Below are 54,714 nucleotides of genomic sequence, written 5' to 3' on the forward strand. Positions count from 1 at the left end.
AATGCATCGCCCGAACGGGCCGCGGGCCCGGTGTTCAGGCGGCCTCGGCGAGGCCGTGCTGGAACACGAAGCTGTCGCTGTAGAGGTGGTCGGCGCTGGCCCCGTGGGCGAGGAAGGCGCGCTTGGCGTCGTGGATCATCAGCGGCGAGCCGCACAGGTAGATCGCGTGTTCGGAGAGGTCGGGGAAATCCTGCAGCACCGCATCCTGCACGTAGCCGCGCCGGCCGGTCCAGCCGTCACCGGCGCGCGACAGCACCGGCACGAAGCTGAAGTCGTAGAGGCGCGCGCCCCAGGCCGCGATCTCGTCGCGCAGGTAGAGGTCGGCCTCGTCGCGGCCGCCCCAGTAGAGCGCCACCGGCGGGCAGTCGTCGTTGTCGAACAGCGCCTCCAGGATGGCGCGGATCGGCGCCAGCCCGGTGCCGGTGGCCACCATCAGCAGCGGCCGGTAGTCGCGCTCGTGATAGCAGAACGCGCCGAGCGGCGCCGCGATGCGCAGGGCCTCGCCGGGGCGGGTGCGCGCCAGCACGCCGTCGGTGAAGTGGCCGCCGGGGATGCGGCGCACGTGGAATTCCAGCAGGCCGGCGGCCGCGCCGTGGGCCGAGGCCAGCGAAAAGCTGCGCGCCCCGGCGTCGCCCGGCAGCAGCACGTTCACGTATTGCCCCGGCAGACAGGCGGGCAGCGCGGCCGGATCGACCCGCAGCACCAGCTTCCACACCGTGGGGCTGAGCGCTTCCACGCTGTGCACGACGGCGTCGAGCTCGCGCGGGTCGGCCAGCAGCGGGCCGCTGGCCGCCTGGATCACGAGGTCGGAGCAGGCGTGCGCCTGGCAGGCCAGCGCGTAGCCCTGGTCCGCCTCCTCCGGCGTGAGCGCCATGGGGAATTCGTCATAGGCCACCGTGCCGGCCTCGACGCGGATGCGGCAGGTGCCGCAGCCGCCGAAGGTGCATTCGCGCGGCAGCGCCACGCCGGCGCGGTCGCCGGCCTCCAGCAGCGATTCGCCGGGGTCGGCGGTGAACGCGGCGCGCGCGCCGTCGGGCAGGATCAGTTCGATGCGATGGCTCATGACGTTCCCCTCGGTGCCGGGATCACTTCTTGATGTCGGCCGCGACCAGCACCTTCATGCCCTGCTCGGCCAGCATGTCGGCCAGCGCGGCCAGCGCGGCCAGCCCGGCCTGGGTGTCCTGCTCGCCGTTGCCGCCCGACAGGCCGACGCCGCCGATCACCTGGTCATCGACCACGATCGGGAAGCCGCCGACGAACACCGCGAACTTGCCCTCGAAGCTCCACTGGATGCCGAAGGCCTCGTTGCCCGGCAGGGCCGGCCCGTTGGGGGCGGTGTTGAACAGGTGGGTCGAGCGCTTGTGGCCGGCGGCGGTGAAGGCCTTGTTCCAGGCGATCTGCGGGCCGGTGATGCGCGCGCCGTTCATGCGCTCCATGGCGATGGGATAGCCGCCGTCGTCGACCACGCAGATCGATTCGAGCACGCCGATCTCTTCGGACTTGCGGATGGCCGCGGCGATCATCTCGCGCGCTTCTTCGAGTTCGAGTCGATAGACTTTTTTCATTGCTGCTGCATCCTGTGAGGGCGATCAGCCGGCGCGATAGACCGTCTTGATCTGCGTGTAGAACTCCAGGCCGATGCGGCCGGATTCGCGGAAGGTGGAGGTGGACGAGCGCTTGAGCCCGCCGAACGGCGCGTTGATCAGGTTGCCGGTGGTGGTGCGGTTGATCTTCACCGTGCCGGCCTGGATGTCGCGCGCGAAGCGGTGCGCGTAGTGCGCGTTGGTGGTGGCGATGGCCGCCGCCAGCCCGTATTCCGTGTCGTTGGCGCAGGCCACCGCGTCGTCGTAGCCGGCCACCTCGATCAGGGCGATCACGGGGCCGAAGATTTCCTCGCGGGCGAGGCGCGCGTCGCGCGCCACGTCGGTGAACACCGCGGGCGTGACGTAATAGCCGTGGGCGAAATCGCCGTCCTTGAGCTGCTCGCCGCCGCACAGCAGGCGCGCCTCCTGCTTGCCGATCTCGATGTAGCCGAGCACCGTGTCGAGCTGGCGCGCCGTGGCGAGCGGGCCCACGTCGAAGCTGCCGCGCGCGCTGTCGCCCACGCTCAGCCTGGCGACCCGGGCCAGCAGTTTTTCGGTGAAGGCCTGCTTGACCGGCGCGTCGACCAGCACGCGGCTGGTGCCGGTGCAGGCCTGGCCCGAGAGCGAGAAACCGCCCTTGATGACGAGGTCCACGGCACGGTCCAGGTCGGCGTCGGCCATCACGATGAGCGGATTCTTGCCGCCCAGTTCCATCTGCGTGCGGGTGGTCATGTCGACCGAGCGATGGATCTGTTCGCCCGCCTGGGTCGAACCCGTGAACGACACGGCGCGCACGGCCTTGTTGCGCGTGATGGCCTCGCCCACCGCGCCGGCCGGGCCGGTGATGAAGTTCAGCACGCCGGCGGGCAGGCCCGCCTCGATCAGCGCCTCGGCCAGGCGCAGGCCCGACAGCGGCGCGTCGGAAGACGGCTTGAACACCACGGTGTTGCCGGTGATGAGCGCCGGCGCGATCTTGCGCGCGGGGATCGAGATCGGGAAATTCCAGGGCGAGATGACAGTGACCACGCCGAGCGGCTCGCGCTGCGTGTAGACCACCATGTCGGGATCGTCGTTGACGAAGGTCTCGCCGGTGAAGGACTGGCCTTCGGCGGCGTAGAAGCGCAGCGTCTGCGCCGAGCGCATGACCTCGTCGCGGGCGAGGTTGGCGGCCTTGCCCTCCTCGCGCATCAGCTCCTGGCCGATCTGGTCGGCGCGGGCCTCGAGCCATTCGGCGGCGCGGTTCAGGATCGCGGCGCGCTTGCTGATCGCGGTGTCGCGCCAGCCGTCGAAGGCAGCCTGCGCCGCGGCCACGGCGCGCTCGCCGTCTTCCGCGGCGGACACCTGGAAGTGGCCCACCACGTCGCGCGTGTCGGCGGGGTTGCGGTTGGGGGCGGTCTTGCCGGAGGCGCAGGAGACCCATGCGCCGCCGATGTGATTCTGGAAAGTCTGCTGTTGCAAGTCTTGCACGCTGGCCTCGCGAATTCGATGCCGGCGGCACGTGCGCGCCGCCGGCGGGTTCGTCACCTGCTTGCCTGCCTCACGCGGCGCGCTTGAGCTGGTCGAGCGCGATCTCGTTCTGCACGTAGTCGGTGTAGAGCGCGGTGGTGTAGAGCAGACGCATCTGCGCGCCCACTTCACAGATCTTCAGGCAGCGCTGCTGCAGTTCCGGCGTGTTGGCATGCTCCAGCACGATCTGGTAGCCGCGCTCGCCGTGGATCTCGTCGGACACGATGTGCAGGTCGAAGAATTCGACCTCTTCGTCGGTGAAGCCGTACTTGTCGCGCAGGGTCGGGGTCTGCTTGCGGTAGATCGACGGCACCTGCGATTCCAGGCCGACCACCAGGCCGGCGACCGCCACGATGGGGTCTTCGCGCATGGCGACCGCGTAGCACCAGCTCTGCAGGCCGCGGGTGGTGGGCGACATGTTGTCGGGGCTGGTGACGCGCTCGCGGGTGGTGCCGCAGGCCTCGGCGAAGCGGATCAGCAGGTCGGTGTGGCGGTCGCCGCCGATTTCCTCTTCGTACATGTTGGCCAGCAGGAAGTCCTTGGCCTCGGTGTAGGTGTCGGGCGTGCGGGCATAGATGTAGGCCAGGTAGTCGGCGAACGGGCCGACGTAGTGGTAGTGGTTCTCGGCCCAGCGGGCCAGGTGCTCGCGGCTGAGCTGGCCGCTGGCCCAGGCGATGGAGAACGGCGAAGCATTGGCGCTCTTGCCCTTGATGGCGTTTTCCAGGGCGCTGCGAAATTCCTCACGGGTCATCAGTTCCGACATGGCTGGCTCCTAAATCCGGGTCTGTCAGGGGGGAAACACCGCAAGGCAGGACACCTGCATTCGCGGTCTCGAGTAGGTATGAATATTGTATACTGTAAGCAGTCGAGGTCAGCTCGGGGAAACCCTTGGGTCGGTATTTCCCGCCCTCCGCCGACCCGGCGAGGCCGCCGCCGCGCATTGCGGCGCCCGCGCGGGCTGGGCGCAGCGCAGCGGGTGGGCAGCGGGAAAAGGAAAGGGGCGCGAATCCGCGCCCCTTCGTCGTGGCGGCCCCGAGGCCGCGCGTCACGCCCAGATCAGGATCGCCAGCGTGGTCGATACGCACAGCGCCAGCACCACGGGCAGCATCAGCGCGCGCACCATGTCGAGCACGTGCACCCGGGCAAAGCCGGCCACGGCGATCAGCGAGGACCAGGCGATGAGCGTGCCGCCGCCGGTCCAGACCGCGCCCATCTGGCCCACCGCGGCCAGCGTGGCCGGATCGATGCCCGACACCGGGCCGAGCGCGCCGGACAGGGTGCCGGTCAGGGGCAGGCCGGCGAAGCCGGAGCCGTCGATGCCGGTGATCATGCCCACCAGCAGCACGCCGAAGCCGACCAGGAAGTGGTTGTCGGGAATCAGGTGCTGGGACGCGCTGATGAGGTCGAACAGCAGGCCCGGCGCGTGGCCGCCCTGGATGCCCAGAATGGGGCCGGCCGTCTCGGCCGCGCCCACGAAGAAGAAGCCCGCGATCGGCAGCACCGAGCCCATCGCCTTGAACGCGAAAACGAAGCCGTCGGTCACGTGGTCGGGGCACACGTCCAGCATGCGGCGCGGGCCCTCGGCGGCCAGCGTGGCGAGCATCATCAGCACGAAGGCCACGCCGCCGACCAACGCCGCCGCGTCGCCGCCGCGCAGCTCGGCCATCCCGCCCAGCAGGCCGGGCGCGGCCATCAGCACGATCACGCCCATGAAGGTCAGCGGCGTCAGCACCGCGAACACGCGCGACCACCTGGCCAGACGCGCCGCGCTGGCATGGGCCGGCGCGGCAGGCTGGCTGGTGCCGCGCGCCAGCTCGGCCTTGTCGAAGGTGCCGGCATGCTCGAGCGGCTCGGCGGCGGCGCCGCCGGCGCGGGCCTGCCAGGCCGTCAGCAGCGCGGCGCTGCCCGGCACGATCTGGCGCCGCATGTAGAGATAGGTCATGACCAGCGCGATCGCGCCGGTCACGAGCGACAGCACCAGGGCCCGGTCGGCGACCACCGCCGCGCTCACCGCCGCGCCGGCGGCCTTGGCGCTGATGCCGGGCGCCACGCCGATCACGTAGTCCGACGAGAGCGCCATGCCCTGGCCGGCGATCGCGATGGCCATCGCGCCCGCCAGCGGCGGCAGGCCGGCGGCGATGGCGGCCGGCAGCAGGATGGCGCAGACCAGCGGCACCGCGGGCGTGGGCCAGAAGAACAGCGACAGGCCGTAGGTACAGCCGGCCAGGATCAGGAACGACGCGTGGCCGTTGGTCATCACGCGGCGCAGCGGCTGCACCATGCGCACGTCGGCTTGCAGCACCTTGAGCGCGTTGAGCAACGCGGTCATGAAGGTGATGACCAGGAAGATGTTGAACAGCTCCTTGGCGGCCACGAAGCTGGCCGAGAAAATGCCCACCAGCGCGCTGATCGGATTGCCGGTGTAGGCCAGCACCACCAGGAACGTGCCGATCACCGACGGGACGACCACATTGGCCCGCAGGATCATGGTGAGGATGATGGCGGCCACGCTGAGCAGATACAGCCAGTGCGCGGCGCCGAGAACGACTTCGGATTGCATGCGAACTTCCCCTTACCTTATGCGGGCCGTATCGGCCTCATATGAACGGTATACTATATTTTGTCGAGTCGACTCACCAGCGCTTTATGCCGCATTTAGGGAATACGCTAGGACGCCATAGAGCCAGGCGGTTATGAGACAGGGCCGAGGCATGCAGGAAAACCCGGGCTTATGACGCTTCAGGAAGCGGTAGCATAATAAATTGCATACCGTATACCAAATTTCCCGATGCTCTCGACTCCTTTCCCCTGGCTGGCCGGCGAACCCCAGGCCTGGCAACTGCTCGTCATGGCCGGCGTGGTGCTGGCGGCCGCGGTGGCCCAGGGCATCGGCGGCATCGGCTTCGCGATGCTGGCCGCGCCGGTGGCGGCCCTGTTCTTTCCCCAGCTCGCGCCAGGCCCGCTGCTCACGCTCGGCGGCTTCATCTCGCTGCTGGGCGCGCTGCGCGAACGCGCCGCCATCGACTGGCGCTACGTGGGATACACGCTCACCGGGCGCTGCGCCGGGACGCTGCTGGCCGTGTATGCGATGGCGCGCTTCGCGCCCGACCTGATGGGCACGCTGTTCGCGCTGGCGATCCTGGCGGGCGTGGCGATCAGCGTGGCGGGCGTGCGCCTGCCGTGTTCGCCGCGCAGCCTGTGCGGCGCCGGGCTGGCCTCGGGCGTGATGGGCACCCTCACCTCGATCGGCGCGCCGCCGCTCGCGCTCGTCATGCAGCACGAGACGCCGGCCCGGTTGCGCGCCACCATCGGCATCATCCTGTTCATCGGCGCCTCGTTTTCGCTCGGCATGCTCAATCTCACCGGCCACTACGGCGTGCCGCAGTTCCTGCTCAGCGTGTTCCTGCTGCCCTTTCTGTTGCTCGGCTTCGCGCTGTCGGGGCGCCTGAAGGCGGTGCTGGCGCCCCGGGTGGTGCGCCGGTTCCTGCTGGCGATCTGTGCGGCGGGCGCCGTGGTGGTGCTGGTCCAGGCGCGCTGGCCGGGATGAGCGGTGGGCCTCTCCGCCGGATGATCGGTCGGTGATGGGGCCGGTGTGGCAGCGGCGATCATCGGAGTCCGTCCGAAAAGCCGTGTTTGCCCGGCTGACGGAAACCGGGGGCGGGGGTCTACAATGGATGCAGTATTCATTCTGCACATTCATCCTGCACACCTAAGCCATGGCTCTCCCGGGTTACAGCATGCATTCCATCGACAACGGTTCCGCGCCTTCCATGAAGATCGGCGATCAGCACACGCCGCTGTTCGCGGTGATCCGCGATCGGCTGCGCGAGCGCATCCTGAGCGGCGAGTTCACACCGGGCGACCGCCTGATCGAAGGGCGGCTGTCCGAAGACATGGGCGTGTCGCGCATTCCGGTGCGCGAGGCGCTGCGCGCGCTCGCCGCCGAAGGCCTGGTCACCATCGAGCCGCGCCGGGGCGCGTCGGTGGCGGTGCTGTCCGACGAGATCGCCTACGACATGGTCGAGGTGCGCGCCACGCTCGAAGGCCTGAACGCCAAGCTGGCCGCGCAGCGCCGCGACGACAAGACGGTCACCCGCCTGCAGGCCTTCCTGGCGCAGGGCGCCGAGGCCGTGCGCGGCGACGACCTGCAATCGTTCCTGGGGCTGAATTCGCAGTTTCACGAGATGCTGGCCACCATCGCCGGCAACGTGGTGCTCACCGATCTGATGCGTTCGCTGCGCGATCGCACGGCGCTGCTGTTCGCGCCCAGCAACATGCTGCGCGCGCGCCAGAACTGGGAAGAGCATTCGCAGATCCTCAACGCCGTCATCGCCGGCAACGGCGAGCTGGCCGCGCTGCTGGCCACCCAGCACGTGCACAACGCCGCGCGCGCCTACACCGACGCGCAGAAGCCGGCGCAGACCTCGGCCGCCTGAGCGCGGCCGCGCGGTCGCGCGTGGCGCAGCCGCCCCGCGGTCCGCGCCGCGCGCATCAGGGCGCGTCCCAGCCCTCTTGTTCGGCCACGCGCCGGTAGGCCAGCCCGGCCAGCGCGATGTCTTCCAGGCCCACCCCCACCGATTTGTAGATCAGGATGTCCTGCGCCGACTGGCGCAGCGGCGCGCCGGCGAGCACCTCGTCGAGCTGGGCGATCTTGCCGGCCACGCCGCACAGCGGGTCGGCCAGCACCAGGTCGCCGGCCTCGGCCAGCGTCTGTTCGCGCCACTCCACCACGATGGCGCGCGCTCGCGCCAGCGCGCGGTCGTCGAGCTCGCGCGTGGTGGGCAGGCTCGAGCCGATCGCGGCCACGAATGCGCCCGGCTTGAGCGCGTCGCCGGCAAACAAGGGCGTGGCCGCGCGCGACGCCGTGACCAGCACGTCCGCCTGCGCCGCGAGCGCGCGCGGCTCGGCCAGCGCCACCGGCACGCCGCAGGCCTGGGCCAGGCGCTCGGGCATGGCCGCGTCGGCGTGCGGATCGTTCACCAGCACCTGCTCGAAGTCGAAACGCGCGCACAGCTGTGCGACGTGTTCGCGGCCCTGCGTGCCGGCGCCGAACAGGCCCAGCACGCGCGGCGCGGCGGGTGCCAGCCGGCCTGCCGCCAGCACGGTGCAGGCCGCGGTGCGGCGGCGCGTGAGCGCGGCGGCGTCGAGCGTGGCGAGCGGGCGGCCGTCGCGCGCCGAGAACAGCAGGATGACGAAACGGAACTGGCCCGCGATGGTGGTGTAGACCTTGGCGCCCACCACCTGCTGGTCCGGGATCACCGCGCCCAGCGTCGAGAGCTTCACGCCGCCGGCGTCGGTGCGCACGCGGCCCTGCATCGCCGCCTTGCCCTGGCCGAACGCGAGAAAGGCCGCGGCCAGGGTGTCCTGCGCCTCGGCCGGCGTGATCGCGGCGTCGATCATGGCATCGTCGAGATGTCTCATCGCGGCGCCGTCCGGGGTTGCCACGACACCTTGATGTCGCCGTTGACGAAGGTCTGGCAGGCCATGCGGAAGCCCTGTTCCAGGTCCTGCTCGGTGAGGTGCTTGCGTTCCTTGGGCTTGACCGGGTCGGTGTGCTCGAGGCCTTCCTCGATGAGGCAGCGGCAGGTGCCGCACAGGCCGCCGCCGCACTTGAACGGGATGCCGCCCTGTTCCTTGAGGGAGACGCGCAGGAGGTTGCTGTTCTCCGGCGCTTCGACGACCTTGCCGCCGTTGGTGATGAAGGTGATGGCTACCATGGTGCTGCTCATTGCTCCCGGCGGATCAGCTCCGCCTGCATGCTGCCGAAGCGGGTGAGATGGTCCAGCTCGCCGCGCGCCGCGGCGATGCTGTCGAACTGCTCGAGAAACTTGCTCGGCACCAGGTTCACGACGTGCGGCGGCGCGTCTTCCACGATGCGCACGCGGGTCGGGGCCTCGAGCGCGGCGATCTCGAAGTGGGCCAGGCAGCGGCCGTAGAACATGTAGTCGTAGCGTTCGACCACGCGCAGGCCGTCGCCGGCCTCGGTGCGGAACTGGCCGGGCTTGCTGGTGAGGATCACGAACATCCGGCCGTCTCCGCGGTGCCGCCTATCGAGGCGGCACCCAGCGTGTTGCCGCCCAATGCCGTGCCTGCGGCCTGCGCCGGTTGCGCCAGTTCGATGTCGTGCGTGATCCAGAGCTGGCAGGCCAGGCGCCAGCCCTGCTCGATGCGCTCGCCGAGCTGCTTTTTTTCCTTCCAGTTGGGCGGGGGCAGGTGTTCGGCGCCCTTGAGCACCTGGCAGGCGCAGGTGGCGCACTTGCCCATGCCGCACTGATAGCTCAGGTTGGGATAGGGGAACTGCTTGATTCCCGCGCGCACCACCAGATTGGTGTTGTCCTTCACCTCGTCGGTGAGGACCGTGTCGCCCTTGTGAAAAACCACGGTCGGCATGAGCTGCCTCTCCCTTGTCTGCCCGGGCGGCGGCAGGCCGGCCCGGCGCGGCGCACCCTTTGGTGCGTCGCTTTATGAATATTGTATACCGTTAAGGATTTTGGCCGGTCTCAGGTAAATCCCGTAGAGACCGCCGTGGCCCGGCAAGAGGCGGTCAATCCGTCCTCTTTTACTCAGATAAGACGCCCGTTTGCGCCATATCAAGGGATAGAAAGCCGGCGCAAGGCGTTGCCATGAAAAGAGAGGCGAAAGTCGGTACAATGAATACATTAATCAAGCAATAGGTATTTGCCATGAAGTCCCTCGCCTCCCAACCCCACACCGTGCGCGTCGGCGCGCAACTGATTCCGTACTTCGACCAACGCAACGCGCTGCGCCGCACCGTCCCGCTGATTCCGTTCAGCTGGGCGGACCTGCGCGCCTTGCTGCGCGCGCCGCGGCGCGCCAAGGCCCCGGCACGGCGGGACGAGGCCGAGGCCTGCCACTCGCACTGAGCGGCGGTCCGCCGCGGGCCCGTCGATTTCTGTCGCGGCGGGCGAGATGGCAGAATGAGAGCTATTGCTGCCAAGCGCGCTCACGAGTGACCTGCCGTATGCCGTTCCGTCTTCGTTCCGCCGCCCTTTCGGGCCGCCTGTCTCTCCTCGCGCTGGGCGCCGCGCTGGCGTCCTTTGGCGCCCACGCCGCCGGCCCGGCCCGCGTCGTCACGCTGGGCGGCTCGGTCACCGAGATCGTCTATGCGCTCGGACAGGGCGACCGCCTCGTCGGCGACGACCTCTCCAGCATGTATCCGGAAGCGGCGCAGAAGCTGCCGCGCGTGGGTTATTACCGCGCGGTGCCGGTCGAGGGCGTGGTGGCGCTGCAGCCCGATCTGGTGCTGGCCTCCGAGCAGGCCGGCCCGCCGTCCTCGCTCAAGAAGCTGGCCGATCTGGGCATCAAGGTCGAGACCGTCTCCGACAGCGCCAGCATCGATTCGCTCAAGCAGCGCATCACGCAGGTCGCCGCCGCGCTCGACGCGCGCGCGGAGGGCGAGAAACTCAATCGCGACGTGCAGGCCCGACTCGACGCCGTGGCCCGTCTGCCGGCCGCCAAGGCGCCGGCGCTGCTGTTGCTGGGCAACGGCGGCGTCTACATGGGCGCGGGCGGCGGCACGGCCGCCGACCTGCTGCTGCGCGAGGCCGGCCTCACCAATGTCCTGCACGACCAGAAGAGCTACAAGCCGGTCTCGGCCGAGGCGCTGAGCGCGCTGGCGCCGGCCGTGATCGTGGTGACCCAGACCACCGGCCAGCCGCCCGACGCGGCCGCGTTGCAGGCCCTGCCCGGCGCGGCGGCCACCCCTGCCGGCGCGAGCCAGTGCATCGTGGCGTTCGACCCGCTGCTGGCGCTGGGCGCCGGTCCGCGGCTGCCGGATGCCATCCGCCAGCTGAAGGAAACGCCCTGCGTGGCGGCGCTGGCGGGGCAGGAAACCCGGCGCACCCAATGAGCGCTTCGGCGCGGGCCCGCGGCCCCGCGGTGCTGATCGCGCTGGCGCTGGCCACCGTGGTCGCCGGCCTGCTGGCGGCCGCGAACGGCGCCGTGGACATTCCGCTGTCGCAACTGGCGCGGATCCTCACGAGCGCCGAACTCACCGATCCCGCCGATCGTCTCGCGCGCAACGTGTTCCTCGACATCCGCCTGCCGCGCGTGCTGTTCGCCCTGCTCGCGGGCGCGGGCCTGGCGATCTGCGGCGCCACGATGCAGGCGCTGTTCCGCAATCCGCTCGCCGAGCCGGGGCTGGTCGGCGTGTCGGCCGGCGGCGCGCTGGGCGCCGTCACCGCCATCGTGCTCGGGGCCGGCGGGTTCATGCTGACCGCCGTGGCCGCCTTCTGCGGCAGCCTGGTCACCACCGCGCTGGCTTATGTGCTGGGCCGGCGCGTGCCCGGCGTGGCGGGCCTGCTGCTGGCGGGCATCGCGATCAACGCGGTGGCCGGCAGCCTCATCGGCCTGCTGACCTTCAACGCCAACGACATGCAGCTGCGCAGCCTGACCTTCTGGAGCATGGGCAGCCTGGCCGGCGCCAACGGCGCCATGCTCGCGCTGCTCGCGCCCTGGACCCTGGTCTGGTGCGCGTGGATGCTGACCCAATGGCGCGTGATGAACGCGCTGTTGCTGGGCGAGCGCGAGGCGCTGCACCTGGGCTTCGCGCTGGCCGCCGTGCGCCGGCGCCTGGTGGTCGCCACCGCGCTGGTGGTGGGCCCGCTGGTGGCCGCCACCGGCGGCATTGCCTTCATCGGGCTGGTGATCCCGCATCTGGTGCGCATGACGCTGGGCGCCGACCATCGCTGGCTGTTGCCCGCCTCGGTGCTGGCCGGCGCGCTGGCGCTGGTGCTGGCCGACTGGCTCTCGCGCGTGCTGATCGTGCCGGCCGAATTGCCGATCGGGCTGCTGACCAGCCTGGTGGGCGGCCCCTTCTTCATCTGGCTGCTGGCCGCCGGCAGGGGGCGCGGATGAGCCTCGTCGCCGACCGGATCCACGTCGCGCGCAACGGCCGCGACGTGCTCGCAGACCTCTCGCTCACGATCGCGCCGGGCACGGTCACCGGCCTGCTGGGCGCCAACGGCGCCGGCAAGTCGACCCTGCTGGCCGCGCTGTCGGGCGAGCTGGCGCCGCGCTCGGGCCGGCTCGCGCTCGATGGCGTGGACCTGCAGGATCTCGGCGTGCGGCGCCAGGCGCGGCTGCGCGCCGTGCTGCCGCAGAAGCCCGCCCTGACCTTCGATTTGCAGGTGAGCGAAGTGGTGGCCATGGGCGCGTATCCCTTCCCGGAGCTCGCGCCCGCGGAGGTCGATGCGCTGGTGCACGACGCGCTGGCGCTGGCCGGCGTGTCCGCGCTGGCCGAGCGGCGTTACCTGGCCTTGTCAGGGGGCGAGCAGCAGCGCGTGCAGTTCGCGCGCGTGCTCACGCAATGCCGCGCCGGCCGGCAGGCCGGGCAGGCGCGCTACCTGATGCTCGACGAGCCCATCTCCAATCTCGACCCGCGTCACCAGGGCGAGCTGCTCGCCGTGTCGGCACGGCTGGCGCACGAAGAGGGGATGGGCGTGCTCGTGATCCTGCACGACGTGAATCTCGCGGCGCGCTGGTGCGACCAGCTCGTGCTGCTGGCCGGCGGCCACGTGCACGCGGCCGGCGCGCCGGCCGAGGTGCTCACGCCCGCGCTGCTGCGCGGCGTGTACGACGTGGACGCCGACGTGTTGCCGCATCCGGTGCATCCGGGCCGCCTGCTGGTGCTGTTCCGCTAGCGCGGCCCGCGCCGTCAGAGCATACCGACGCTCGAGAGCGCCGGCGTTTCGGCCAGCCGCAGCGTGATCGCGCGGCAGGCCGCGAGCAGCGGTTCCACGTAGGCCGCCTGCGGATCGGGCTTCTGGCGAAAGCGCAGCGTGCTCACGCTGATGGCGGCCACCGGCTCGCCATTGCGGCCCAGGATGGGCGCGCCGAAGCAATAGATGCCGGCCTCGTTCTCTTCGTCGTCGACCGCCCAGCCGCGCTTGCGCACCTGCTCCAGCTGGCGCCGCAGCGCGGCCAGGTCGCGCACGGTGTTGGCCGTGTGCTGCGTGAACGGTTGCGGCAGCGACTGCAGCGCCGCCTCGCACGCGCTGGCGTCGAGCAGCGCCAGCCAGGCCTTGCCGACCGCGGTGGAGTGCAGCGACACGTTGGTGCCGATGCGCGAGGCCATCTGCACCGCGCTCGGGCTCTCGAGCTTTTCGATATAGACCATGTGCTGCCCGTTGGGCACGGCCAGGTGCACGGTCTCGCCGGTGAGGTCGCGCAGCTGCTTGAGCGCCTCGACCGCGGCCAGCCGGATCTCGGAGCGGCCCCAGCTGCGGCTCGCGAGCTGGATCAGGCGCGGACCCAGGCTCAGGCGCCCCGTGTGCGGGTGTTCGGCCAGAAAGCGTTCGGCCAGCAGCGCCGCCACCAGCCGGTAGACCGTGGGCCGCGGATAGCCGCAGCGGCGCGCCAGCTCGGCCACGGTCATGGGCTCGGCCGTGTCGGCCACCGCCTGCAGGACATGGGTGAACTTCGAGAAGGCGGCGGCGCCGGCGACGGGCGCGGCGGCCGGGGTGGCGGGGGCGGTCTTGGACATGGATTCGGCGGCGTGCGATGCGGACTGGTGAGAAGGGTAGCGCATCGCGCGCCAGGGGCCGAGCCGGGATATCCCGTTCAGGCCACCAGGTAGCCGCCATCCACCGGCAGGATCACGCCCGTCAGGAACGCGGCGGCCGGCGCGCAGAGGAACACGACGCCCTCCGCCACGTCTTCCGGCCGGCCCCAGCGGCCCAGCGGCGTGCGCGCCAGGATCGGGCCGCTGCGCAGCGGGTCGTCCTGCAGCGCCTGCGTGAGCGGCGTGGCGATCCAGCCCGGCGCCACCGCGTTCACGCGGATGCCGTCGGCCGCATAGGCCAGCGCCAACGACTTGGTGAGCTGTGCGACGCCGCCCTTGCTCGCCGCATACGCCGGCACCAGCGAACCGCCGAAGAAGCTCAGCATCGAGGCCGTGTTGACGATGCAGCCGCGCCGCCGGGCCAGGCGCTCGCGCGCCGCGCTGCACACGCGCATCGTGCCCGTGAGGTTGATGGCGAGCACCTGCTCGAACACCTCGGGATCGTGTTCGGCGCCGCGCCGGATGATGCCGGCGCAGTTGACCACGATGTCGAGTTCGTCGAGGCCGCGCAGCATGCCGTCCACGTCGCCGGCCTGGCTCACGTCGCCGAGCCGCACCTCGATGCCGGCGTCCAGCGCGCCCTGGTCGGAGTGCAGGCCGGTGGCGATGGTGCGCGCACCCAGCGCGTGCAGCCGGTTGGCGATGGCCGCGCCGATGCCTTGCGTGGCGCCCGTCACGAGTGCCGTCTTTCCCGCATACAGATCTGCTTGATAGGTCATGAGTGTAGGCAGCAGGGACGGCCCGCGGGCCGCCCGGATGAAGGGAGGGGGGCGTGCCGCGGGGGCACGCCGCGGAGCGCCACGATCACTGCTGGCGCATGCCGAACTTGTCGATCAGGGCCTTGAACATGGCGTTGTCGCGTTGCATGAGCGCCGTGAAGGTGGCCTGGTCGGCCACCACGTAGCCGAGGTTCTGCTCCTTCATGAAGCGCTTGAGCGACTCCTCGCCGGCGGCGGCGCGGAAGGCCTGGCCGAGCTTGTCGAGCACCGGTTGCGGTGTGCCCTTGGGCGCCGCGATGCCGCGCCACGTGCCGATCGACAGATCGATGTTGCGCTCCTTGAGCGTGGGCACGTTCTCGAAGCCGGGCACGCGTTGATCGGCCATCACCGCCAGCGTCTTGAGCTTGCCCGCCTTCACATACTGGATCACCTCGGCCGGGCTCACCGTGACCGCGTCGATGTGGCCGCCCAGCAGCGCCAGCACGGCGGGATTGGCGCCGTTGAAGGGGATGTGATTGAACTTGGCGCCGGTCTTGTCCTCGAGCGCGGTGGCCGCGAGGTGCCAGATCGAGCCGGTGCCGGCGTTGCCCACCTGCAGGCTCTCGGGCTTGGCGCGCGCGGCCGCGAGGAATTCCTCCACGGTGTTGTACGGCGAATTCGCCGGCACCGTGATGGCCGAGGGATCGGCGTTGAGCTGGATGATGGGCGTGAAGCTCTCGTAGGTGGTCTTGGTGAGGTTGAGATGCGGGATGATGACCATCTCGACCGTGATCAGTGCGAGCTTGTAGCCGTCGGGCTTCGCATTGGCGACTTCGGTCAGGCCGATGGCGCCGGTCGCGCCGGGTTTGTTGAGCACCACGACCGCCTGCGGCAGATGGGTGCGCGAGGCATCCGACATCGCGCGCGCCATGGCGTCGGTGCCGCCGCCGGCCGCGAAGGGCACGACCAGTTCGATCGGACGGGTGGGGAAGTTCTGGGCCAGCGCGGCGCCCGCGCCGGCCAGGTTGACGGCACAGCCGAGCAGCGCGGCGCCGAGATAGCGATACAACGCACGATGATTCATTGTGTCTCCGATGGGTTTTTATGGTTCATGCGACTGCCCGGACTGCACTGATCACTGGCTGGCGTAACCCTCCCTGAAACCGCGGCGGCTTGCGGGCTGGCCGCCCTCAGCGGATAAACTGGCGCACGTAGTCTTCGCCCAGGCCGACCTCGGCGAAGTGCTTGCGGCACATCTCGATCTTGGTGAAGACGTCTTCGTAGCCCATGCCCTTGCCCCAGGGGTCGGTGTAGTACATGACGCCGTTGACCTGGAAGTAGGTGATCATTTCCTCGACGTCGGGCGGCACGTAGAGCGTGTGGGTTTCACCCGGCGGCTCGAACACATAACTGCCCTCGACGGCCTCCCAGTCGTGTTCGAGGTAGCGCCAGCGGCCCTTCAGCACGAAGCCGTGCACGGCCTGCGGATGACGGTGGCGGCTCAACACGCCGGACTTGCGCACGCGCAGCAGGTTCATCCAGTAGCCCTGGCTGGCGTTCAGACAGAGCGGGCGGAACCACACGTTCTCGGCCTGCGGCACCCACAGCCGTTCGTCGGTCGGGATCGCCTGCGGGATCACGATTTCCGGCAGGGCGTCGGGCGGGTTCGGATACTGGTAGGGCGTCATCGGCGCGACGTCCGTTTTCTCGATCGGCACTGCGGTCTCCTCGCAACGGTGAATCCGTGTTGTCCACAATACGGACAATATGTCTGATTTATGGACAAGTGTAGCGAGGCGGCGCGCGGCGATAAGCCGGGGCTTACCCTCAGATGCAGTGCAGTAATCGGCGGGGAAGGCAGGACGCGCGCCGCGGCCGGTGGCGCGGCGGGGGGCGAGGGCGGGGGATGGTTGCGCGCGCACGCAACGGGCGGCATGAGGGCGCGCGGGGGCGGCCGCGCGGCGCGGTTTGCGCGGGCGGCCGGGCAAGCTCAGGGAGGGGGCAAGGGGAAACGGTCGGCCGGAAGCGGTCGGCCGGAAGCGGTCGGTGGCGGCCGCGGCAGGTGCCGGGCCATTCGCCGGCCCGGCGCCTGTGTCAGTCCTGCGCGTCGCCCACGTCGAGGTGCGACAGCACCTTGTCGAGCATCTGGCTCAGCGCCTTCTGCTCGCGCTCGGAGAGGCAGCCGAACACGTCTTTGTTGCGCTCTTCCATCACGCCGATGATCTGGCGATAGCGCGTGAGGCCGCGCGCGGTCGGGCTCAGCACGACGCCGCGGCCGTCTTCGGGGCTCACCGACTTGCGCACCAGGCCGGCATCGGTGAGGGCCTGGGCACAGCGGCTGGCCTGGCCCTTGTTGAGGTTGGCGGCGACGGCCAGGTCATTGACCGACAGCGAACCGTAGCGGCCGATGGCGGCAAGACAGCGCGCCTCGCCGATCGGCAGGCGGCAGCGGTCTGCATAGGCCTGTGCGCTGTCGCGGTCGGCGATCTTGTTGACGACGTGAAGACGGTAAGTGAGAAACCGTTCCAGGGCCGGCACTTGGATCTCTTTTTTGGCGTTTTTCTGTGCGGTCATGGTGAAGTACAGGTTGGGGTAGTGATGAGCCGGGATATTGCCACAAGCCAGGCCTGCCGCGTCATCGTGCATGAGGCTGATCTGGTGGCGCGAAACCGTTGGAGCGGGCGTCCCTGAATTAGTTCACTCGACCCATGACGGCGGGCAGCGCGCGGCGTGCTGTCCACAATATGGTGAGCCGCGGGTTTTCCCTGAACCGAGATAGTTGTCCGTACAACTATCTCGCGCAGTGGCCCTCAGCGTTGCGCCGCAAGGGCCGCGTCGGCCGCATCGAATTGGTGCTCGCTGAAAACCTGTACGCCTGCCCCCGCGAGCAAGGCCGCCGTCACGCCCACGCCGGGCACGCGCGTGCCGTCGAACGCGCCGTCATAGATGTAGCCGCTGCCGCACGACGGGCTGCCTTCCTTGAGCACCGCCACCGCGATACCGCGCCGCTGGGCGGCGGCGAGTGCGGCTTGCGCGCCACACACGAAGGGTGCCGTGACGTCGGCGCCGGTGGCGTCGACCACGCGGGCGCGCCCGCCGAGCACGCTGGCGCCGCCCGCGCCTCGCGTGATTTCCGCCGGCGGCCGCGGCGTCGGCATCCCGCCCGCGACCTCCGGACACACCGCCACCACCCGGCCCTCGGCCTGCCAGCGCGCCAGCACGGGATGCACCTGCGGCGCGCCGGTGCCGTTGTAGCGCACCGGTCGGCCCAGCAGGCAGGCGCTCACCAGCACCGGCGCAAGGTCGGAAATATCAGGGACGGGCTCGCTGGGCGCTTCGGCAGTTTGGGACGGATTCATGGGCATGCGTGACGTCTGGCGGCGCGTGCGCGCGACGCCAAGGCCGCAGGATAACGCGGCGGCCGCGCCGCGATCAAAACCGGTCTTACACTGCCGCTTTCGCCGGGAGTCCGCCATGTCTTGCGCCGTGATCGTCATCGATGTCCAGGAAGGCCTGTTTGCCACCGAGCCCGCGCCGGCCGACGCCGCCGCGACACTGGCGCGCATCAATGCGCTGACCGCGCGCGCACGTGCCGCCGGCGTGCCCGTGGCGCTGGTCCAGCACCAGAGCAAGAGCGGCGACCTCGCCGCGGAAGCGCCGGGCCATGCGCTCTACCGCGACCTGGAGGTGGCGCCCGGCGATGCGCGCATCCGCAAGACCACGCCCGATGCGTTCCAGCAAACGGAACTGGCGGACTGGCTGGCCGAGCGGGGCGTCACGCAGCTGATCGTGTGCGGCTACGCCTCCGAGTTCTGCGTCGACACCACCGTGCGGCGCGCGGCCGCGCTCGGCTATCCGGTCACGCTGGCCGCCGATGCGCACACCACCCACGACAAGCCGCACGCCACGGGCGCGCAGATCCGCGCGCACCACAACGCCACCCTGTCTTCGATCACGAGCTTCGGGCCGCGCATCGTCGCGCTGCCGGCGGCCGACATCGTGCTGGGCGCGCCGGCCGCCGCCTGAGCCGGCGCCGCGCGCGGAATTCGAGCGCAAGAGCCGGGAGGCCGGCGCGGCGGGGCGGCGGTAGACTGGCCGCATGACCCTGCAAGCTCGCCTCGACCTCGATCCCGTCGCCCGCGGCGCCGGTGCGGCCGGCGCGGCGGACCCCGTCGCGCGGCTCGCCGCGGCCGACTGGCCCGGCCTGCTGGCCGAACTCGATGCCCACGGCCGCGCCATCGTGCCGCGCCTGTTCAGCCCCGCCGAGTGCGCGCGCTGGGCGGCGGGCTACGACCACGCCGCGCAGTTTCGCAGCCGCGTCGTGATGAGCCGGCACGGCTTCGGCCGCGGCGAGTATCAGTATTACGCCTATCCCCTGCCCGACCCCTTGCCTGCGCTGCGCGCGCTGCTGTACGAACGGCTCGTGCCGCTGGCCGGGCAGTGGCGCCAGCGCCTGAAAGAGGGCGGCGCCGCGCTGCCCGCCACGCATGCCGAGTTTCTCGCGCGCTGCCACGAGGCCGGACAGCGCCGGCCCACCGCGCTGCTGCTGCAATACGGCGCGGGCGACTACAACTGCCTGCACCAGGATCTGTACGGCGATCTCGTGTTTCCGCTGCAGATGGCCGTGCTGCTGTCGGCGCCGGGCCGGGATTTCGAGGGCGGCGAGTTCGTCATGACGGAGCAGCGCAGCGGCCATCCGGCCTGTGCCGAGGTGATGCCGCTGGCGCAGGGCGACGCGCTGATCTTCGCGGTGCATGACCGGCCCGCGCGCGGGGCACGCGGCTGGCAACGCCGTACACTGCGTCATGGGGTCGCCGAACTGCGGCGCGGCACGCGCCACACGCTCGGGGTGATCCTTCACGACGCCCGCTGACATCATGACCTTCGATCTGTTCGAGTCCACTCTCTCCGGCGTGACCGAGCCGCTCGGCCCGCGCGCCTGCATCCTGCGCGGCTTCGCGCTGCCCTTCATCGACCGGGTGCTGCCCGAGCTCGAGCAGGTGCGCGCGGCGGCGCCGTTCCGTCATCTCGTCACGCCCAGCGGCCACACCATGTCGGTGGCCATGACCAACTGCGGCAGGCTGGGCTGGGTCAGCGACGAGCACGGCTATCGCTACAGCGCGCGCGATCCGCTGTCCGGCCGGCCCTGGCCCGCGCTGCCCGCGGCCATGCTGGCGCTCGCCCGCGCGGCCGCCGCGGCCTGTGACTTCCCCGACTACGAGCCCGACGCCTGCCTGGTCAATCAATACCTGCCGGGCAGCCGGCTCACGCTGCACCAGGATCGCAACGAGCGCGACCTGGAGGCGCCCATCGTGTCGGTGTCGCTCGGCCTGCCCGCCACCTTTCAGTTCGGCGGCCTCAAGCGCAGCGACCCGGTGACGCGCGTGGGGCTGTGGCACGGCGACGTGGCCGTGTGGGGCGGCGTCGACCGCATGCGTTTCCACGGCATCAATACCTTGAAGGACGGTCATCACGTGCTGCTGGGCCGGCAGCGCCTGAATTTCACGTTCCGCGTGGTGCTCGACCGGGCCCGCCGGATTCAAGCGCAAGAGGCGGAGTGAAGGCGGCCGCGCGCCGCCCTAGGATGCAAGCATGGCAACCCGCAAAGGCATCACCATGAGACTCTCCCACCCCACCTCGCCCGCCACCCTCGATCCGCGCTGGGCCGCCGTGGTGGCGCGCGACCCGGCGGCCGACGGCCAGTTCGTCTATGCCGTGCGGACCACCGGCGTGTACGGCCGCCCCAGCAGCGCGGCGCGGCTGCCGCGGCCCGAAAACGTGGAGTTCTTCGACAGCGCGGCCGAGGCCGAGGCGGCCGGCTACCGGCCCAGCCGTCACGTCGCGGCCGACCAGACGCAGGTGGGCCACCAGCACGCCGACGTGGTGGCGCGCGTGTGCCGCCTGATCGATGCCAGCGACGAGGTGCCGCCGCTGGCCCGGCTGGCCGAGCGTGCCGGCATGAGCCCCTACCATTTCCATCGCGTGTTCAAGGCGGTGACCGGCGTGACGCCCAAGGCCTACGCGGAGGCGCAGCGAGCGCGCCGGGTGCGCGAGCATCTGGCCGCCGACGCGCAGGCCGCCGGCTCGGTCACCGATGCGATCTACGCCAGCGGCTTCAATTCCAACAGCCGCTTCTACGCCAACTCGCGCCAGATGCTGGGCATGACGCCGCGCGACTACAAGGCCGGCGGCGCGAACCAGGAGATCCGTTTCGCGGTGGCGCAGTGTTCGCTCGGCGCCATCCTGGTGGCGCGCAGCGACGCCGGCATCTGCGCGATCCAGCTCGACGACGATCCCGACGCCCTGGTGCGCGCGCTGCAGGATCGCTTTCCGCGCGCCGAGCTGATCGGCGCCGACGCGGCGTTCGAGGCGCTGGTGGCGCAGGTGATCGGCCTGGTCGAGGCCCCCGCGCTGGGCGCCACGCTGCCGCTGGACGTGCGCGGCACCGCGTTCCAGGAGCGTGTCTGGCGCGCGTTGCGCGAGATTCCCGTGGGGCAGACCGCCACCTATGCCGACATCGCGCGGCGCATCGGCTCGCCGGGCGCGGTGCGGGCGGTGGCGCAGGCCTGCGGCGCCAATCCGGTGGCGGTGGCGATCCCCTGCCACCGCGTGGTGCGCACCGACGGCGGCCTGTCGGGCTATCGCTGGGGCGTGGCGCGCAAGCAGGAGCTGCTGCGCCGCGAGGGCGCCTGGCCGGCGGGGGCCGACCGTGGCGAGTGATGCGTCCGGCCTGCACGCCGGCCTGGACGCGCGCGGCTTTGCGGTCTGGCGCGGCGCGTTCGATGGCGGCGCGTGCGACGCCATGGCGCGCCAGGCCGCGGGCCAGGCCATGCCGGCCGTGTTGCCGCCTGCCTGGCGCGCGCGCTTCGATGGCGTGCGCGACACGCTCGCTGCGCTGGCCGCGCGCTGGCGCGGCGCGCAGGCCGATCCGGGTCTGGCGCTGGACGCCTGGGTCCGCGCCGTGGACGCGGAGCAGGACGCGCCGCTGGTGACGAGCGGCGATGCCGACGCCGGCTTCGGCCTGCTCCTGGTGGTGCTGTTGAACCGACCCGGCGTCGATTTCGATGGCGGCGAGCTGGTGCTGGCCGAGCAGCGCCCGCGCATGCAGACGCGCCCGCACGTGGTGCCGCTGCGGCAGGGGGATCTGGCCGTGATCGCGGCGGCGGGGCGGCCGGTGCAGGGCGCGCGCGGCCCCTATCGGGTGACCGCGCGGCACGGCGTGGCGCGAGTGCGGGGCGGCACGCGGATCGCGTTGATGGCGGGCTGGCCGTTGGCGCGCGTACACGTTTGAGCGGACCGCGCGCCGCCAAGGTGCGCATAGCGGTGGTGAAGTGGGGCGGTTCGGTATATCTTCCCAACAACACGTCCCCGAGTCCCGCACCCTGCATGTTCACCGCCAGCAGCACCTACAGCATGCCGACCTGGCGTTTCACCCGTTGGCTCGTGCACGCGGGCGATGATGTTCCCCAGGACATACGCGTGGCGCTCGTCGGCGGCCTGTTCGGCACGATGCCGATCTTCCTGGGCGGCGTGATCAACAGCCTGATGATCGCCAGCATCATCGCCTGGCGCATTCCCGAGGCGCCCTTCATCGCCTGGGTCGTCTTCGAATTCCTCTGTTGCCTGGTGCGGGGCGTGGTGCTGTACCTGGCGCGGCGCAACGCGCTGATCGGCGCCAGCACCCATACCGACTTCTACATGGTGCTCACCCTGCTGTGGGCCGCGAGCGTGGGCTATGGCACGGTGATCAGCGCGGCCAGCGGCGACTGGGTCGCGATCGTGCTGGCCTGCCTGTCGGCCGCCGCGATGGTGGGCGGTATTTGCGTGCGCAACTTTGCCGCGCCGCGCCTGCTGGCGGTCATGATCGTAATTAGCCTGGGGCCTTGCATGACGGTGCCGCTGTTTGCGCACGAGCCCGCGCTGTGGGTGATCTGCCTGCAGCTGCCGCTGTTCCTGCTGAGCATGACGGCCGCGTCATACCGCCTGAACGCCATGCTGGTCACCACCATGCGCGCGGAGCGCGACAATCACCGGCTCGCGCGCCAGGATTCGCTCACCGGCCTGCTCAACCGCTTCGGCCTGGGCGGCGAGCTCGCGCAGGCGATGCGGCGCGCGCGCGAAGAGGGCGCGCACTACACGCTGCTGTATCTCGATCTGGATGGATTCAAGTCGGTCAACGACACCTACGGTCACGCGTCGGGCGACCGGCTGCTGCGCGAGGTGGGCTTGCGGTTGACCGAGCTGGCGCCGTCGGACGCGTCGATCGCGCGCATCGGCGGCGATGAATTCGTGCTGCTGCTGCCGGAGGTGGACGGCTGGCGGGCGGCCCAATTGGCCGACCGGCTGATCCAGCGCGTGGCGCAGCCGTTCGACCTCGGGCCCGACCATGACGTGCGCGTGGGGGGCAGCGTGGGCATTGCCCTGATCCCCCGCCACGGCCACGACATGGCCGAAATTCTCAAGGCGGCCGACCGTGCGCTCTACCTCGCCAAATCGGCGGGGAAATCGCGCATGGCCATGGCCGATTGAGCGCGCAACCGGCTCAGTGCCAGAACAGCGCGATCAGGATGATGATGGGGATAGGTACGCCGAGCAACCAAAGCAGAATGGAGCGCATCTTGGATCTCCTCTTTTGAATTAAGGGTGATCCTCCAGTAGCAACTGGCGTGCCCGGGGGCCGCGCGACTTGACGCCGCCGGCCCGATTCGGAATCATCGTTGCCTTGTCGAACAATAGGGAGCGGGCGCGCAATGGTTGCCGAGATCTTGGAGTTGTTCAAAGTGGTGGGCCTGGGCCTGGCGCTCATGCTGCCGCTGGCCAACCCCCTGACCTCGATGACGCTGCTGCTGTCGCTGGGCGCGCACATCCCCTATCGCGAGCGCCAGCGCCAGATCACGCAGGCCGCGATCTATGTGGTGGCCATCATGCTGGTCACATACTACGCCGGCACGCTGATCATGCAGACCTTCGGCATCTCGATCCCGGGCCTGCGCATCGCGGGCGGCCTGATCGTGGCCTTCATCGGCTTCACCATGCTGTTTCCCACCAGCACCGCCGAATCGATGCCCGAGGCCGAGAAGACCTCCGCCGCGATCGAGGCCAAGGCCGCGCCCAACATCGCCTTCGTGCCGCTGGCCCTGCCGGGCACCGCCGGCCCGGGCACCATCGCGATGATCGTGAGCGCCACCTCGTCGGTGGACTCCTCGCTCGGTCCGGTCACGCCGTGGGTGCTGGCGGTCTCGCCGATCATCGTGTTCGCGTTGCTGGGCCTGATCTTCTGGGTCTGCCTGCGCTCGGCCGGCCGCATCGTCAACTGGATCGGCAACGGCGGGGTCGAGGCCGTCTCGCGCGTGATGGGCTTTCTCCTGGTGTGCATGGGCGTGCAGTTCGTCATCAACGGCGTGTTCGAGCTGATCCAGCATGGCGCGCCCTGAGCCCGGCCGCGCGTGGCGCGTGGCGCGCGGCGCCGGCATCGCGCTGGCGCTGGCCGCGCTGCTGGTCACGCTGCTGTGGGGCGTGGGCGCCCTGTATTTCCAGCTGCGCCTGCCCTCGGCCCTCACGGCGTTGCTGATCCTGGCCTGGGGCGTCGTGTGCGTGGCGGCCGGCGTGGCGCTGCTGGGCCGCACGCGCCACTGGCGCATCGCGCTGGGCGTCTATCTCGCGGCCATGCTGGCGCTGGTGCTGTGGTGGACCTCGCTGGCGCCCTCCAACGAGCGCGACTGGGCCGCCGACGTGGCGCAGATGACGCAGGGCCAGGTGCAGGGCTCGCAGGTCACGCTGCAGAACGTGCGCAACTTCACCTGGCGTTCCGAAACCGACTTCGACCCGCGCTGGGAAACGCGCCACTACGACCTCGACCGGCTGCGCACGGTCGACCTGTTCATGTCGTATTGGGGCAGCGCGGCGATCGCGCACACCCTGGTGTCGTTCGGCTTCGACGACGGCCAGCGCGTGGTGTTCTCGGTCGAGATCCGCAAGGAGCGCCGCGAAAGCTTCTCCGAGCTGGGCGGCTTCTTCAAGGAATTCGAAATGAGCGTGATCGCGGCCGACGAGCGCGACATCATCGGCACCCGCACCTATGCTCGCGGCGAAGACGTGCACCTCTATCCGATCCGCATGCCGCGCGAGGCCATGCGCGCGCTGTTCGTGTCGTACGTCGAAACGGCCAACGCGCTGGCCGTCGCGCCGCGCTTCTATCACACGGTCACGGCGAACTGCACCACCATCATCTACCGCATGGTGCGCGCCATCGTGCCCGTGCCTGCCGATCCGCGCATCCTGTTGTCGGGCTATCTGCCCGGCTACCTGTACAAGATCGGCGCCCTCGACAAGCGCCTGCCCCTGCAGACCTGGCGCGACTGGTCCGCCATTGGCGAACGCGCCCGCGAGGCGCGCGCGCAGGGCCGCGATTTCTCGACCGCCATCCGGGCCGGCCAGCCCCTGCCCGAGCCCGGTCTCCCCGGGGCGCCATGAGCCCGTCGTCCGCCTCGGCTACACTTGGCGCCGTTTTTTCGCCTTACCCGGTTTTCCCATGACTTCCCTTGCCTGCGGCGTCGACTTCGGCACCTCCAACTCCACCGTCGGTCTGTTCCGGCCCGGCCAGCCCAGCCTGCTCACGCTGGAAGACGGCAAGGGCACGCTGCCCTCCGCGATCTTCTTCCACGACGATGACGATGACGTGAGCTACGGCCGCGCGGCGATCGCCGACTACGTGTCCGGCTACGACGGCCGCCTCATGCGCGCCATGAAGAGCCTGCTCGGCAGCTCCCTGATGGAAGGCTCGACCGAAGTGCAGGGCCGGTCGGTGCCGTTTCGCGTGCTGCTCACGCGCTTCATCGCCGAGCTCAAGCGCCGCGCCGAGCAATCCTGTGGCCAGCCGCTGACGCAGGCGGTGTTCGGCCGTCCGGTCTTCTTCGTCGACGACAGCCCGGCCGCCGACAAGCTGGCGCAGGACACGCTGGGCGAGATCGCGCGCGACGTGGGCTTCGCCAACGTGGAATTCCAGTTCGAGCCGATCGCGGCGGCGTTCGACTACGAATCGCAGATCGACCGTGAGGAGCTGGTGCTGGTGGTCGACATCGGCGGCGGTACCTCCGACTTCACGCTGATCCGCCTCGGGCCCGAGCGCGCGGGCCGCGCCGACCGGCGCGACGACATCCTGGCGCATGGCGGCGTGCACATCGGCGGCACCGACTTCGACAAGCAGCTCAGCCTGGCGCACGTGATGCCGCTGTTCGGCCTGGGCAGCCAGCTGCGCAGCGGCAAGGACGTGCCCAGCACGCAATACATCAACCTGGCCTGCTGGCACACCATCAACCAGGCCTACACCAAGAAGGCCGCCGAGAATTTCGCCTTCATCCGCGCCCAGACCGCCGAGCCCGCGCGCATCGCGCTGCTCGACGAGATGGTGAAGCAGCGCGCCGGCCACTGGGTGGCGATCCAGGTCGAGGACGCCAAGATCGCGCTGTCCGAAGACCCGTCCACCCACATCTCGCTCGATCGCATCGCGCCGGCGCTCGGCACCGACGTGGCGCGGCCGGATTTCGACCAGGCCATCGGCGGGCTGATCGGTCGCGTCGAGCGCACCGTGACCGATCTCATCGCGACCGCGGGCGTCACGGCCGACGCGGTCGACACCGTGTTCTTCACCGGCGGTTCGAGCCGCGTGCCGCTGCTGCGCGAGAGCGTGAGCGCCCTCGTGCCCGCCGCACGCAGCGTGGAAGGCGATCTGTTCGGCAGCATCGGCGCGGGCCTGGCGCTCGACGCAAAGCGCCGCTTCGCCTGAGCCCGCGCGGCTATTGCGGCCGGCCCGGCTCGACCAGGGGTTGCGCGGTGGACGGCGTGCCGCAGTAGTCGGAGACGGCCTCGGGTCCGGCCGGCAGGCCGCGCGAGCGCGCGAGCTCCCAGGGCCGCACGCATTGCGCGAGGCGATCGCACCAGGCAAAACCTGCCGACGGTTTGCAGCCGTGGCCGTCGAGATCCGCGCCCGGCATGGGCTGCGGCGGTGGCCCGCCGGGCGGGCCCTGGTTGGCACAGGCGCCCAGCAGCAGCGCCAGCGCGCTGGCGGCCATCCACGATTTCTTCATGTCGTTCTCCCCGGCGCGCCGGTCGGCCCGGCCGCTTCCAGCCCAGTATCTGCCATCGCCCGGTCGCGCGCAGGGCCTGATATGTGTCGCGTTGTGACGTGGCGCGCGGCGCGCGCCTGCACCGGCGTGGCGGCGTGGGCGCCGGTGTAGCAGTTGCTAACGGTTGCGCGCCCAACCATCGCGCAGGCCGCCACCCCGATTCGCTACCATGCGAAACCAATGACGATCGGGGCGAGGGAGGTTGGCGTGGCGAGGGCCTGGAACTGGCGGGGGCTGACGGGAGGGGCGCTGCTGTTGCTGTGCGCCGGCGTGGCGCGCGCGGAGATCCCGGTCGAAGTGGTGGTGTTCAACTACAGCCCCGATCACGAAATCGCCGAGGTCAGCGTGCAGGGCCGCTACGTGGGCGGCGTGCATTGGCGCCGCGAAGACAGCGGCTCGAGCGCCCGCAGCATGTGCTGCATCGACGTCACGCCGGGTCGCGCCGACATCGCCTGGGAGATCGGCTGGCCGGTCAGCCTGCCCCTGCCCGAAGACGGGCTGGGCCGCTCGGCCAGCGCCGTCATTCCCGAGCCGCAGGGCAGGCCGCGCTTCCTCGGCGTGCACGTCTATGCCGACGAACACGTGGAATTCACCTTGACGCCCGAGTGGCCCGCCGAGCGGCCCGATCCCGCGGCCGCGCCGGCGGATCCCGGCGCGCCGCTCGAAGACGCGCCGGTGCGTTGATCAGCAGGCTTCGGCCGCCGTCACCGGCTGGCGCTTGCCGCGCACCTGGGCCAGCACCAGCAGCAGGCCGGCCGCGGCGATGAGCGCGCCCACGATGGGCACGGCGGCGTAGCCCATGCCGGCCGAGATCACCGCGCCGCCCGCCGCGGCCCCCACGGCGTTGCCGAGGTTGAAGGCGCCCACGTTCACCGACGAGGCCAGGCCGGGCGCATCGGAGGCCGCGCGCATCACGCGCATCTGCAGCGGCGGCACCACGGCGAAGGTGGCGAAACCCCAGATCAGCAGCGCGATGGCGGCGCCCACGTGCGTGGCGGCGAGCCACGGATAGGCCAGCATCACCGCGATGATCATGATCAGGAAGGCGATCAGGCTGCCGTTGAGCGAACGGTCGGCGAGGCGGCCACCGGCCGTGTTGCCGATCGAAAAGCCGATGCCGATCAGGACCAGCATCGCGGTCACGAAGGCGGGCGACGCGCCGGTGATCTCGGTCAGCGTCGGCGTGATGTAGGTGTAGAGCGTGAACATCGCGCCCGAGCCGAGCACGGTGGTGGCCAGCGCGGTCAGGACCGCGGGCTTGAGCAGCACCTTGAGCTCACCGCGCACGTCGGGCCGGTTGCCCGCCTCGCCGCGCGGCAGCGCGAAGAACAGCGCCGACATCGCCACCAGTCCCAGCACCGCCGTCGCGGCGAAGGACATGCGCCAGCCAATGGTCTGGCCCAGCCAGGTGGCGGCCGGCACGCCGCCCACGTTGGCGATGGTCAGCCCGAGGAACATGGTCGCCACGGCCGACGCCTGCTTGTGGCGCGGCACCACGCTGGCCGCGACCAGCGAGCCGAGCCCGAAGAAGGCGCCGTGGTTCAGGCTGGTGACCAGCCGGGCCAGCAGCAGTGTGGTGTAGTTGGGCGCGAAGGCCGACAGCAGGTTGCCGATGGTGAAGATCGCCATCAGCGCGATCAGGGCCTTGCGGCGCGACCAGCGCGACAGCGCCAGCGTCATGAGCGGCGCGCCCAGCATCACGCCGATGGCGTAGGCGCTGATGAGCAGCCCGGCAGAAGGAATGGACACGTCCACGCCCTCGGCAATCACCGGCAGCAGGCCCATCGGGGCGAATTCGGTCGTGCCGATGCCAAAGGCACCCACGGCCAGCGCGAGCAATGGCAAGCCCGCTTTGCCCGGCGTCTGCGCGCCGGCCAGTTGTGTCGTCGTCATGTGTAGCATCCATGTTGGGTGCGACCTGGCGTGACGCGAAGCGCGTGACGCCGACCCGGGGGGGGCCGGTCGCGGCCATCGGCGCGGCAGCGCGGCGACGGCATTGAGCATGGACGAAGTGTGCGCGTTATTGCAGTGCGGAAAAAGCGCTCGGGAACGAAAAGACTTTTGATGCGGGATCATGAATCGCGGGCGGATTCCCGCACCGCCCCGGCGGATTATTGCGCCGGGGGCAAGACTCAGGCGGCCGGGTCGGCCGGCGGCCGGTCGAACACCACCCGCTCGAAGAAGCCCGCCAGCACGGCCTGGGTGAGGTCGGCGGAGACGTCCTGCGGGTCGAAGGCATAGCTGAACTGCATGCCTTCGGAAAGGGCCAGCAGGCCCAGGGCGAGCTGCTCGGGCGGCATGGTCAGCGGGGTGCCCACGCGGGCCGAGAACTGGCGTGCGAACTCGGCGATGGTGACGCGCTGTTCGCGCAAAAACGAAAGAAAGCCGGCACGAAACGCGGGATCGCGGGCCGATTGCAGCTTGGCCTCGATCCACAGCAGAAAGCATTTGTTCTCGCGGTGCATCTGGCTGTAGAAGGCCAGCACGCGCGCCTCCATCTCCGCGCGGGTGGCCTGGTCGTCGAACAGCGCGGCCATCTCGCTCATCGCCGTTTCGTGGTCGCGCCGCAACAGCTCGAGGAACATCTCCGCCTTCGAGGCGAAGTTGGAATAGAAGGCCCCACGGGTGTAGCCGGCGGCCTCCGCGATGTCTTCGACACTGCTGGCCAGATAGCCCTTTGCCAGGAACAACGCCTGCGCGGCGTCCAGCAGGCGCTGGCGCGTCTGCTCCCGACTTTGCTCGCGTGTTAACCGGACTTTTGCCATGCTGTGCAGTGTAGCATCGCCCCTCACTTCAGATTCAGTATTGTATTTGAATACAGGACTGAATTAGAATCCGTCCAGGATTTCGCGCGACACCAGCCAGGTCCGGCTGGCCGCCGCCCGAACCGCATCGAGGTATGCCGTGTTCCGATCATCCGCCCGCGGCCGTTCGCGCCGTCCTTCCCGTGCCGGCGCCGGCCGCACCGTGTTGCTGGCCGCGCCGCTGTGCCTGGCCCTCCTGGCCGGTTGCGGCGGCAAGGAAGAGGCCGCCGCGCCGCCGCGCGCCGTGGTCGCCATGCCGGCCCAGCCCGACCACGCCGCGCCGCGCCTGAGCGTGCCCGGCCGCATCGACGCCCGCTACACCACGCCGCTGTCGTTCCGCGTGGGCGGCAAGATCATCGAGCGCAAGGCCCGCCTGGGCGACACCGTGGCCGCCGGCCAGGTGGTGGCGCGTCTCGACCCGGCCGACGCCGCCAAGAATGCCGCCAGCGCCAAGTCGCAGCTGGCCGCCGCGCAGCATCAGTTCGAGTTCGCGCGCCAGCAGCTCAACCGCGACCGCGCCCAGGCGCGCGAACAGCTGATCGCCGCCAGCCAGCTCGAGCAGTCGCAGAACGCCTATGCCGCGGCCCTGGCGCAGCGCGACAGCGCCGCCCAGCAGGCCGCGCTCGCCGCCGACCAGCTCAACTACACCACCCTGGTCGCCGATCATGCCGGCCTGATCACGGCCGAGCAGGCCGACACCGGCCAGAACGTGGCCGCCGGGCAGGCGGTTTACAACCTCGCGTGGTCGGGCGACATCGACGCCGTGGCCGACGTGCCGGAAAACGTGCTGGCCGGCCTCAAGATCGGACAGAAGGCCAGCGTGACCCTGCCCGCCGCGCCGGGCGAAACCTACGCGGCGACCGTGCGCGAGCTCGCGCCGGCCGCGGATCCGCAGCGCCGCACCTTCCGCATCAAGCTGACGGTGCAGGGCGCGGATCGCGCCCGCCTCGGCATGACCGCCAACATCGCGTTCGACGCCGCCACCGGCCCGGACGCCACGTTCACGCTGCCCGCCACCGCGCTGTTCCACGACGGGCCCGCGCCCGCGGTCTGGGTGGTCAAGCCCGATGACGGCGTGCTCGAGCTGCGGCGCGTCGAGGTGGCGCGCTACACCGACCGCCATGTGGTGCTGTCGAGCGGCATCAAGGAAGGCGAACGGGTGGTCTGGCAGGGCGTGCACACCGTCTCGGCCGGCCAGAAGGTGCGGCCGGTGGCGCCGCTGCATCCCGAGGACTTCGCCTCGTGAGCGCGCCGGCCCCCGACGCCCGCGACGCGCATCGCCACGAGGAAGGGCGCTTCAACCTGTCGGCCTGGGCCCTGCGCCATCAGGCCCTCGTCGTGTTCCTCATCACGCTGGCGACGCTGTTCGGCGTGCTGTCGTATTCGCAGCTGGCGCAATCCGAGGATCCGCCCTTCACGTTCCGCGTGATGGTGATCCGCACCTTCTGGCCCGGCGCCACCGCCGAGCAGGTGCGCGAGCAGGTCACCGACCGCATCGCCAAGAAGCTGCAGGAGACCCCATACACCGACTTCATGCGCAGCTACTCGCGGCCCGGCGAATCGCTGGTGTTCTTCACCATGAAAGACTCGGCGCCCGCCAAGGAAGTGCCCGAGGAGTGGTACCAGATACGCAAGAAGGTGGGCGACATCCAGGCCACGCTGCCGCGCGGCGTGCAGGGCCCGTTCTTCAACGACGAGTTCGGCGACGTCTACACCAACATCTACACGCTCGAGGGCGACGGCTTCTCGCCCGCCACGCTGCGCGACTACGCCGACGCGATGCGCACCGTGCTGCTGCGCGTGCCGGGCGTGGCCAAGGTCGACTACTTCGGCGAGCAGGAAGAGCGCATCTACGTCGAGATCCCGAACGCGCAGCTCACGCGCCTGGGCATCTCGCCCGAGGTCATCGGGCGCGCGATCGACGCGCAGAACGGCGTCAACGCGGCCGGCACGCTCACCACGGCCGACGACCGCATCTTCGTGCGCCCCTCCGGCCAGATCCAGGACGTGCGGGCGCTGGCCGAAACGCTGATCCGCGTGAACGACAGCACCGTGCGCCTGGGCGACATCGCCACGATCCGGCGCGGCTACATCGATCCGCCGGTCAGCGAGATGCGCGCCGGCGGCAAGCGCGTGCTCGGCATCGGCATCACCATGCAGCCCAGCGGCGACGTGATCAAGCTCGGCAAGGCGCTCGACGCCGAAACCGCGCGGCTCGGGGAATTCCTGCCGGCCGGCCTGACGCTCACGCAGGTCTCCAGCATGCCGCACGCGGTGTCGCATTCGGTCGACGAGTTCCTGCGCTCGGTGGCCGAGGCCGTCGTGATCGTGCTGCTGGTGAGCCTGGTATCGCTGGGCATGCGCACCGGCATGGTGGTCGTGATCTCGATTCCGATCGTGCTGGCCGTCACCGCGCTGTTCATGTATCTGTTCGACATCGGCCTGCACAAGGTCTCGCTCGGCACGCTGGTGCTGGCGCTCGGCCTGCTGGTCGACGACGCCATCATCGCGGTCGAGATGATGGCGGTGAAGCTGGAGCAGGGCTGGAACCGCGCGCGCGCCGCCGCTTTCGCCTACACCAGCACGGCATTCCCGATGCTCACCGGCACGCTCGTCACGGTGGCGGGCTTTCTGCCGATCGCGCTGGCCAAGTCCGGCACGGGTGAGTACACGCGCTCGATCTTCCAGGTGTCGGCCATCGCGCTGATCGCGTCCTGGTTCGCCGCCGTGGTGCTGATCCCGCTGCTGGGCTACCGCCTGCTGCCCGAGCGCAAGAAAGAGCCCGGGCAGGCCGACGATCACGAACACGACATCTACGACACGCGCTTCTATCGCCGCCTGCGCGGCTGGGTGGCGCGCTGCGTCGAGCGCCGCTTCTGGGTGCTGGGCGGCACGGTGCTGCTGTTCGCGGGCGCCATGGCGGCCTTCTCGCTGGTGCCGCAGCAGTTCTTCCCCAGCTCCGACCGGCCCGAGCTGCTGATCGACGTGAGCCTGGGCGAGGGCGCCTCGTTCGAGGCCACCAAGCGCCAGGTGCTGAGGCTGGAGGAAACGCTCAAGGACCGGCCCGAGATCGCACACATGGTGAGCTTCGTCGGCACCGGCGCGCCGCGCTTCTACCTGCCGCTCGACCAGAAGCTGCCGCAACCCAACTTCGCGCAGTTTATCGTCACCACCCACTCGGTTGAGGAGCGCGAGCAGCTCTCGCAGTGGCTCGCGCCGATCCTGCGCGAGCAGTATCCCGCCGTGCGCACGCGCCTCTCGCGGCTCGAGAACGGGCCGCCGGTGGGCTTCCCGGTGCAGTTCCGCATCTCGGGCGACCGTATCGAAACCGTGCGCGGCATCGCCGAGAAGCTGGCCGAAGTGGTGCGCGCCGACGCGCGCACCGCCAACGTGCAGTTCGACTGGGACGAGCCGTCCGAACGCTCGGTGCGCTTCGAGGTGGACCAGAGCAAGGCGCGCGAGGTCGGCGTGACCTCCTCCGACGTGTCGGCGTTCCTCGCCATGACGCTGTCGGGCACCACGGTGACGCAGTACCGCGAGCGCGACAAGCTGATTGCCGTGGACCTGCGCGCGCCCGCCAACGAGCGCATCGATCCGTCGCAGCTCGAAACGCTGTCGATGCCCACGCCCAACGGCCCCGTGCCGCTGGGCAGCCTGGGCCGCGTGCACTACGAGCTCGAATACGGCGTGATCTGGGAACGTGACCGCCAGCCCACCATCACGGTGCAGGCCGACGTGACCGGCACCGCCCAGGGCATCGACGTGACCCATCAGCTCGACGCCAGGCTCGACGAACTGCGCGCCGAACTGCCGGTGGGCTACCGGATCCAGATCGGCGGCTCGGTCGAGGAAAGCGAGAAGGGCCAGAGCTCCATCGTGGCGCAGATGCCGCTGATGGCGGTGGTGGTACTGACCCTGCTGATGATCCAGCTGCAGAGCTTCTCGCGCGTGATGATGGTGGTGCTGACGGCGCCGCTCGGGCTGATCGGCGTGGTGGTGGCCCTGCTGCTGTTCGCCAAGCCGTTCGGCTTCGTCGCCATGCTGGGCGTGATCGCGATGTTCGGCATCATCATGCGCAACTCGGTGATCCTGGTCGACCAGATCGAGCAGGACATCGCCGCCGGCCATCCGCGCGTCGACGCCATCGTGAGCGCCACCGTGCGGCGCTTCCGACCCATCACCCTCACGGCCGCGGCCGCGGTGCTGGCGCTGATCCCGCTGCTGCGCAGCAACTTCTTCGGCCCCATGGCCACCGCGCTGATGGGCGGCATCACCAGCGCCACCGTGCTCACGGTGTTCTTCCTGCCCGCGCTGTATGCCGCCTGGTTCCGCGTGCGCAACGACGAACGCGACGAGCCGCCCGGCGTGCCGCCGGGCGCCGATGCCGGCCACCAGATCCACCCCGACGCCGCGGGCAACGCCACATGATGACGCGCAGATTCCTTCCCGTTACGGCGCGCCCGGCGCGCCTGAGCGCCAGCCTCACCGTGCTGGCCCTGGCCCTGGCCGGCTGCGCGCTCGGCCCGGATGGCCGCGCGCCCGAGATGCCGGCGCCGGCGCAGTACGGCGTCGCGCCCGTGCCCGCGCAGAGCGCCACGGCGCAGGGCGTGGCTCAGTCGTTCGAGCCGGCCGCCGTGCCCGCGCCGGCGTGGTGGTCGCAGTTCGGTTCGCCCGAGCTCGACGCGCTGGTGAGCGAGGGGCTGGCCAACAGTCCCGACCTGGCGGCCGCCGACCGCAACCTGGCGGCGGCGCGCGAACAGTTGCGCGCGCAAGTGGGCGAATCGATGCTGCCCAGCATTGACGCCGGCGCGCAGGTCGACCGCCAGCGCGCCCTCACCATGCCGATGGTGGAGCCGCCCACCATGCTCTACAACACCTTCGTGGGCCAGGTGCGCGCGCAGTACACCTTCGATCTGTTCGGGGCGGCGCGCTATGCCAACACGGCGCTCGCCGCGCGGGTGGACCAGCAGGCGCACCGCCTCGAGGCCTCGCGCCGCGCGCTGGCCGCCAACATCGTGACCGGCGCGATCCGCTCTGCGGCGCTGGCGCGCCAGGTCGAACTTAGCACGCGCCAGGTGGCCCTGTCGCGCCAGGTGGCGCAGGATGCGCGGCGCCGCTTCGAGCTCGGCTCGGCGTCGCAACAGGAAGCCCTCGACGCGGAACAGAACGCCGGCGACCTCGCGGCCTCGCTGCCGGGCCTGCGCAGCCAATGGCAGGCCACGCGCCATGCGCTGGCCGTGCTGCTCGGCCGCACGCCCGACCAGGCGCCGCCCGATTTGGATTTCGATCGCATCGTGGTGCCGCCGAAGGTGCCGGTGAGTGTGCCGTCGCAGCTGCTGGCGAACCGGCCCGACGTGCAGGCGGCCGCGGTGGCGCTCGAGGGCGCCGCGGCGGAGATCGGGGCGCGCACCGCGCAAATGCTGCCCAGCCTGTCGCTGTCGGCATCGATGGGCCGCGGCGGCTTCGACTGGCCCACGGCGATGTCGGGGGCGGGCGGCGCGATCTGGGCCATCGGCGCGGGGCTGACGCAGCCGCTGTTCCACGGCGGCGCGTTGCGCGCGCAACGACGTGCCGCGATCGAGACCTACGAAGGCGCGGCCGACACCTATCGCCAGACCGTGCTGGCGGCGTTCCGCAACGTGGCCGACGGCCTGGCCGCGCTGGAGGCCGACAACGAGGCGCTGGCGGCCGCCGAGGCCGCGCGCCAGGCGGCCGAGGGCTCGTTCCGCAACACCGCGCGCCGCGTGGAACTCGGCGCGCTGCCGGGCTACCAGGGCCGTGCCGCCGAGCAGGCTTACCTGCAGGCCCGTCTGCGCGAGCTCAACTACGCCACCGCGCGCCTGGCCGACACGGCCACGCTGTTCCATGCCATGGGCGGCGCCCCGGCGCCGCAGCCGCAGACGGCGCAGGCCGCGCCGCCGGCCCAGCCCGTCACGCGTTGAGACGGCGCCGCGCTCAGTCCGACAGCTCGCGCATCACGCGGTAGAGGTCGCTCTTGCCCTCGAAGCCGATGCCGGGCAGCTCGGGCATGGTGATGTGGCCGTCCTCGACCTTCACGCCATCGGGGAAGCCGCCGAACGGCTGGAACAGGTCGGGGTAGCTTTCGTTGCCGCCCAGGCCGAGCCCGGCCGCGATGTTGAGCGACATCTGGTGGCCGCCGTGCGGGATGCAGCGCTCGGCCTTCCAGCCGTGCTGATGCAGCATCTCGAGCGTGCGCAGGTATTCCACCAGCCCGTAGCTGAGCGCGCAGTCGAACTGCAGGTAGTCGCGGTCGGCGCGCATGCCGCCGTAGCGGATCAGGTTGCGCGCGTCCTGCATCGAGAACAGGTTCTCGCCGGTCGCCATCGGGCGGTCGTAGTAGTTGCGCAGCATGGCCTGCAGCTCGAAGTCGAGCGGGTCGCCCGCCTCCTCGTACCAGAACAGATCGTAGTCCGACAGCGCCTTGGCGTAGCGTACGGCGGTGTCGAGATCGAAGCGGCCATTGGCGTCCACGGCCAGTTTCTGGCCGTCCTGCAGCACGCTCAGGATCGAATCGATGCGGCGCAGGTCCTCGTCGAGCGAGGCGCCGCCGATCTTCTTCTTCACCACCGTATAGCCCCGGTCGATGTAGCTGCGCATCTCGTCCTTGAGCTTGCCGTGGTCCTGGCCCGGGTAGTAGTAGCCGCCCGCCGCATAGACGAACACGCGGCGCTCGGGCCGGCCGTTGCCGTAGCGTTCGGCCAGCAGCTGGAACAGCGGCTTGCCTTCGATCTTGGCCACCGCATCCCAGATCGCCATGTCGATGGTGCCGATCGCGACCGAGCGCTCGCCATGGCCGCCCGGCTTTTCGTTGGTGTACATCGTGTTCCACACCTTGTGCGGATCGAGGTTGTTGCCGCTGGCATCCTGCAGCGCCTCGGGCCGGGCTTCGAGCAGGCGCGGGATGAAGCGCTCGCGCATCAGCATGCCCTGGCCGTAGCGGCCGTTGGAGTTGAAGCCGTAGCCCACCACCGGCTTGCCGTCGCGGATCACGTCGGTGATGACCGCCACCAGACTCAGCGTCATCTTGCTGAAGTCGATGTAGGCGTTGCGGATGGGCGAGCTGATGGGAAGGGTGCGTTCGCGGATGTCGACGATGCGCATGGCGGTCTCCTGGATGTGTCGTGCAGTTCGAGCCTCCAGCTTAGGTCTTGCCGGCCGCGCTGACTGTGAACCAGATTCACTTTATTATTTACTTATGGTGAATACTGAAAGGCCCGCGCATGAAGACCGATCTCGCGTCTGAACTGAGTTTTTTCGTGCGCGTGGCGCGCCTGGGCAGCCTGTCGGCGGCGGCGCGCGAGCTGGATCTCAGCCCCGCGGCCGCCACCAAGCGGCTGGCCGGCATGGAGGCGCGCCTGGGCGTGCGGCTGCTCAACCGCAGCACGCGCAACGTCAGCCTCACCACCGAGGGCGAGACCTACCTGCACCACGCCACCCGCATCCTGGCCGACCTGCGCGCCATGGAGGAGGCGGTGAGCAGCGCGGGCACCGAGCCGCGCGGCCTGCTGCGCGTCAACGCCACGCTGGGCTTCGGGCGCACCGTGATCGCGCCGCTGGTGTCGGCCTTCTGCAAGCGCCATCCCGGCGTCGAGGTGCAGCTCGACGTCACCGATCGCCCGGTCGAGCTGATCGAAAGCGGCATGGACCTGGCGGTGCGCTTCGGCACGCTGCCCGACAAGCGCCTGCGCGCGCGCCGCATCCTGAGCAACCGCCGGCTGCTGTGCGCATCGCCCGCCTACCTGAAACGCCATGGCGAGCCGCGCACGCTGGCCGACCTGGCGCAGCACCGCTGCATCATCCACCGCCAGAACGACGAGGCCCACGGGGTCTGGCGTTTCCAGCGCGACGGCGCCACGGATTCGATCAAGGTGAGCGGCGCGCTCGCCAGCAACGACGGCGACATCGTGCTGGGCTGGGCGCTCGACGGCCACGGCATCCTGATCCGCTCCGAGTGGGACCTGGCCAAGTATCTGGAGAGCGGGCGGCTGCGGGTGCTGCTGGCCGACTACGCGCTGCCGTCGGCCGATCTGTTCGTGTACTACCCGCAGCGCCGCAGCCAGACGGCGCGGGCGCGCATGTTCATCGATTTCCTGGTCGAGCACCTGCAGCCGCGCCCGCCCCAATGAAAAAGCCGCCCGGCGCCAGCAGGCGCCCGGGCGGCTCCAGGCCGGGTCGGGCGGGGCTCAGGCCAGCGCGGTGCGCGCCGGCGCCGCCAGCGCATCGGCGCCGCTGTCGATCACCATGCCGTCGGGCAGCTTGAAGATCGCCACCGCCTCGCGCAGGCGGTCGGCCTGGTTCTCGAGCGACGAGGCCGCCGCCGCGGCTTCCTCCACCAGCGCCGCGTTCTGTTGCGTCACGGCGTCCATCTGCGAGACGGCCAGGTTGACCTGGTCGATGCCGCTGGCCTGCTCCTGCGAGGCGGCCGAGATTTCGCCCATGATGTCGGTCACGCGGCGCACCGAGTCGAGGATCTCGGTCATCGTGCCGCCCGCGGTCTGCACCTGCTGCGAGCCCTGCTGGACCTTGCCGGTCGAATCCTCGATGAGGCCCTTGATCTCCTTGGCGGCGCCCGCGCTGCGCTGCGCCAGGCTGCGCACTTCGGTGGCGACCACGGCAAAGCCCTTGCCCTGTTCGCCGGCGCGCGCCGCTTCCACGGCCGCGTTGAGCGCCAGGATGTTGGTCTGGAACGCGATGCTGTCGATCACGCCCACGATTTCGGAGATGCGTTTCGAGCTGTCGGCGATCGCACCCATCGTCTGCACCACGCCGGCCACGGCTTCGTGACCGCGCTCGGCCACGCTCGAGGCGGTGGCGGCCATCTGGTTGGCCTGGCGCGCGTTCTCGGCGTTCTGCTTCACGGTCGACGAGAGCTCTTCCATGCTCGACGCGGTCTCTTCGAGCGAGGCGGCCTGTTCTTCGGTGCGGGCCGACAGGTCGTTGTTGCCGGCCGCGATCTCGCGCGTGCCGAGGTGGATCTCGTCCACGCCATGGCGCACCTGGCGCACCGTCGTCACCAGGCCGTCCTGCATGCCCTTGAGCGCCGACAGCAGGGCGCCGACCTCGTTCTTCCCGGCGTCGGGCACGCGGTTGGCGAGGTTGCCTGCCGCGATGCGGCGGGACAGCTCGCCGGCCTGCTGCAGCGGGCCCACGATGATGCGCTTGATCATCATCGAGGTCGCCACCGCCACCGTCAGGCCGATGACGAGGACCACGGCGAGCAGCGTGGTGAACAGCGAGGAGAAGTCGGTGATGGTCTGCATGGCGGACTCGCCGCCGGCCTCGGTGGCTTCGATGAAGCCGTTGCGCGCCTTCAGATAGGTGTCCTGCACGCCCTGGGTGCCCTGCTTGAGGTAAGCCTCCATGTCGCCCGCCTGCAGCACGTCACCCACGCGCTTCAGGTTGGCGCTGTAGGCGTGGTAGGCCTGCACCAGCGCGGCCGAGCTCTGCCGATCGGTGTCGTCGAGCGACTTCTCGAAGATGGCGAAGCTCTTGTCGGCGCGCGCCACGAACTCGCGCGCGGACAGCAGCGACGCGTTCTCCGAGCCCTTGCCCTGCGCCACGCGGGTGGCATAGCGGCTCAGGTCGGTGCGGGCCGCGACCAGCGAGAGCGAGGCGGCATTGACCGAGTTGCTCTGGATCACCGAGCTGCGATAGAGAGCGTGCACGTCGGTGCCCACCCGCGACAGCGCGAAGTAGCCCGAGCCGCCGAGCAGCAGTTGAAAGCCGAAGAAAACGACGATCACGCCCATCAGCGTGGTCGCGATCCTGATGTCACGAAAGATTCCCATGTCCTGGTCCTGGCGAGAGGGCGCGGATCGGGGGAAACCGCGCGTGGAAGACGCAAGCGTGCGCCGTGCGGCAAGGGGGCGCGGGAGGGCGGGGGCCGGGGATCGGCGCACGATGCTCTCCGGATAACGGCAGGATGGACGCGATCTTTAGGGGTTAACCCGGATCGATGCCGGGCGGACAAAAACGAGCGCCGCGCACCGTTGCGGTGCGCGGCGCCATTTTCGTGTGCCGACGGTGAGGAATGTTGCGGCAGCGCCGCCGCCTACGCCGCGCGCATGAGCCTCACGGGCGCCGACTTGTAGGCCGGGGTGCCGCTCTGCGGGTCGCGGTTGTCCAGGTTCACCAGCACGTTGGCCTCCGGGTAGTAGGCGGCCACGCAGCCGCGCGGGATGTCATAGACCACGGCCGTGTAGTGCTCGAGCCGCGCGGGCTGGCCGTGCGCCGGATCGGTGGCGGCCTCCAGCGTGATGCGGTCGCCCTCGGCCAGGCCGCGGGCGGCCAGGTCGAAGGCGTTGACGAACACCACGTCGCGCCGGCCGAACACGCCGCGATAGCGGTCGTCGAAGCCGTAGAGCGTGGTGTTGTACTGGTCGTGGCTGCGCAGCGTGGTCAGCGTGAGCACGTCGGCCGGCCGCGGCGCGTCCTCGCGCATGCCCTTGAACACCAGGAACTGCGCCTTGCCGGAGGGCGTCTTCCAGACGCGCTCGGTGGGGCCGAGGGGCAGGCGGAATCCGCCCGGTTCGCGCACGCGCTCGTTGTAGCGCGCAAAGGCCGGCAGCACGCCCTCGATGGCGTCGCGGATCAGGTCGTAGTTGGCCACCATGCCTTCCCAGTCGATGCCGTGGCGCGTGCCCAGCACGGCGCGCGCCAGGCCGGCCACGATGGCCGGCTCCGAGCGCACGTGCGGCGAGGGCGGTGGCAGCGCGCCGCGCGAGGCATGCACCATCGACATCGAATCCTCCACCGTGACCGACTGCGGTCCGCTGGCCTGCACGTCGAGTTCGGTGCGGCCCAGGCAGGGCAGCAGCAGGTTCTCGCGCGCCAGCAGCAGGTGCGAGCGGTTCAGCTTGGTGGCGATGTGCACCGCGCAGTCGAGCTTGCGCACGGCGGCGTGGGTGCGCGCGGTATCGGGCATGGCCACCGCCAGGTTGCCGCCCAGCGCCACCAGCACGCGCGAGCGGCCCGCCAGCATGGCCTCGATGGCCTCGACCGCGTCGTGGCCCTTCGCGGCCGGCGGCACGAAGCCGAAGACGCGTTCGATGCCGGCGCGCAGCGCGGCCGGCGCCTTCTCGTCGATGCCCACCGTGCGGTCGCCCTGCACGTTCGAATGCCCGCGCAACGGGCAGATGCCGGCGCCGGGCTTGCCGAAGTTGCCGCGCAGCAGCAGCAGATTGGCGATCTGCTGCACGTTCTCGGTGCCGCGCGCGTGCTGCGTGATGCCCATGCCGTAGCAGACCAGGGCCGACTTGGCGCGGCAATACAGGGTGGCGACGTGTTCCAGGTCGGCCTGGCGCAGCCCGCTCACGGCCTCGATCCGCGCCCAGGGCGTGGCGTCCAGGTCGGCCACGAGCGCGTCGAAGCCCTCGGTGTGTTCGGCCAGGAATGCCCGGTCGAGCGTGCCGGCGCCGCCCGCGGCGCGATCGGCCGCGTCCAGCGCCAGCACCGCCTTCATCACGCCCTTGAGCGCGGCGGCGTCGCCGCCCACGTTCACCTGCAGATAGGTGGTCGCGATCGGCGTGGCGCCCATGGTGGCCATCTCGACCGGCGACTGGGGCGAGGCAAAGCGCTCGAGCGCGCGCTCCTTGAGCGGGTTGAACACGATGATGGGCACGCCGCGGCGCGCCGCTTCGCGCAGCGTCGCCATCATGCGCGGATGGTTGGTGCCCGGGTTGTGGCCCATCGAGATGATGAGCTCGGTCTCGTCGAAGTCGTCCAGCGAGACCGTGCCCTTGCCGATCCCGATGGCCTGCGGCAGGCCCACGCTGGTGGCCTCGTGGCACATGTTCGAGCAGTCCGGGAAGTTGTTGGTGCCGTAGGCGCGCACGAACAGCTGGTACAGGAAGGCGGCTTCGTTGGAGGCCCGGCCGGAGGTGTAGAACTCCGCCATGTCCGGGTCGGGCAGGGCATTGAGCGCGGCGGCGGCGCGGGCGAAGGCCTCGTCCCATTCGATCGGCAGATAGCGGTCGGAGGCGGCGTCGTACGCCATCGGGTGCGTGAGCCGGCCCAGGTCTTCGAGCGCGTGGTCGTTCCAGCCGAGCAGCTCGGTCACGGTATGGCGGGCAAACACCTCGGGCGAGGCGCGTTTGCGGGTCGCCTCCCAGGTCACGGCCTTGGCGCCGTTTTCACAGAACTCGAACGTCGAGGTGTGCTTGGGATCGGGCCAGGCGCAACCCGGGCAGTCGAAGCCGTCGGGCTGGTTGTTGCGCAACAGGATGCGCGGCCCGGTCACCACGTTCATCTGCGTGCGGATGGTCTGGGCGACGGCGCGCAGGGCATCCCAGCCGCCGGCGGGATGATGATACGGGCGGATGCCTTCGGGGTTTTCGTTCGACATGAGGGGCTCGCCCGGACCGGGCAGGGAAGGATTGCAGTGCCGTCTTTTTACACCGGCGCGCGTGAGCGCCCCGTCAAGCGCGCGTCGGCGGTGGGGCTTTCTTTGGTATGCGGCGCCGATACGCCGGTATGAATGCGGGCCTCAGGGCGCCCGTGCCAGCGCGGGCGCCGCGAGGGCATGGACCCGCGGCGAGTGCTGCAGCGTGCTGGGCAGCAGGTAGTTGCCGGGCAAAAGCGGAATCGCCAGCGGCGTGAAGCGCACCTGCAGGTCCACGCCCGCGTCCCGCCAGGCCTGCCACATCAGCGCCGTGCAGTAGGTGCCGCCGTCCTGCGCCAGCCGGAACGGCTCGCCGCGCGCGGCCAGGGCGGCCTTCACCGCGGCCTCGCGCTCGGCGGCGCTGGCGCGCACGGCATACACCGCATAGTGCTCGGCGCGGGCCGGATCGGTGTAGAACGCGAGGTCATCGAGCACCACGCCATCGGCGCGGCCGGGCACCTCGGCGGGCGTGGCGTGCACGACCTGCCAGCCGGCGGGGCCGCGCACCAGCATGCCGACGTGGCTGAACTCGCCATCGTCGACCGCCATCACCGCATCGCTGACGGCCTCGGTGCCCTTGCGGAAGATCAGGTCGCCGGGAAGCGCCTGCGGCGGCAGCACGGGCTGGGCCCACGCGGCCGCCGTGGCGGCCAGCGCGAGGGCGACGCAGGCCGCGCGCGACCCGCGCGCCCGGCCCGGCCGGCTTACTTCAGGCGCAGCTTCCACGCGCCGTCTTCCTGCACCAGGCGGTGCGTCTCGGTCACGTCCTTGCCGTTCTTGAACACCAGGCGCGTGCGCACCACGGCGGTCTTGCTCTGCTCGTCGACCTTGGATTCCAGCGTCTCGACCTTGTCGACGCCGCCGTTGGTCTGGATGCGGCGCTGCATCTCGCCGACGATCATCTGCACCTTGCCCTTGGCCTGCAGCATCTGGTTTTCCGGCACGCCGGCGAACGAGATCTGTTCGACCGCCTTGTCCACGTCGCCCTTCTCGGCCGCGCGGTAGAGCGCCTCGACGGTGGATTCGGGTTTGCCGCCCGAGCATGCCGTCAGGGCGACGGCGAAAAAGGCCAACCACAACACTTGGAACGCGCGCGCGACGACCCGCATGAAACTGCTCCTGTAATGAGAGAAAAAAGGCGCGCCATAGTAGCAATGCGCGCGCAGGCCGCCGGCGTGCCGCAAGCGGCGCGAAAGCGCTTTGTTTACAGGGGTTTGAGACGCCGCGGGGGCGGGTCGCGGCGCAGGGGCGGGAGTTCTGACCCGATCGTGCAAAGTGTGACCACTTGCGTCGCCGGGCCAGCGCGCGACCGGCTCAGACGTCGCCGGGCGCGTCGCGCGAGATCTGGATTTCCACGCCGACGGCGGCGCAGTCGGCAAAGGCCATCGGCTTGGAGACGCGCAGGCGCAGCGCGCGCACTTCGCGGAATTCGGCCAGCAGGCGGGCCGCCACTTGCTCCACCAGCGTCTCGATCAGGTTGACGTGGGCCTGGGTGCATTCCTCGACGATGGCCTCGCGCAGGCGCCGGTAGTCGAGCACGCTGTGGATGTCGTGGTCATCGACGGCGCGGTCGACGTCGATGTCGAACTCCGCGTCCACGTGCAGCGGCTGGCTGGCGCGGCGCTCGTGTTCGAGGATGCCGATGCGGGCATCGAGCGCGAGCCCGGAAATGAAGATACGGCGAGTCGGCATGGTGCGGGCCTGTCTGGAACAATCGCGAGATTGTACGGCGGCGCGCGCCGCGGCGGCGCCCGCGATGGCCACTGACTACAATCGGCGCTAAATCACCCCGGCCGCGCCGCGCGCGGCCGACCTCGGATGGAGCAAGATGCAGCACGTTTTCGACGCGGTCATCATCGGCGCCGGTCCCGCGGGAGCCTCCTGCGCGATCTGGCTCGCCCGGCTGGGCCTGGCGCCCCTGCTGGTCGAGGCGGGCGACCAGGTGGGCGGGCTCACCCACGACAACCCGTTCGCCGACGACTGGATCGTGGCCCTGCCGGGCAAGACCGGGCAGGAGGTCGCGGCCAATATCGCCGAGAGCGTGGCCGCGGCCGGGGTGCCGCTCGCCCTGCGCACCCGGGCGGTTTCGGTGCGGCCCTGCAAGGCCGGCGTCGAGGTGGGTTTGCAGGGCCCCGACGGCGCGCGCGCGGTGAGCGGCCGTTCGCTGGTGATCGCCTCCGGCGTGCGCGCCCGCAACCTGCCCGGCCATCCGCCGCAGTCGCGCTGGCCGGGCGTGCTGATCGGGCCCGGCTCGCCCATCGTGGCGCAGGATTACTCGGGCCTGCGCGTGGCCGTGCTGGGCGGGGGCGACAACGCCTTCGAGAATTTCGTCTACGTGCGCAACCGGGGCGCGGCCGAGGTGCAGCTCTACGCGCGCAGCGTGCGGGCGCAGCAGCAGTGGGTCACGCGGGCCGGCAGCGAGCACGTGCGCATCGGGCCCTACGAGGTCGATCCGCAGGCGCGCACGGTCGATGGCCGCGCCTTCGACCTGATCCTGGTGTTCTATGGCTGGGAGCCGCAGGCGGGCTTTGCCGACAGCCTCGACCTGGCGCGCGACGAGCGCGGCTACATCCGCACCGATTTCGCCTCGGCCCAGACCAGCCTGCCCGACGTGTATGCGGTGGGCGAGGTGTCGCACCGCATGCATCCCTGCGTGGTGACGGCGATGGCCGACGGCGTGGTCGCGGCCAAGGCCATCCAGCGCCGCTGGGAGCGGCCGGCGGATTGAGCCGCCGACCGGTGCGCTAGACCACCGTCGGCGTGATGGTGCAGTCGAGCGCGGCGGGGGCGGCGAGCCGCACCCGATAGGCGCGCAGCTCGTCGCGGCGGAACACGTGCACCAGCACCCGGTCGCCGGGCCGGTATTGCGCCAGCAGCGTGTCGAGCCCGGCCGGCGCGTCCACCTTCAGGCCATCCACCGCCACCAGCACGTCGCCGGCCGACAGGCCGGCCTTGTGCCCCGCGCCGCCCTCGAGCACGGTGGCGAGCGCGAGCGCGTCGCCCTGCTTGCGGGTGCGCACGTCGAGCGAGGGGATGTTGAGCCCCGCCTTCATCTGCAGCGAATAGCCCTGGCCGGCCAGCAGCTCGGCCAGCGGCACGTCGGCCGTGCCATAGGCATGGCGCGCGATGAAGCGGCGCGCGTCCACGCCGGTGGCCTCGCGGATCAGGGCCGGCAGGCCGTCTTCGTCCAGGCCCTGCGCGCGGCCCTGGTAGAAGTCGCGGCCATAGCGTTGCCAGAGCAGCCGCATCACGTCGTCGAGCGAGCGTTCGCCGCCGGTTTCGTTGCGGATCAGCAGGTCCAGGCCCAGGGCCACCAGCGCGCCCTTGGTGTAGTAGCTCACCAGCGCGTTGGGCGAATTCTCGTCCTGCTTGTAGTAGCGGGTCCAGGCATCGAACGAGCTCTCGGCCACCGACTGCTTCAGGCGCCCCGGCGTGCGCAGCACGCTGGAGATGGTCTTGGCCAGCAGGCGCAGATAATCGGTCTGCGTGATCGATTGCGCGCGCAACAACAGCAGGTCGTCGTAGTACGACGTGAAGCCCTCGAACACCCAGAGCAGGCGGGTGAGGTCGGGCGACTGCAGGTCGTAGGGCACGAACGCCGCCGGCTTGATGCGCTTGACGTTCCAGGTGTGGAAATATTCGTGGCTGACCAGCCCGAGGAACTGGCGGTAGCCCTCGCCCTGGCCGGCCTGGCCCAGCACCGGCAGGTCTTTGCGCGAGGTCATGAGCGCGGTGCTGGCGCGATGCTCGAGACCGCCATAGCCGTCGCCCGTGACCATGGTCATGAACACGTAGCGGTCGCTGCTGTCGAGGAAGGGCGCGCGCCGGGTGCGCGGCTCGAAGAAGGCGATCTGCGTGGCGCAGATCTGCTCGACGTCGGCGGCGATGCGCGCCAGGTCCAGCCGCGGGGCCACGCCGGTGAACACCAGCTCGTGTTCGGCGCCGTGGGCGGTGAAGCGGGCCACCTGCGGCGTGCCCATCTCGACCGGATGGTCGATCAGGGCGTCGTAGTCGGGCGCCCGATATCGGCCGAAACCATGGCGGCGCGCCGCCCCGGGCATGCCGCGGGCCTCGGGCAGGCTGGTGTAGACCTTCCAGTTCGGCTCGCCCGCCGGCGCGACGAGGTCCAGCACGCACGGCTGGTCGTCCTGGTCGTGCACGCGCAGAAAGACGCTGGTGCCGTTGAAGAAGCCATGCGATTCGTCCAGATGCGCGCCGCGCACCGACAGATCCCAGGCATAGACGGTGTATTGCAGCTCGAGCGCGCCCGCGGCCGGGTCGGCCTGCCAGGTGTGGTTGTCGAGCTTGCGCACGGCCACCGTGCGGCCGCCGGCGCGTGCGCTCAGCGTTTCGATCTGGCGCGAGAAATCGCGCACCAGGTAGCTGCCGGGGATCCAGGCAGGCAGGGAGAAGATCTGGCCCTCGGCGGCGGGTTGCGCCACCGTCAGGGTAATCCGGTAGCGATGGCCGGCAAGATCGAAGGGCTCGAGGCGGTAAATTACGGGTGCGTCGTTCATCGGCATATCTTATTTCATACCTTTCACCGGAGACATTCTATGAGCGAGTCGTTAGTGCTGGTCGAAACCCGCGGTCGGGTCGGCCTGCTGACCCTGAACCGGCCCAAGGCGCTCAACGCGCTCAATGATCAGCTCATGGACGAGCTGGGGGCGGCGTTGCTGGCGTTCGAGGCCGATGCCGGCATCGGCGCGATCGTCATCACCGGCAGCGAGAAGGCCTTTGCCGCGGGCGCCGACATCGGCGCCATGAAGAGCTGGAGCTACATGGATGTCTACGGCAGCGAATACATCACGCGCAACTGGGAAACCCTCAAGCGCGTGCGCAAGCCGGTGATCGCCGCGGTGGGCGGCTACGCCCTGGGCGGCGGCTGCGAGCTGGCGATGATGTGCGACATCATCATTGCCGCCGACAGCGCGAAGTTCGGCCAGCCGGAAATCAAGCTGGGCGTGATCCCGGGCGCCGGCGGCACGCAGCGCCTGCCGCGCGCCGTGGGCAAGGCCAAGGCCATGGACCTGGTGCTCACCGCCCGCATGATGAACGCCGAGGAGGCCGAGCGCGCCGGACTGGTCTCGCGCGTGGTCGCGGCCGACAAGCTGCTCGAAGAGGCGCTCGACGCCGCCACCGTGATCGCGTCCATGTCGCTGCCCTCGGTCATGCTGGCCAAGGAATGCGTCAATCGCGCCTACGAGGCGCCGCTCAACGAGGGTCTGCTGTTCGAGCGCCGCGTGTTCCATTCGCTGTTCTCGACCGAAGACCAGAAGGAGGGCATGGCGGCCTTCACCGAGAAGCGCAAGCCCGACTTCAAGCACCGCTGAGACGTCCGACCCGTCTCGCCCTGTAGGGATCTGTTGTTTCCGGTCATGCTTGTCATGCCTGGTTGCATGGCCTCTCCGGGTATTTCCAGCCGCCGCTCCGGGTCTGCCCGGCGGCGGTTTTTCATTGGGGCCGCCGGGCGGCGGGCACGCGGTTTGCTACCGCTGCGGGGCTTGCCCGCCGGGTTGCCCGTTGAAACCTTTGCATTGCACTCTGTTGCACGCGGCGCGCCTATCCTGAGTGGGCAAGGCAGTCGGCCCCATGGGCGCAGGACTCGATTCCCTGCGCGGTCCGGGCCGATTCGTTCAGACAACACCAACAAGGAGCCTCACATGCGTACACGAGCAACCCCCGCCCGCCTGCGCTGGCAAGTCATCCTGATGGCGGGAGCGTTGTCCGCCGGTATGGCTTGCTCCGTTTCGGCGCAGACGCCGTCGCCCACGCCCACGCTGCGGCTGGTGTCGGAGACCCCGTACCCGGTCGCGCCCGGCTCGGCCCCCACCGCCGCCATGACCGCGCCGCTGACCGCCGAAGAGCTGCGCGACCTCGCCATCGATGCGTATGTCTACGCCTATCCGATGGTGCTGATGGAAATGACCCGCCGTCACGCCACCAACGTGCAGAGCGCCGTCGCCGGCCGCGCGCCGATGAACCAGTTCGGCCACCGCACCGTGTTCCCGGACGCCAAGAGCACCGACGTGGCCTGGCCCAGCGCCGACACGCTGCATTCCAGCCTCTGGTACGACGTGTCGCGCGAGCCGCTGATCGTGCAGGTGCCCGACGCCGGCAACCGCTACGTGCTGCTCAACGTGCTGGACATGTGGACCGATTCGTTCGCCTCGCGCGGCACCCGCACCAACGGCAAGGGCCCGCAGACCTTCGCCATCGTCGGCCCGAACTGGCAGGGCGTGCTGCCGCCGGGCGTGGATGCCGTGCGCAGCCCCACCGCCTGGGGCTGGGTCGTGGGCCGCGTGCAGACCGCCGGCACCAATGACTACCAGGCCGTCAACCAGTTCCAGGCCGGCCTGACCGCCGTGCCGCTGTCGCAATGGGGCAAGAACTACGGTTTCGTGTCGAACGCACCGGCCAATCCGGCCTGGAACGCGCAGGGCACGCCGGCCGAGCAGGTCGCCGCGCTCGACGCCGCCTCCTACTTCACGCTGTTCGCCGACCTGGTGCGCTCGAATCCGCCGCACGCCAACGACAACCCGATCCTCGATCGCCTGCGCCGCGCCGGCATCGGCGGTCCGCAGCCGTTCGTGTTCAGCCGCCTCGACCCGGCCGTGCAGCAGGCGCTCAGCGAGGCCAAGCCGATCGCCGGCCGCCGCATCGCCGACGCGCTGCCCACGCTGGGCCAGGAGGCCAACGGCTGGGTGACGGTGCGCAGCGGCATCGGCACCTACGGCACCGACTACCTGCGCCGCGCCGCCGTGGCCTATGCCGGCCTGGGCGCCAGCACGCCGGAAGACGTGCTCTACCCGGTGACCTGGGTCGACAGCAAGGGCCGCCTGCTCGAAAGCGGCAAGGACTACGTGCTGCACTTCGAGAAGGACCAACTGCCGCCGGTCGACGGTTTCTGGTCGCTCACGCTGTATGACGCGCGCCAGGGCTTTGCCGACAACACGGCCAATCGCTACTCGGTGCGCAGCACCGATCCGCTGAAGTACAACTCGGACGGCTCGCTGGACATCTACATCCAGCGCGACTATCCGGGCGACAGCAAGGCGAACAACTGGCTGCCCTCGCCGCGCGACGGCAACGTGATGCTCAACCTGCGCCTGTATGCGCCGCGCGACATCGCGCTCGACGGCAAGTGGGCACCGCCCGCCGTCAAGAAGGACTGAGCGCCCGCGCGCACGTCCCCGAGCCCCGCCAGTCCTGGCGGGGCTTTTTCATTGGCGCGCGGGGCGCGCCGGAGGCGAGAATTGGGGGGCGGAATGACGCGGCGGCCAGCGCGGCGGCGAGTGCGGCGGCCAGCGCGGGGCGAGGGTGCCGGCCCGTTGTCCGAGCGCCGCTTTCGATTTGTCGGCGTCTCGCATTTCGGGCTATACTCTGCGGGTTTGACGCATGCGGGATAACACGTGGCTGAATGCCGCGCCGTGGCGACCATCGCGATTAGGCAGACCTGATTTAACCCAGATTGAGCGACTGATACCCTCCAGAGTCGCCGTTTTCCACGAAGTTCCCTGCACGAGCCGTGCGCATCGAGAGCGATCCGATTGCCTGCTTGTGTGGCCAACCCGGCGGAAACGGCCCTTCGGAAGGGGACGAATGCGCCGCGATTTGTGGTGGGCAGCGCCCCGGTAGATGCCGGTGTCCGGTATCTAGATAGGGGCAGGGAAGCTAAATGCAAGAGAGTTTGGTACTTACCGACGCAGACCGCGCAGCCATCAATGCGCGCGCTGTCCGGGAACTCTTGATGGCCGTCGTGGCGCAAGGTGCCATGGGTCTTGCAGCGGCAGCAATCGCGGGGATTGTTGCGGGAGCGACGGCAGGCGTGTCGGCGTTGCTGGGAGCGGGGGCGTATTTCTTGCCCAATGCATTGTTTGCATTGCGCTTGCTGGTGAATGTCGTCAGGTCGGTCCGGCCGAATCCGGTAGCTTTCTTCCTGGGCGAAATGATCAAGCTCATCATGACGGCACTGCTGTTGTGGCTGATCTGGTACTTCACGCACGAATGGCTGGTCATGCCCGCCGTGCTGCTGGGGTTGATCCTGACGCTCAAGGGGTATCTCCTGCTGTTGATGTTCCGCAAGCTGTCATAGCGCAATTAACAATCGTGCATAGCCGGGCCGCAAGGGCCGGTGCACAGCAAACAGGGTAGGATTTCACATGGCTGCAGCCAGTGGCGCGTCGCCTCAGTCCGAGTACATTCAGCACCATCTGGTGCACCTGAACAACATCGGCGAAAAGCAGAGCATCATTGCCCAGTTCGACGTCATCAACTATGACTCGTTGTTCTGGTCGATCCTGATGGGGTTGATCGTCGTTTTCTTCCTGTGGTCGGCCGCTCGTCGCGCCACCGCTGGCGTGCCGGGCCGCTTCCAGGCCTTCGTCGAAATGATCGTCGACATGGTCGATGACCAGGCCAAGGGCATCGTGCACAACGCCAAGAGCCGTCTGTTCGTGGCGCCGCTCGCCCTGACCGTGTTCCTCTGGATCATCCTGATGAACGCGCTCGACCTGCTGCCCGTCGACCTGATGCCCTCCATCTGGCGCCTCACCGGCCTGGGTGCCGAGCACGGCGATCCCCTGTACTACCACCGCATCCTCCCGACCGCCGATCTGAACGTGCCGATGGGCATGTCGCTGGGCGTGCTGCTGCTGATGTTCTATTACGGCATCAAGATCAAGCACCCGGGCGGCTTCGTCAAAGAATTGTTCACCGCCCCGTTCCACGCGCATGGCCTCGCCGCCGTGGTCCTGGCGCCCTTCAACCTGCTGCTGAACCTGATCGAATACGCCGCCAAGTCGGTGTCGCTGGGCATGCGGTTGTTCGGCAACATGTTCGCCGGTGAACTGGTCTTCATGCTGATCGCACTGCTGGGCGGTGCCTGGACGGGTTTCAACGCGAGCAGCATCGGTTTGGGTATTGGGCACGTGTTGGCCGGTTCGGTGTGGGCGATCTTCCACATCCTGATCGTGCTGCTGCAGGCTTTCATCTTCATGATGCTGACGCTGGTGTACATCGGCCAGGCGCACGAAGGGCATTGATCCAAATTTCGGCGCGGGCCGGTGTGGCGCGTGCCGAGTCGCAAGGTTTTCTTGCATTCAAGTAGTACCTGTTTTTAACAATCCTGATTTCAGATTCTTAACCAAGGAGTTGTCATGACCAACGTCGCTTTCGTTGCTCTCGCTTGCGGTCTCATCATCGGTCTGGGCGCTATCGGCGCTTGCATCGGTATCGCACTGATGGGTGGCAAATACCTGGAAGCTTCGGCTCGTCAGCCCGAACTGATGAACGCCCTGCAGACCAAGATGTTCCTGCTGGCCGGCCTGATCGACGCGGCGTTCCTGATCGGCGTGGGTATCGCCATGCTGTTCGCCTTCGCCAACCCGTTCGTCGGTTAATGGCATTGCCCGCCGGCGAAACAGGCGGGCCTGACGCTGGCGGTGGTGCGACCGATGCACCGCTTGCCAGCAAAGTATCGAGTGCTCCGGATTGCTCTCAGAGTGGCCGGGGCCGCAAGGTGTTAAAGGAACGACCGTGAATCTGAACGCGACGATCTTCTTCCAGATGCTCGTGTTCTTCGTTCTGGGCTGGTTCACGATGAAATTCGTGTGGCCGCCCCTGACGAAGGCGATCGATGAGCGCCGCCAAAAAATCGCCGACGGCCTTGCAGCCGCCGAGAAAGGGAAGGCCGATCTGGCCCAGGCCCAGGCGCGTGTCAGTCTGATCGAGGCTTCTGCCAAATCCGAAACCCACGCACGCATCGTCGACGCCGAAAAGCAAGGCGCCGCGCTGATCGAACAGGCTCGCCGCGAGGCCGAAGCCGAGCGCGCCCGTATCGTGGCTCAAGCCGCGCAGGACGCCGCTCAGGAAGTTCAGCGTGCTCGCGATGCACTGCGCGACGAAGTTGCCGCGCTGGCGATCAAGGGTGCCGAACAGATCCTCAAGCGCGAGGTGGATGCCCGCGCCCATGCCGAGCTGCTGAACCAGCTCAAGGCACAGCTTTAATCCGGGAACGTCATGGCTGAACTTTCCACTGTTGCCCGTCCCTACGCCGAAGCGCTCTTCGGCGCAGCGCGCGACGACAAGGCCGGTCTGGCAGTATGGGCTGGCCTGGTCGATGAACTGGCCCAGGTTGCCGCCAACGCCGACGTGCGCGAAGCGATGACCGACCCGCGTCTGAACGATGCCCAGCGTGCTCAGGTTTTCACCAGCCTGGTCAAGACTGAGCTGCCGCAGGCCGCGCGCAATTTCATCGACCTGCTGGTCCAGAACGACCGGTTGCTGCTTTTGCCCCTCATCGCCACCCAGTTCGCAGAACTGAAGAATCGTCACGAGGGCACGGCGCAGGCGGAAATCACCAGCGCATTCGAACTCAGCGATGCCCAGGTCAAAGAGCTGATCGGCGCGCTCGAAGGCAAATTCGGTCTCAAGCTCAAGGCGCACGTGTCCGTCGATCAGTCGCTGATCGGTGGCGTGCGCGTGGCAGTCGGGGACCAGGTGCTCGATACTTCCGTCAAAGCCCAACTGACCCGCTTGCGCGATACGCTGGCCGCTTAAGGCAGGCGAGACTAATAGGATTCCAGGAGTCAATATGCAACTCAATCCCTCCGAGATCAGCGAACTGCTCAAGAGCCGCATCGAGGGCCTGGGCGCTTCGACTGATGTTCGTACCCAGGGTACCGTGGTCTCCGTGACCGACGGTATCACCCGCGTCCACGGCCTGTCCGACGTGATGCAGGGCGAAATGCTCGAATTTCCCAACAATGTGTTCGGTCTGGCACTGAACCTCGAACGCGACTCGGTCGGCGCCGTGATTCTGGGCGACTACACCGGCGTGTCCGAAGGCGACCAGGTCAAGACCACCGGCCGCATTCTCGAAGTGCCGGTCGGCCCCGCCCTGAAGGGCCGCGTGGTCAACACGCTGGGTGCCCCGATCGACGGCAAGGGTCCGATCAACACGACCGAAACCGACATCATCGAAAAAGTGGCGCCCGGCGTTATCGCCCGCCGCTCGGTGTCGCAGCCGCTGCAAACCGGTATCAAGGCCATCGACTCGATGGTGCCGATCGGCCGTGGCCAGCGCGAGCTGATCATCGGCGACCGCCAGACCGGCAAGACCGCCGTTGCCGTCGACACGATCATCAGCCAGAAGGGCAAGGGCGTCACCTGCGTGTACGTCGCCATCGGCCAGAAGGCATCGACGATCAACAACGTGGTGCGCAAGCTCGAAGAGCACGGCGCCATGGAATACACCATCGTCGTGGCCGCTTCGGCCTCCGACTCGGCCGCCATGCAGTACCTGGCCGCCTACGCCGGTTGCACGATGGGCGAATACTTCCGCGATCGCGGCGAAGACGCCCTGATCGTCTATGACGACCTGACCAAGCAGGCCTGGGCCTACCGTCAAGTCTCGCTGCTGCTGCGCCGTCCGCCGGGCCGCGAAGCCTACCCGGGCGACGTGTTCTACCTGCACTCGCGCCTGCTGGAGCGTGCCGCTCGCGTCAACGAAGAGTACGTCGAGAAGTTCACCAACGGCGCCGTCAAGGGCAAGACCGGCTCGCTCACCGCGCTGCCGATCATCGAAACCCAGGCAGGCGACGTGTCGGCCTTCGTTCCGACCAACGTGATCTCGATCACCGACGGCCAGATCTACCTCGAAACCGACCTGTTCAACGCTGGTGTGCGTCCCGCCATCAACGCCGGTGTGTCGGTGTCGCGTGTGGGCGGTGCCGCCCAGACCAAGATCGTGAAGAAGCTGTCCGGCGGTATCCGTACCGACCTGGCGCAATATCGCGAACTGGCCGCGTTCGCCCAATTCGCCTCCGACCTCGACGACGCGACCCGTCGCCAGCTCGAGCGCGGCAAGCGCGTCGTGGAGCTCCTCAAGCAGCCGCAATACCAGCCGCTGCAAGTGTGGGAACTCGGCGTCTCGCTGTACACGGTGAACAACGGTTTCCTGGATGACGTCGATGTGGCGCAGGTCCTGTCGTTCGAGAAGTCGTTCAAGGATCACCTGAAGGCGAAGCACGCCGCGATGATCCAGCGCATCGAAGACACCAAGGAACTGTCCAAGGATGACGAAGCCGAACTGGCTGCCGCCCTCCAGGATTTCAAGAAGCACGGTGCTTTTTAAGGCAACTGTCTGACGTAGCGATGGGCGGCGACGCCCATCCTACGGTAGGGCGGGGTTAGCCCCGGCTGCACCGCCCAAGCCGACTCAACAGGAAAGCGCAATGCCCGGAATCAAGGAAATCCGAACCAAGATCAAGAGCGTGCAAAACACGCGCAAGATCACCAAGGCGATGGAGATGGTCGCCGCGTCCAAGATGCGCAAGGCGCAGGAACGGATGCGCGCTGGCCGCCCGTATGCCACCAAGGTGCGCGAGATCGCTGCTCACCTGATGCAGGCCAACCCGGAATACAACCACCCCTATCTTCATGAACGTGAAGTGAAGGCCGTGGGCGTGGTCCTGGTGACGACCGACAAGGGTCTTTGCGGTGGCCTGAACACCAACATCAGCCGCGTCACCCTCGGCCGCCTGAAGGAATTCGAGAAAGCCGGCATCGCCGTGCAGACGACCGCCTTCGGCAACAAGGGCATGTCGCTGCTCACGCGTATCGGCGCCAAGCTGGTCTCGCAGGAAGTCCAACTGGGCGACAAGCCTGATCTCGACCGTCTGCTCGGCGCGATCAAGGTCCAGCTCGACGACTACCTCGAAGGCCGTATCGACGCGCTGTACGTGGCGACCACCCGCTTCGTCAATACGATGAAGCAGGAGCCGGTGTTCCTGCGCCTGTTGCCGCTGGCCTCCGGTTTGGATGATCCGTACCAGACGGGCGCCGAGACCCTGGCCGAGACGGCCGAGGTCAAGTCGGAGTACAGCTGGGACTACATCTACGAACCCGATGCCAAGAGCGTGATCGACGATCTGTTGCAGCGCTACGTCGAAGGCCTTCTGTACCAGGCCGTGGCCGAGAACATGGCTTCGGAACAGTCCGCGCGCATGGTGGCC

At 69.4% G+C, this 54,714-nt stretch carries 55 protein-coding genes (1 of these 55 running past the window's edge); 30 read left to right on the forward strand and 25 right to left on the reverse strand.

Annotated elements, in window-relative coordinates; genetic code table 11:
- Positions 1–34 precede the first annotated feature (34 nt).
- The 5 genes from CEG14_RS01775 to CEG14_RS01795 form a co-directional block, all read right to left on the reverse strand.
- Positions 35–1,063 carry a 2Fe-2S iron-sulfur cluster-binding protein gene (locus tag CEG14_RS01775; protein ID WP_094824637.1) on the reverse strand — a complete coding sequence of 343 codons (1,029 nt, stop codon included), beginning with the start codon at positions 1,061–1,063 and terminating at the stop codon, positions 35–37.
- A 22-nt stretch (positions 1,064–1,085) separates the two neighbouring features.
- Positions 1,086–1,565: a GlcG/HbpS family heme-binding protein gene (locus CEG14_RS01780; protein ID WP_094824638.1), complete on the reverse strand. Its 480-nt coding sequence runs from the start codon at positions 1,563–1,565 to the stop codon at positions 1,086–1,088.
- A gap of 24 nt (positions 1,566–1,589) precedes the next feature.
- Positions 1,590–3,050 (reverse strand): aldehyde dehydrogenase family protein, encoded by a 1,461-nt coding sequence (locus CEG14_RS01785; RefSeq protein ID WP_094824639.1) that lies wholly within the window; start codon positions 3,048–3,050, stop codon positions 1,590–1,592.
- 70 nt (positions 3,051–3,120) lie between these two features.
- Positions 3,121–3,852 carry a TenA family transcriptional regulator gene (locus CEG14_RS01790; protein ID WP_094824640.1) on the reverse strand — a complete coding sequence of 244 codons (732 nt, stop codon included), beginning with the start codon at positions 3,850–3,852 and terminating at the stop codon, positions 3,121–3,123.
- A gap of 282 nt (positions 3,853–4,134) precedes the next feature.
- A complete protein-coding gene (locus CEG14_RS01795; RefSeq protein ID WP_094824641.1) occupies positions 4,135–5,649 on the reverse strand; it encodes a hypothetical protein in 1,515 nt (504 codons plus the stop codon).
- A gap of 228 nt (positions 5,650–5,877) precedes the next feature.
- On the opposite strand from CEG14_RS01795, the gene CEG14_RS01800 reads away from it, so the two are divergent.
- Both CEG14_RS01800 and CEG14_RS01805 read left to right on the forward strand, forming a co-directional pair.
- The gene (locus CEG14_RS01800) at positions 5,878–6,636 is read left to right on the forward strand and encodes a sulfite exporter TauE/SafE family protein (RefSeq protein ID WP_373454162.1); all 759 of its coding nucleotides are present in this window, start codon (positions 5,878–5,880) and stop codon (positions 6,634–6,636) included.
- Between the two features lie 169 nt (positions 6,637–6,805).
- Positions 6,806–7,525: a GntR family transcriptional regulator gene (locus tag CEG14_RS01805; RefSeq protein WP_094824642.1), complete on the forward strand. Its 720-nt coding sequence runs from the start codon at positions 6,806–6,808 to the stop codon at positions 7,523–7,525.
- 55 nt (positions 7,526–7,580) lie between these two features.
- Here CEG14_RS01805 and CEG14_RS01810 read toward each other — a convergent pair whose 3' ends face one another.
- From CEG14_RS01810 to CEG14_RS01825, 4 genes are read right to left on the reverse strand one after another with little or no spacing between them, the layout of a single operon-like run.
- The gene (locus CEG14_RS01810; protein WP_094824643.1) at positions 7,581–8,510 is read right to left on the reverse strand and encodes an ornithine cyclodeaminase family protein; all 930 of its coding nucleotides are present in this window, start codon (positions 8,508–8,510) and stop codon (positions 7,581–7,583) included.
- Entirely contained in the window at positions 8,507–8,806 is a 300-nt protein-coding gene (locus CEG14_RS01815) for a 2Fe-2S iron-sulfur cluster-binding protein (protein ID WP_176461350.1), read from the reverse strand. Before CEG14_RS01815 ends, CEG14_RS01810 begins: the two co-directional genes overlap by 4 nt.
- 8 nt (positions 8,807–8,814) lie before the next feature.
- Positions 8,815–9,114 (reverse strand): ferredoxin, encoded by a 300-nt coding sequence (locus CEG14_RS01820; protein WP_094824645.1) that lies wholly within the window; start codon positions 9,112–9,114, stop codon positions 8,815–8,817.
- Positions 9,105–9,479, reverse strand: coding sequence for a 2Fe-2S iron-sulfur cluster-binding protein (locus tag CEG14_RS01825; RefSeq protein WP_094824646.1), 375 nt, complete (start codon positions 9,477–9,479; stop codon positions 9,105–9,107). The genes CEG14_RS01820 and CEG14_RS01825 overlap by 10 nt, the downstream gene beginning before the upstream one ends.
- A gap of 293 nt (positions 9,480–9,772) precedes the next feature.
- Here CEG14_RS01825 and CEG14_RS01830 point away from each other — a divergent pair, with 293 nt between their 5' ends.
- The 4 genes from CEG14_RS01830 (at position 9,773) to CEG14_RS01845 (ending at position 12,751) form a co-directional block, all read left to right on the forward strand.
- Positions 9,773–9,973, forward strand: coding sequence for a hypothetical protein (locus tag CEG14_RS01830; protein WP_094824647.1), 201 nt, complete (start codon positions 9,773–9,775; stop codon positions 9,971–9,973).
- 98 nt (positions 9,974–10,071) lie between these two features.
- Positions 10,072–10,959, forward strand: a complete 888-nt coding sequence (locus CEG14_RS01835; RefSeq protein ID WP_094824648.1) for a heme/hemin ABC transporter substrate-binding protein — start codon at positions 10,072–10,074, stop codon at positions 10,957–10,959.
- Entirely contained in the window at positions 10,956–11,966 is a 1,011-nt protein-coding gene (locus CEG14_RS01840) for a FecCD family ABC transporter permease (RefSeq protein ID WP_094824649.1), read from the forward strand. Before CEG14_RS01835 ends, CEG14_RS01840 begins: the two co-directional genes overlap by 4 nt.
- A complete protein-coding gene (locus tag CEG14_RS01845; protein ID WP_094824650.1) occupies positions 11,963–12,751 on the forward strand; it encodes a heme ABC transporter ATP-binding protein in 789 nt (262 codons plus the stop codon). Before CEG14_RS01840 ends, CEG14_RS01845 begins: the two co-directional genes overlap by 4 nt.
- A 14-nt stretch (positions 12,752–12,765) precedes the next feature.
- On the opposite strand, the gene CEG14_RS01850 is transcribed toward CEG14_RS01845, so the two are convergent.
- The 6 genes from CEG14_RS01850 to CEG14_RS01875 all read right to left on the reverse strand — a co-directional run bounded on the left by CEG14_RS01850 (position 12,766) and on the right by CEG14_RS01875 (position 17,728).
- Complete coding sequence (locus CEG14_RS01850) at positions 12,766–13,593, reverse strand: IclR family transcriptional regulator (RefSeq protein WP_094824651.1); 828 nt, start codon at positions 13,591–13,593, stop codon at positions 12,766–12,768.
- 77 nt (positions 13,594–13,670) lie between these two features.
- Entirely contained in the window at positions 13,671–14,390 is a 720-nt protein-coding gene (locus CEG14_RS01855; protein ID WP_094824652.1) for an SDR family NAD(P)-dependent oxidoreductase, read from the reverse strand.
- An 85-nt stretch (positions 14,391–14,475) separates the two neighbouring features.
- Positions 14,476–15,453: a tripartite tricarboxylate transporter substrate binding protein gene (locus CEG14_RS01860; RefSeq protein WP_094824653.1), complete on the reverse strand. Its 978-nt coding sequence runs from the start codon at positions 15,451–15,453 to the stop codon at positions 14,476–14,478.
- Between the two features lie 106 nt (positions 15,454–15,559).
- A complete protein-coding gene (locus tag CEG14_RS01865) occupies positions 15,560–16,057 on the reverse strand; it encodes a 2,4'-dihydroxyacetophenone dioxygenase family protein (protein WP_176461377.1) in 498 nt (165 codons plus the stop codon).
- 406 nt (positions 16,058–16,463) lie between these two features.
- The gene (locus CEG14_RS01870) at positions 16,464–16,943 is read right to left on the reverse strand and encodes a MarR family winged helix-turn-helix transcriptional regulator (protein ID WP_094824655.1); all 480 of its coding nucleotides are present in this window, start codon (positions 16,941–16,943) and stop codon (positions 16,464–16,466) included.
- Between the two features lie 236 nt (positions 16,944–17,179).
- Positions 17,180–17,728 carry a DUF523 domain-containing protein gene (locus CEG14_RS01875; protein WP_094824656.1) on the reverse strand — a complete coding sequence of 183 codons (549 nt, stop codon included), beginning with the start codon at positions 17,726–17,728 and terminating at the stop codon, positions 17,180–17,182.
- Between the two features lie 115 nt (positions 17,729–17,843).
- On the opposite strand from CEG14_RS01875, the gene CEG14_RS01880 reads away from it, so the two are divergent.
- The 9 genes from CEG14_RS01880 (at position 17,844) to CEG14_RS01920 (ending at position 26,154) form a co-directional block, all read left to right on the forward strand.
- Positions 17,844–18,395 carry a cysteine hydrolase family protein gene (locus CEG14_RS01880; protein ID WP_094824657.1) on the forward strand — a complete coding sequence of 184 codons (552 nt, stop codon included), beginning with the start codon at positions 17,844–17,846 and terminating at the stop codon, positions 18,393–18,395.
- Positions 18,396–18,468: 73 nt separating this feature from the next.
- The gene (locus tag CEG14_RS01885; protein ID WP_094824658.1) at positions 18,469–19,242 is read left to right on the forward strand and encodes a 2OG-Fe(II) oxygenase; all 774 of its coding nucleotides are present in this window, start codon (positions 18,469–18,471) and stop codon (positions 19,240–19,242) included.
- Between the two features lie 4 nt (positions 19,243–19,246).
- Positions 19,247–19,930 carry a DNA oxidative demethylase AlkB gene (gene alkB / locus CEG14_RS01890; protein WP_094824659.1) on the forward strand — a complete coding sequence of 228 codons (684 nt, stop codon included), beginning with the start codon at positions 19,247–19,249 and terminating at the stop codon, positions 19,928–19,930.
- A 31-nt stretch (positions 19,931–19,961) separates the two neighbouring features.
- Positions 19,962–21,089: a bifunctional DNA-binding transcriptional regulator/O6-methylguanine-DNA methyltransferase Ada gene (gene ada, locus CEG14_RS01895; RefSeq protein ID WP_256985555.1), complete on the forward strand. Its 1,128-nt coding sequence runs from the start codon at positions 19,962–19,964 to the stop codon at positions 21,087–21,089.
- Positions 21,079–21,660: a 2OG-Fe(II) oxygenase gene (locus CEG14_RS01900; protein WP_256985556.1), complete on the forward strand. Its 582-nt coding sequence runs from the start codon at positions 21,079–21,081 to the stop codon at positions 21,658–21,660. The genes ada and CEG14_RS01900 overlap by 11 nt, the downstream gene beginning before the upstream one ends.
- A gap of 95 nt (positions 21,661–21,755) precedes the next feature.
- On the forward strand, positions 21,756–22,898 hold the full coding sequence (locus CEG14_RS01905; protein WP_094824660.1) for a GGDEF domain-containing protein: 1,143 nt from the start codon (positions 21,756–21,758) through the stop codon (positions 22,896–22,898).
- A gap of 221 nt (positions 22,899–23,119) precedes the next feature.
- Entirely contained in the window at positions 23,120–23,803 is a 684-nt protein-coding gene (locus CEG14_RS01910; RefSeq protein ID WP_094824661.1) for a MarC family NAAT transporter, read from the forward strand.
- On the forward strand, positions 23,790–24,842 hold the full coding sequence (locus CEG14_RS01915; protein WP_094824662.1) for an Lnb N-terminal periplasmic domain-containing protein: 1,053 nt from the start codon (positions 23,790–23,792) through the stop codon (positions 24,840–24,842). The genes CEG14_RS01910 and CEG14_RS01915 overlap by 14 nt, the downstream gene beginning before the upstream one ends.
- A 58-nt stretch (positions 24,843–24,900) precedes the next feature.
- The gene (locus tag CEG14_RS01920) at positions 24,901–26,154 is read left to right on the forward strand and encodes an Hsp70 family protein (RefSeq protein ID WP_094824663.1); all 1,254 of its coding nucleotides are present in this window, start codon (positions 24,901–24,903) and stop codon (positions 26,152–26,154) included.
- A 10-nt stretch (positions 26,155–26,164) separates the two neighbouring features.
- Here the strand turns inward: CEG14_RS01920 and CEG14_RS01925 are convergent, their stop codons facing one another.
- Positions 26,165–26,455, reverse strand: coding sequence for a hypothetical protein (locus CEG14_RS01925; RefSeq protein WP_256985557.1), 291 nt, complete (start codon positions 26,453–26,455; stop codon positions 26,165–26,167).
- 246 nt (positions 26,456–26,701) lie between these two features.
- Between CEG14_RS01925 and CEG14_RS01930 the strand changes: the two genes are divergently transcribed.
- Positions 26,702–27,178, forward strand: coding sequence for a hypothetical protein (locus tag CEG14_RS01930; RefSeq protein WP_141243275.1), 477 nt, complete (start codon positions 26,702–26,704; stop codon positions 27,176–27,178).
- Here CEG14_RS01930 and CEG14_RS01935 read toward each other — a convergent pair whose 3' ends face one another.
- Together CEG14_RS01935 and CEG14_RS01940 are read right to left on the reverse strand one after the other, a co-directional pair.
- The gene (locus CEG14_RS01935) at positions 27,179–28,387 is read right to left on the reverse strand and encodes an MFS transporter (protein ID WP_094824665.1); all 1,209 of its coding nucleotides are present in this window, start codon (positions 28,385–28,387) and stop codon (positions 27,179–27,181) included. It lies immediately after the preceding gene.
- Positions 28,388–28,626: 239 nt separating this feature from the next.
- Entirely contained in the window at positions 28,627–29,259 is a 633-nt protein-coding gene (locus CEG14_RS01940) for a TetR/AcrR family transcriptional regulator (protein WP_094824666.1), read from the reverse strand.
- 202 nt (positions 29,260–29,461) lie between these two features.
- On the opposite strand from CEG14_RS01940, the gene CEG14_RS01945 reads away from it, so the two are divergent.
- The 3 genes from CEG14_RS01945 to CEG14_RS01955 are packed head-to-tail and all read left to right on the forward strand — an operon-like array spanning position 29,462 to position 35,240.
- Complete coding sequence (locus CEG14_RS01945) at positions 29,462–30,544, forward strand: efflux RND transporter periplasmic adaptor subunit (protein WP_255032114.1); 1,083 nt, start codon at positions 29,462–29,464, stop codon at positions 30,542–30,544.
- Positions 30,541–33,726 carry an efflux RND transporter permease subunit gene (locus CEG14_RS01950; RefSeq protein WP_094824667.1) on the forward strand — a complete coding sequence of 1,062 codons (3,186 nt, stop codon included), beginning with the start codon at positions 30,541–30,543 and terminating at the stop codon, positions 33,724–33,726. The genes CEG14_RS01945 and CEG14_RS01950 overlap by 4 nt, the downstream gene beginning before the upstream one ends.
- A complete protein-coding gene (locus CEG14_RS01955; RefSeq protein WP_094825251.1) occupies positions 33,726–35,240 on the forward strand; it encodes an efflux transporter outer membrane subunit in 1,515 nt (504 codons plus the stop codon). The genes CEG14_RS01950 and CEG14_RS01955 overlap by 1 nt, the downstream gene beginning before the upstream one ends.
- 13 nt (positions 35,241–35,253) lie before the next feature.
- Here the strand turns inward: CEG14_RS01955 and CEG14_RS01960 are convergent, their stop codons facing one another.
- Positions 35,254–36,420: a mandelate racemase/muconate lactonizing enzyme family protein gene (locus tag CEG14_RS01960; RefSeq protein ID WP_094824668.1), complete on the reverse strand. Its 1,167-nt coding sequence runs from the start codon at positions 36,418–36,420 to the stop codon at positions 35,254–35,256.
- A 119-nt stretch (positions 36,421–36,539) separates the two neighbouring features.
- Between CEG14_RS01960 and CEG14_RS01965 the strand changes: the two genes are divergently transcribed.
- Positions 36,540–37,445, forward strand: a complete 906-nt coding sequence (locus CEG14_RS01965) for a LysR substrate-binding domain-containing protein (protein ID WP_094824669.1) — start codon at positions 36,540–36,542, stop codon at positions 37,443–37,445.
- Between the two features lie 57 nt (positions 37,446–37,502).
- Here CEG14_RS01965 and CEG14_RS26735 read toward each other — a convergent pair whose 3' ends face one another.
- From CEG14_RS26735 to folB, 5 genes are all read right to left on the reverse strand, one after another.
- Complete coding sequence (locus tag CEG14_RS26735) at positions 37,503–39,107, reverse strand: methyl-accepting chemotaxis protein (protein ID WP_094824670.1); 1,605 nt, start codon at positions 39,105–39,107, stop codon at positions 37,503–37,505.
- 263 nt (positions 39,108–39,370) lie between these two features.
- Positions 39,371–41,662 (reverse strand): FdhF/YdeP family oxidoreductase, encoded by a 2,292-nt coding sequence (locus CEG14_RS01975; RefSeq protein WP_094824671.1) that lies wholly within the window; start codon positions 41,660–41,662, stop codon positions 39,371–39,373.
- 141 nt (positions 41,663–41,803) lie between these two features.
- Positions 41,804–42,424, reverse strand: coding sequence for a YiiX/YebB-like N1pC/P60 family cysteine hydrolase (locus CEG14_RS01980; RefSeq protein WP_255032075.1), 621 nt, complete (start codon positions 42,422–42,424; stop codon positions 41,804–41,806).
- Entirely contained in the window at positions 42,403–42,807 is a 405-nt protein-coding gene (locus CEG14_RS01985; RefSeq protein WP_094824672.1) for a DUF4878 domain-containing protein, read from the reverse strand. The genes CEG14_RS01980 and CEG14_RS01985 overlap by 22 nt, the downstream gene beginning before the upstream one ends.
- Positions 42,808–43,012: 205 nt before the next feature.
- Entirely contained in the window at positions 43,013–43,390 is a 378-nt protein-coding gene (gene folB / locus CEG14_RS01990; protein ID WP_094824673.1) for a dihydroneopterin aldolase, read from the reverse strand.
- 136 nt (positions 43,391–43,526) lie between these two features.
- Between folB and CEG14_RS01995 the strand changes: the two genes are divergently transcribed.
- Complete coding sequence (locus CEG14_RS01995; RefSeq protein ID WP_094824674.1) at positions 43,527–44,426, forward strand: NAD(P)/FAD-dependent oxidoreductase; 900 nt, start codon at positions 43,527–43,529, stop codon at positions 44,424–44,426.
- A 16-nt stretch (positions 44,427–44,442) separates the two neighbouring features.
- Here the strand turns inward: CEG14_RS01995 and CEG14_RS02000 are convergent, their stop codons facing one another.
- Positions 44,443–46,221, reverse strand: a complete 1,779-nt coding sequence (locus CEG14_RS02000; RefSeq protein ID WP_094824675.1) for a M61 family metallopeptidase — start codon at positions 46,219–46,221, stop codon at positions 44,443–44,445.
- A gap of 33 nt (positions 46,222–46,254) precedes the next feature.
- On the opposite strand from CEG14_RS02000, the gene CEG14_RS02005 reads away from it, so the two are divergent.
- The 9 genes from CEG14_RS02005 to atpG all read left to right on the forward strand — a co-directional run.
- Positions 46,255–47,031, forward strand: a complete 777-nt coding sequence (locus CEG14_RS02005) for an enoyl-CoA hydratase (protein WP_094824676.1) — start codon at positions 46,255–46,257, stop codon at positions 47,029–47,031.
- Positions 47,032–47,361: 330 nt separating this feature from the next.
- Positions 47,362–48,873: a DUF1254 domain-containing protein gene (locus CEG14_RS02010; protein ID WP_094824677.1), complete on the forward strand. Its 1,512-nt coding sequence runs from the start codon at positions 47,362–47,364 to the stop codon at positions 48,871–48,873.
- 503 nt (positions 48,874–49,376) lie between these two features.
- Positions 49,377–49,793, forward strand: a complete 417-nt coding sequence (locus tag CEG14_RS02015; RefSeq protein WP_094824678.1) for an ATP synthase subunit I — start codon at positions 49,377–49,379, stop codon at positions 49,791–49,793.
- Positions 49,794–49,860: 67 nt separating this feature from the next.
- A complete protein-coding gene (gene atpB / locus CEG14_RS02020) occupies positions 49,861–50,742 on the forward strand; it encodes a F0F1 ATP synthase subunit A (protein WP_094824679.1) in 882 nt (293 codons plus the stop codon).
- A 114-nt stretch (positions 50,743–50,856) separates the two neighbouring features.
- The gene (gene atpE, locus CEG14_RS02025; protein ID WP_003815363.1) at positions 50,857–51,099 is read left to right on the forward strand and encodes a F0F1 ATP synthase subunit C; all 243 of its coding nucleotides are present in this window, start codon (positions 50,857–50,859) and stop codon (positions 51,097–51,099) included.
- Positions 51,100–51,235: 136 nt separating this feature from the next.
- Positions 51,236–51,706 (forward strand): F0F1 ATP synthase subunit B, encoded by a 471-nt coding sequence (locus tag CEG14_RS02030; protein ID WP_094824680.1) that lies wholly within the window; start codon positions 51,236–51,238, stop codon positions 51,704–51,706.
- Positions 51,707–51,718: 12 nt separating this feature from the next.
- On the forward strand, positions 51,719–52,258 hold the full coding sequence (locus tag CEG14_RS02035) for a F0F1 ATP synthase subunit delta (RefSeq protein WP_094824681.1): 540 nt from the start codon (positions 51,719–51,721) through the stop codon (positions 52,256–52,258).
- A gap of 34 nt (positions 52,259–52,292) precedes the next feature.
- Positions 52,293–53,834 (forward strand): F0F1 ATP synthase subunit alpha, encoded by a 1,542-nt coding sequence (atpA, locus tag CEG14_RS02040; protein ID WP_094824682.1) that lies wholly within the window; start codon positions 52,293–52,295, stop codon positions 53,832–53,834.
- A 100-nt stretch (positions 53,835–53,934) separates the two neighbouring features.
- Positions 53,935–54,714: the 5' portion of a F0F1 ATP synthase subunit gamma gene (gene atpG / locus CEG14_RS02045; protein WP_094824683.1), read on the forward strand. Its footprint extends 126 nt past the window's final position; only the first 780 of its 906 coding nucleotides appear in the window; its start codon is at positions 53,935–53,937; the stop codon falls past the right edge of the window.

This window comes from Bordetella genomosp. 1 (assembly GCF_002261335.1).
Lineage (GTDB): Bacteria > Pseudomonadota > Gammaproteobacteria > Burkholderiales > Burkholderiaceae_B > Bordetella.

What these genes read in the sequence shown, in the direction of transcription:
- CEG14_RS01775 (WP_094824637.1), bottom strand. Translation starts at nt 1,063, where the DNA reads ATGAGCCATCGCATCGAACTGATCCTGCCCGACGGCGCGCGCGCCGCG.
- CEG14_RS01780 (WP_094824638.1), bottom strand. Translation starts at nt 1,565, where the DNA reads ATGAAAAAAGTCTATCGACTCGAACTCGAAGAAGCGCGCGAGATGATC.
- CEG14_RS01790 (WP_094824640.1), bottom strand. Translation starts at nt 3,852, where the DNA reads ATGTCGGAACTGATGACCCGTGAGGAATTTCGCAGCGCCCTGGAAAAC.
- CEG14_RS01795 (WP_094824641.1), bottom strand. Translation starts at nt 5,649, where the DNA reads ATGCAATCCGAAGTCGTTCTCGGCGCCGCGCACTGGCTGTATCTGCTC.
- CEG14_RS01800 (WP_373454162.1), top strand. Translation starts at nt 5,878, where the DNA reads ATGCTCTCGACTCCTTTCCCCTGGCTGGCCGGCGAACCCCAGGCCTGG.
- CEG14_RS01805 (WP_094824642.1), top strand. Translation starts at nt 6,806, where the DNA reads ATGGCTCTCCCGGGTTACAGCATGCATTCCATCGACAACGGTTCCGCG.
- CEG14_RS01810 (WP_094824643.1), bottom strand. Translation starts at nt 8,510, where the DNA reads ATGAGACATCTCGACGATGCCATGATCGACGCCGCGATCACGCCGGCC.
- CEG14_RS01815 (WP_176461350.1), bottom strand. Translation starts at nt 8,806, where the DNA reads ATGGTAGCCATCACCTTCATCACCAACGGCGGCAAGGTCGTCGAAGCG.
- CEG14_RS01820 (WP_094824645.1), bottom strand. Translation starts at nt 9,114, where the DNA reads ATGTTCGTGATCCTCACCAGCAAGCCCGGCCAGTTCCGCACCGAGGCC.
- CEG14_RS01825 (WP_094824646.1), bottom strand. Translation starts at nt 9,479, where the DNA reads ATGCCGACCGTGGTTTTTCACAAGGGCGACACGGTCCTCACCGACGAG.
- CEG14_RS01830 (WP_094824647.1), top strand. Translation starts at nt 9,773, where the DNA reads ATGAAGTCCCTCGCCTCCCAACCCCACACCGTGCGCGTCGGCGCGCAA.
- CEG14_RS01835 (WP_094824648.1), top strand. Translation starts at nt 10,072, where the DNA reads ATGCCGTTCCGTCTTCGTTCCGCCGCCCTTTCGGGCCGCCTGTCTCTC.
- CEG14_RS01840 (WP_094824649.1), top strand. Translation starts at nt 10,956, where the DNA reads ATGAGCGCTTCGGCGCGGGCCCGCGGCCCCGCGGTGCTGATCGCGCTG.
- CEG14_RS01845 (WP_094824650.1), top strand. Translation starts at nt 11,963, where the DNA reads ATGAGCCTCGTCGCCGACCGGATCCACGTCGCGCGCAACGGCCGCGAC.
- CEG14_RS01850 (WP_094824651.1), bottom strand. Translation starts at nt 13,593, where the DNA reads ATGTCCAAGACCGCCCCCGCCACCCCGGCCGCCGCGCCCGTCGCCGGC.
- CEG14_RS01855 (WP_094824652.1), bottom strand. Translation starts at nt 14,390, where the DNA reads ATGACCTATCAAGCAGATCTGTATGCGGGAAAGACGGCACTCGTGACG.
- CEG14_RS01860 (WP_094824653.1), bottom strand. Translation starts at nt 15,453, where the DNA reads ATGAATCATCGTGCGTTGTATCGCTATCTCGGCGCCGCGCTGCTCGGC.
- CEG14_RS01865 (WP_176461377.1), bottom strand. Translation starts at nt 16,057, where the DNA reads ATGACGCCCTACCAGTATCCGAACCCGCCCGACGCCCTGCCGGAAATC.
- CEG14_RS01870 (WP_094824655.1), bottom strand. Translation starts at nt 16,943, where the DNA reads ATGACCGCACAGAAAAACGCCAAAAAAGAGATCCAAGTGCCGGCCCTG.
- CEG14_RS01875 (WP_094824656.1), bottom strand. Translation starts at nt 17,728, where the DNA reads ATGAATCCGTCCCAAACTGCCGAAGCGCCCAGCGAGCCCGTCCCTGAT.
- CEG14_RS01880 (WP_094824657.1), top strand. Translation starts at nt 17,844, where the DNA reads ATGTCTTGCGCCGTGATCGTCATCGATGTCCAGGAAGGCCTGTTTGCC.
- CEG14_RS01885 (WP_094824658.1), top strand. Translation starts at nt 18,469, where the DNA reads ATGACCCTGCAAGCTCGCCTCGACCTCGATCCCGTCGCCCGCGGCGCC.
- alkB (WP_094824659.1), top strand. Translation starts at nt 19,247, where the DNA reads ATGACCTTCGATCTGTTCGAGTCCACTCTCTCCGGCGTGACCGAGCCG.
- ada (WP_256985555.1), top strand. Translation starts at nt 19,962, where the DNA reads ATGGCAACCCGCAAAGGCATCACCATGAGACTCTCCCACCCCACCTCG.
- CEG14_RS01905 (WP_094824660.1), top strand. Translation starts at nt 21,756, where the DNA reads ATGTTCACCGCCAGCAGCACCTACAGCATGCCGACCTGGCGTTTCACC.
- CEG14_RS01910 (WP_094824661.1), top strand. Translation starts at nt 23,120, where the DNA reads ATGGTTGCCGAGATCTTGGAGTTGTTCAAAGTGGTGGGCCTGGGCCTG.
- CEG14_RS01915 (WP_094824662.1), top strand. Translation starts at nt 23,790, where the DNA reads ATGGCGCGCCCTGAGCCCGGCCGCGCGTGGCGCGTGGCGCGCGGCGCC.
- CEG14_RS01920 (WP_094824663.1), top strand. Translation starts at nt 24,901, where the DNA reads ATGACTTCCCTTGCCTGCGGCGTCGACTTCGGCACCTCCAACTCCACC.
- CEG14_RS01925 (WP_256985557.1), bottom strand. Translation starts at nt 26,455, where the DNA reads ATGAAGAAATCGTGGATGGCCGCCAGCGCGCTGGCGCTGCTGCTGGGC.
- CEG14_RS01935 (WP_094824665.1), bottom strand. Translation starts at nt 28,387, where the DNA reads ATGACGACGACACAACTGGCCGGCGCGCAGACGCCGGGCAAAGCGGGC.
- CEG14_RS01940 (WP_094824666.1), bottom strand. Translation starts at nt 29,259, where the DNA reads ATGGCAAAAGTCCGGTTAACACGCGAGCAAAGTCGGGAGCAGACGCGC.
- CEG14_RS01955 (WP_094825251.1), top strand. Translation starts at nt 33,726, where the DNA reads ATGACGCGCAGATTCCTTCCCGTTACGGCGCGCCCGGCGCGCCTGAGC.
- CEG14_RS01960 (WP_094824668.1), bottom strand. Translation starts at nt 36,420, where the DNA reads ATGCGCATCGTCGACATCCGCGAACGCACCCTTCCCATCAGCTCGCCC.
- CEG14_RS01965 (WP_094824669.1), top strand. Translation starts at nt 36,540, where the DNA reads ATGAAGACCGATCTCGCGTCTGAACTGAGTTTTTTCGTGCGCGTGGCG.
- CEG14_RS26735 (WP_094824670.1), bottom strand. Translation starts at nt 39,107, where the DNA reads ATGGGAATCTTTCGTGACATCAGGATCGCGACCACGCTGATGGGCGTG.
- CEG14_RS01975 (WP_094824671.1), bottom strand. Translation starts at nt 41,662, where the DNA reads ATGTCGAACGAAAACCCCGAAGGCATCCGCCCGTATCATCATCCCGCC.
- CEG14_RS01985 (WP_094824672.1), bottom strand. Translation starts at nt 42,807, where the DNA reads ATGCGGGTCGTCGCGCGCGCGTTCCAAGTGTTGTGGTTGGCCTTTTTC.
- folB (WP_094824673.1), bottom strand. Translation starts at nt 43,390, where the DNA reads ATGCCGACTCGCCGTATCTTCATTTCCGGGCTCGCGCTCGATGCCCGC.
- CEG14_RS01995 (WP_094824674.1), top strand. Translation starts at nt 43,527, where the DNA reads ATGCAGCACGTTTTCGACGCGGTCATCATCGGCGCCGGTCCCGCGGGA.
- CEG14_RS02000 (WP_094824675.1), bottom strand. Translation starts at nt 46,221, where the DNA reads ATGCCGATGAACGACGCACCCGTAATTTACCGCCTCGAGCCCTTCGAT.
- CEG14_RS02005 (WP_094824676.1), top strand. Translation starts at nt 46,255, where the DNA reads ATGAGCGAGTCGTTAGTGCTGGTCGAAACCCGCGGTCGGGTCGGCCTG.
- CEG14_RS02010 (WP_094824677.1), top strand. Translation starts at nt 47,362, where the DNA reads ATGCGTACACGAGCAACCCCCGCCCGCCTGCGCTGGCAAGTCATCCTG.
- CEG14_RS02015 (WP_094824678.1), top strand. Translation starts at nt 49,377, where the DNA reads ATGCAAGAGAGTTTGGTACTTACCGACGCAGACCGCGCAGCCATCAAT.
- atpB (WP_094824679.1), top strand. Translation starts at nt 49,861, where the DNA reads ATGGCTGCAGCCAGTGGCGCGTCGCCTCAGTCCGAGTACATTCAGCAC.
- atpE (WP_003815363.1), top strand. Translation starts at nt 50,857, where the DNA reads ATGACCAACGTCGCTTTCGTTGCTCTCGCTTGCGGTCTCATCATCGGT.
- CEG14_RS02035 (WP_094824681.1), top strand. Translation starts at nt 51,719, where the DNA reads ATGGCTGAACTTTCCACTGTTGCCCGTCCCTACGCCGAAGCGCTCTTC.
- atpA (WP_094824682.1), top strand. Translation starts at nt 52,293, where the DNA reads ATGCAACTCAATCCCTCCGAGATCAGCGAACTGCTCAAGAGCCGCATC.